Source organism: Nostoc sp. S13 (assembly GCF_029379315.1).
Classification (GTDB): Bacteria; Cyanobacteriota; Cyanobacteriia; order Cyanobacteriales; family Nostocaceae; genus Nostoc.
Map to the genome: position 1 here is coordinate 1 of NZ_JAQYWQ010000034.1, position 57,446 is coordinate 57,446.

Here is a 57,446-nt window from a genome sequence, read left to right on the forward strand (position 1 = left end):
TTAAGAAGAAATAAACAGGAGAGAAAAGAAATAATTTCGGAATACTTGGAAACAACCGATTTCTAACAATTAGTCATAAAAACAGTAAAACACAGAATTGTGATTTTCAGAGTAAAATACCACGTATTAGTGATATGAATATAGTCTAAATACCTGTAATTAATCAAGCCATGACCTTAGGAAATATACAACAATCTATCAATTCCCTAAACCTAGATACACCACAGTTAACACTATCAGTTGGTAATACACCGATTCAGTTAAGTCAAGATCCAGATCCAATTATTGACAATAATTATTTAGTTTTAGCAACTACTATAGTAAAGCCCTTTGAAATCTCCACCCTTGGCGAAATTTCTGGCTTTGTGTCTGATGAAAATATCGATTTTACAAACCTCAACTGGTTACCTTCACAACTTTCACTACTCGAAGGTTTAGGTTTTTCCAAACTTGAGTTGCTGGTAAATAAAAACACTAAAAAATTGGAAGGTATAGATGTTGTCGTAAGTTTGGCTAATCATTGGTCTCTCATTCCCAATGTATTTACCTTCGATGAACTCAACATTGGGTTTCTGAGCTTTTACTCAACAGACTTTCAGCAATGGGATACTGAAGACATTCCGGACTGGTATAGCCAATGCCAAATTTTTGGGAAAATTGCACTGGGGAACGGCGATGTACGTTTAGATGCCAAGCTTGATTCCCTCTCTTCGCTTAGTGCTAGCTTATCTTCCGGAAGTGAGATAGATCTAAGTAGCCTTCTGGCGCATCTTCTTCCTGGTGCAGACGCACCGACATTGAAAGTCGAAGAACTCACAATGAACCTAGACTTCGACAGCAAAACTTATGATATGACCGCCACGGTATTCGAGTCTTGGGAAATTGTAAGCTTTGGCAATAACAAACTAGAACTTGAAGAGATTATCCTATATCTCTCCTACGCAGGCGGCGAACAAAGTAGCACTACGGGAGAAATTATTGCTGCCTTTAACATAGCTGAATGTGATATAACTCTCACAGCCACCCACCTAGTTTCTGGTGAAGGCTGGCAATTCTCAGGTAGCACTGGTACAGAACAAGCAATTCCTATTGGAAAGTTAATAGCAGAATTGGATGGAGATTATAATCCAAATCTACCATCAGCAATAACTAATTTAAAACTAGATAACCTTGGTGTATCCTTCAACACCAAAACCAAAGACATCACCTTTGAAGGAACCCTGGAGAACAATCCAACAACTGCTGTAGCAGTTGGCGAACAAAGTTATCCGCTTGTTTCAGCTACTTTAAGGCTTGAGGCGACCAAACCTCAAGAAACCCAAACCAAATCTCAAGAAGCCAAAAAATATCAGTTTAAGGGCAGCATTTCTGGCAAGCTCCAAATCAAGAATAACGAGTTCAATGTTGCATTCAATTTTGAACAAGGCAAGCACCTTACTGGTAGTTGGCAAGGCACTGACAGCGAACAAAACCTGAACCTAGCCAGTTTAGCTTCAGATCACGGACTGGATTTAAGTACCTTAGGCGAGATTTTTCAGCCAGACAAAGTTAATATAGAAATTGATATCGAGCAAAAAGAACTCCTTGTAAAAGCCCACCTGCCTGAGCTGGGCAATGTATCTTTAAAAATTGGCAAACATTCCTCTCGACAACAGGAACCGAAGACTTCGGAGCAGCAGAAACCACAAAGTTCTTGGTTCGTAGCCTTTGGTCTAGAAATTCAGGAGATTTCTACTGGTAGCCTGCCAGTTGTTGGAGAAGCCCTCCAACCGCATCAGATTAGCTTGAGCGACCTGCGTATTATAGCGGCAACGGCAGATGTGGATCAAGCCGATGCTAGTTCTGAGCAGCAAACACAGAACAAAAGTGTTCTGCCCTTAGGGGATAACACTTACCCCATTAAAAAGGGTATGCAATTGAGAGGAACCTTTGCCTTCCAGGAAAGCCCTACCCAAAAGAGCTTCACGGAGAGCTTCGAGTTTGCAATGGTTCCCAAGGAGAAGGTGCAGAAACCTGCTCAAACTTTGTCTAAGCTTGGGGGACAAGGTACTTCTAGCCGCGCCAGTAGGGCTTTATCTGCTCCAGATTCTACACCCCCTACTCCTCAACCCAAAGCTAGTCAATCCAAGGAAGCTCTTTCCTATTGGATTAACGTGCAAAAATCCCTTGGTCCAGTTAATTTCAAGCGAGTTGGGTTGGAATGGCAGCAAAGCCGAGTTTGGTTGCGCCTAGATGCAGCTCTGTCAGCGGGTGGCATCACTCTGGGACTGGACGGCTTCGGTCTAAGTTTTCCGCTCAAAGATCCACTCCACCATTTAGAAGTAGGACTTAAGGGACTGGAAATTGACTATAGCAACGGACCAATCACCATTGGAGGAGGTTTTCTCAGAGAAAAAAGAGAAGACGGAGAACTTTACGCAGGCCAAGTGATTATCAAAGCGGAACAATTTTCTTTAAACGCTTTAGGCTCGTATTTTAAACCCGAAGATAAACCGCCTTCTCTATTTATATTTGCCTTCCTGGGTTACCCCTTGGGAGGTCCACCTTTCTTTTTTGTTACTGGTTTAGCAGCAGGTGTCGGTTTCAACCGCTCCTTGAAACTTCCTTCCATTGATGAGGTAAAAACCTTTCCTTTAGTTGCAGCTGCTATTGAACAAAATGGTGGACCCTTCCAAGGCACACAGAGTTCATTGCATGCCCTCGGGGTGATGGAGAAGTTTATTGAACCGGAGTATGGAGAGATTTGGCTGGCGGCAGGGGTGCGTTTTACTTGCTTTGAACAACTAGATTGCTTTGCTTTAGTCACTATCTCATTTGGTAATCGATTTGAACTAGGCTTATTAGGCTTTGCTAGCGTTCAGATTCCTGCGAAATCTCCTATTGCTATGGCATCTCCTATTCCTCCTATAGCCTACATTGAAGTTGCTTTAGAAGCAACCCTAAACCCAGAGGCTGGCTTACTAGCAGTACAAGCTAAACTGACTACCGAATCTTATATTTTTTCTAAAGATTGTCATCTTACAGGTGGGTTTGCATTTTATGTTTGGTTTTCAGGAGAACACGAGGGCGACTTTGTCATCACCCTAGGTGGTTACCATTCCCATTTCACTCCTCCAGATTATTATCCTCAAGAACCCAGGTTGGGCTTGTCTTGGAAACTTGGGAATTTGAGTATCCAGGGAGGGCTTTACTTTGCCCTTACCGCTTCCGCCTTAATGGCTGGGGGCTTTCTAGAAGCTAATTTCCACCAAGGTGGCATCAAAGCTTGGTTCAACGTTCATACCGACTTTCTCATCTCCTGGAAGCCCCTCCATTTTGAAGCAGAATTCTCTGTCAGCATTGGGTGTTCGGTAGATCTGGCACTGTTTACCCTCAGTGTTCATATTGGCGTAGGCTTGCATCTTTGGGGGAATCCCTTCGGAGGAACAGCCTGGGTAGATTTGACTGTGATTTCCTTCACCATTTCCTTTGGAGCAGATCGGAGTTCTCCTAAAAAGATAAGTTGGGACGATTTTGAAAGCTCATTCCTTCTAGGTCAAAATCCAGAATCAAAAGTAAAAGCTTGCGAAATCCGCGTGGGGAATGGTTTGGTCAAAGACCTGACACAAGGCAATGGCAATTTGAGAGAAACACCAGAAAACTCCATAGACTGGATTATCAATGCGGAGCAATTTTTGTTGATACTCAGTTCTAAAATTCCCATCAAAAAAGCAAATTTCTCCTATAACGATAACCATGACCAATCAGAGCTTTCTCAGGAAGAGCAATCTGTTGATTGGAATAACAATTTTGGCGTTGGTCCTGTTGGCTTAAATAAGGATAATTTTAGCCCCCAACTAACCATTACTCTGACAAGAAAAGACGGACCTCTAGACAGATCTACTATTGATCTGCAACCAAGTATAAAAAGTGCGCCAAAGGCTCTGTGGCAAGAGCCGTCAACAGATAAGCCCAAGCTGGAGAAAGATAGTCTAATTGACAATATATTGATGGAATATCGGATTGTACCTAAGGTGCAAAAGCCCGATAAAACTCTTCCCGTTGATGTCAGAAGTCTCCAAACCGAAGTTGCTGATACGGTTCCTCACTTTGATTGGCAAACCGAAGCATCTTCTTTCAGTCACAAAGAGTTTCAGCCTGTTTCTCCAGATGAAAACATCATAAATGCTCTCGATTATTTAAAGGTACTAATTTGATAAACTACTTTTAATTGGTCTAAAGCTGGGAAGCAGGAGTAAGGATAGAAAAGACGAGAATTCATCAACTTCAAAAAAGAGCCAGCCAATGAGTAGCACAGAAGTAAAGCAAGAAGATATCACGCAAGGAATTGTTACCTTCGTACAGCACTACCTCCCGCCTCTCGAAGCAGGAGACTATACACTCAAAGTCCGACTTGTAGAAGAAAAACACGATATTTTTCCTAGGCAAAAATACGAAACTGAAAAACGTTTTACGGTAAGAGGGGAACGTTTTCAACTCAACCCGGCAGAAGTTTACGCCCTCTTTCCTCCTGAAAACAGTTTGGGAGAATATTCAAACTGCCTACCGCATATCGTTTTTACCCGACGCACTTTACCTTGGGAACGCACAATTGAAGTTTCAAACTCACCTAAAGCTGTAAAAACTGACGGGAAAGACAAAGCTCCCTGGCTGGCTTTACTTCTGTTAGAGGATGATGACTTTCAAGATGGTAAAGTTCCCAAAGTTGAGCAAAGAAAAGTACAAGATCTGGTAGATTCTAGTAATATTGTTTCTTATTTTAAACCCGGAAAACTTCAAGATTCCTTAGACTACGGAGAAGACCTAGATGACAACTGCCTAACTATTGACATTCCTCTAGATTTATTCCAAGCCATTGCACCGACAGAAGAAGACCTCAAATACCTAGCTCATACCCGCGATGTGAGCATGGACAGGAAAGAACACAACCATAACCCACCAGTCGGTGCTGCCAATAGTGGAGAAGCAACTCCTGGCGTTCAGAACTTCTCTGCGATCATGGGCAACCGCTTTCCGCAACTAGGCGTAAAGAGTACCGTGCATCTGGTTTCTCTCGAAGGTTTGTCTGAGTACCTGCCTCAGGAAGGAACACAGACGCCAACCACTTCAACAACCATCCGCCTCGTTTCTCTAAAAAGTTGGAGCTTTACCGCTAGGGATGAAAAGGAGAGCTTTCAAGGATTTTTAGAGCATCTAGACACTGGGACTCTTAAGTTTACAGCTGATCCATCGCCACACTCAAATTCCCAAAACACAACTTTCGTTACACCCGTTTCTTCACTATTAGAAGAAGGATATCTGGCTGTTCCCCACCAAACAAGGGAAGGGCAACAGACGATTTCCTGGTATCGCGGTTCCTTTGCTCCCTGCCCAGTAAAACCCATTTTACCGTTCCCAAGTTCCATTGTTGAGCTATCCTTCTTCCATCAAAATACTGGTTTGTACAACATTTCCTACTTGGCAGCATGGGAGTTGGGACGCTTACTGGCTTTACAAAACAAACACTTTGCCACTGCCTTGTGTAACTGGAAAAGGAGCCACAAACAGACAGCAGTCCAACAGTTGGAGAAATCCATCGTTACACACCAATTGGGTTTGACACTCCGTAGTCGTAAGCAAAAGCTGCAAGATATTAATCTCACCAAAGAAGCTTTGAAAATTATTGCCAACCACCCTTACCTGTCCTCAAACCAAAAGTCAACACCATGATGAAAAAGTTGATGCCACCCTCGTCGGCACAGAAATTTCTGAAAAATATCAAAAATCGGGAGCAAATCGAGAGTTTGCATGATAATGATTCCATACCACCAGAACTCGTTACCTGGCTAGCGCGACTCAAACTGCTCCACGGCGTTCCCTTTCATTACCTTGTTCCTCACGAAAAAATGCTCCCGCAAGAATCCATCCGGTTTTTTCAGGTGGATTTAAATTGGCTGAAATGCCTGTTGGAAGGAGCTTTAAGCCTAGGAAATACTACTCAAGGAGACCAAGACCATCGCCAAGCATTGTCTCCTACCATACACAAACAAGCTCACCAAGAAGCAACGGCGCTTCGGCAGAATATGATTTTGCCCAATGCCTCAAAAATTCACAGCCGCAGTCAACACAATAGTGAACAGCCCCTCAGTGGTTTTCTGCTACGTTCTGCTGTTGTATCTGGCTGGCCTGGGTTAGAAATAGAAGCCTATCCCTCTGGTGCAGACACTGAAGATCCAAATCAAAAATTAAAAATTCTCCGCATGGAGCGGCTTTCTGACAATATTGTGCTGTGTCTGTTTGAAGGCATACTCCAGAATGTGTTCATTCACGAACCCACCGAAGGCTTGCATTTTGGTGTGGATATTGATGAAAATCTGAAGCTTTATAAAGAACTTTGGGAAATTAGTTCAGACCCGAATAATTCTCAGATAAAAGTCAGAAAAGAAATTGAAAAAAACGGACAAAGAGTTACTATTAATTCTCAGGAAATGAATGAATGCATAAGAGATAACAAGAAAAAAGTCCTTAAGGTGAGCCAACTGAAACAAAAGATTGTAGACAAGTTGCGCGATGCGGGGATTAATGAAGAATTCACATCAGCTGAATTTGCCCTACAAATGGTAGAAGGAGTGCAAAACGTAAAATTTTCAACACAGTAGGGTATATTGTCACCCTATTGCTAACGCCCTGAAACGTCAAACAATAGTGCGTTATTCGCCCAACAAACACTTAATCCAAGCCGATTTGATGAGCAACTCCTCCAATCATTCATACCAGCAATAGGAAACAAGACTATGCCAGATAGCTCTACCAATTTAATTGTTCCCATTAGCGTAGAAGCCATGTGCGTGGGTAATAAAGATAACCAAATCCCCTTTGCTGGTGGAGGAGCAGATTTTTCCAGACTGCCCTATCGTCTGGGGGACGAATATGTAGACCCAGAGGCTAACATTAGCGAATACCTGGAGACCCAACCTTTTGAGGGAGATAGCCCTAGAAAGCCAGGTATTCACCTGCATTGGGCGCTCCCCAACGCCCTGACAGGCGGTATTGCTCAAAATGACGGTCACGTAGATTTCCCAGCCGTACCCAATCGGTGGTTAGTCATCCGAATAGTTGATGGCAATAACAATCGCAACAAAGCCTGGGTTATTGAAAGCGACTATCTTTCTAAAACCCTTCTGGACGCGGCACACAGCATTACTGTCCCTGTAACGCCTCGTGAATCAAACCCACAGCCCTATCGCTACATGGGCAGGGTTTTCCATTACGACCAGTGGCGGGTATGGCAGCAAACCAACGGTTCTAACGCGGCTGAATATTATGAAAAACTAACAGCAATTGGTCCTGGAGACCCTATTTTTGCCTCCTACTACCCCAACTGCACCAACATCTTTGGATTATACGATTCGATGGATGGTTCGGCTGATAGTGTTAGCTATCGAGTTGTTGGGTGGTATAGTGAGTCGAAAAACGACCCTCTCTTTAGCAGCGGGGAATGGAAACCAGAAGATTTCAAAAAAGAGTATCAGTGGAATTTTTTAGGTAATGAAAAACCTAGCAAAACTCTCTTTGTTGGAGAAATTTCTAGGATTAACTGGAACCCCAATCAAAGCTATGCCCTACAGCCTCAGGAGAACGTCCAGGTAGCTATAGGCAATACTCTTATCCAGGTATTTTCGGCATTTATGGCACACCAGTTGTCCGACCTCAATCCAGACGAACGTCGTAAAAAAGAATTTATTTTCGATGCTTTACAAACAGGATTACTTCCGGAATTTGACCGCCTAGGTGGGCTGCAAAAACTGGAGTACCAGTTACAGCAAAACAGTTTTGGAGCCATTCAGGGTGGACATATCTGGTTGGTGAAAAAAGCAGATGGACGAGATGACGCAGCCAAAGAGCTACCTGTGGAACTGAGCGATCTAAAGCTAGCGTGGGAGCACCTATGGGAAACCTTGGCTGAGGTTCTACTAATCCAGACCAAGCTAAGGCATGAGACTATATTTGAACAGGTGTTTCAGCAAGTAGAACAAACATATGTTTCTTTGCAGGGAGAGTTGCTTCAGTCAGAGTTGGAATTAATTATAACGAATACAAGAGGTTTTTCAATTAGCTTTATAGAGTCGATACAACAAAACTTACAGCAGCAAATATGGCAGCCAGTGTTTGTACAGCAACTGGAATATAAGCAACCGCTGGAGCGACTTTGGGAACAACTCGGTGGAGAACCAAGCAAGCTAGAGCAACTTTGGACAGAGTTAATTGAAGAGCGGAATCAACTAGAGCAGCAAGGGGAGCAACTGTTTCTACAGTTAGTTGAAGAACTAAACCAGCTAAGGCAACAGTTAGAACAACAGTGGACGCAGTTAATTGAACAACCAAATCAGCTCAAACAAGAGGTAGAGCAATGGTTTGCATCGCTAAAATCAAGGTTAAACCAGTTCAAGCAACAACTAGAGCAACAGTTAGCACAGCTAACTGATAGTTTCAACCAGCTAAGGCAAAGCCTCTACGATGTACAGTGGGAAAAAATAGCTTTTGAGTTAAACGAACTGAACATCCTGCAACAACAGTATGACAGGCAGTGGGACGAGATTCAGGATTCGCGCTGGCAAATATTCGCTGACTGGTACAAATACATGGTTGCTGAATATGCACCGGAAAGCAATCATTTAGAAAATGTGACTATTGATGATATTACTTCCTTTATTAGGCGGGAAATAGATCTTCTCAATAAAAAAGTTGCAGAAACTGGAGAACTTACTTTCCTCAATAACCCCCAAACTAATTCTGACAGTCGTTCAGCAACAGTAAACCAGGAAAACCAGCAGGTATTAGTCGATGCACAGATTGACCTTAGTCAATTACCACAGGAGAATACTCTGGCTGGGCAGGTAGTGGAGAAGCTGCTAGACCTTCACAAAAGACTGTTGAAACTCCCAATTGTCGAAAAAAGCGACTCAAATTCAACTTCATTTGTGTTGCGAGTTGGTCTAGCTTCTCGATATTGGTTGCCCAATGAACCTGTTATCCTGCTTTCCGGTGATCAGTCTTTTCTGAACTCCAGCAACCGCTACGGACAAAAGGACTCCCTTGAGTGCCAGCTAACATCCACATCTTACTTTAATGCTTCTGGTGTTATCGACAAAGAGGGTATTAACGGGGATAGTAATTTATTTGCAAACTTGCCTGACTTTGGTAAAAACCAAGGGCAAGGCAAGAATCCTTGGATACCGCTCCTTTTGCAATGGGAAGTGGAATATCGCCCGGTACGCAAAATGACGGATTACGACGGCTACCGTCACGATACCGTTTCTGCTGCTTATAACAATGATGAAGACTATCTAGACCTGACATACAAAAGCGAAATCAGTCCCAGAGGTCGGGAAGCCTACAGTGGTTCAACCATCTTAACAGCCCATGCTTCCCTTAACCTAAAGCAAGCCATCAAAACTTATTTGGAGCACAACTCTAAGCATGAGGGAGACAACCTTTCAGAACAGGATAAAGCGGATAACCAGCTACTAGATCAACTGCAAACTCTGGCACAGCAACTTCCTGAAGTACCTGTTCTCACCCAAGCCTTAGGCGGGTTCAACTCAGCAATGATTATGCGAAAGCAGACCCTGCGCCTACCTGTCGGCGACCCTATAGCCGCCACACCGGGACTTGATGAGTTTAGTAACCAGCGGGTGAAAGATGCTGTGGATCGGTTTAATACCCATGCTCCCATGCCAAACAACTATTACAACCCCATTCGGGGCGGCTTTATGGCAGTCTCCCAACTGCGGTTAATTGATGCCTTCGGGCAAATTCAAAATTTGAATGCAGACAACATCATTCGGACAGAAAGTATGATTTCGCCTGGGAAAACCGACCAGGAAAAAGAAAATATCTTCTTGGCACCGCGTTTTTCCCAGCCTACTCGCTTACAACTTCTCTGGCTTTCTGCTGAACACGACGACGAGGTGGAGATGAACTCCCATCCAGCCAGTAGCCCGATTTGCGGCTGGATATTACCCAATTACCTGGACGATAGTCTGCTGTTCTACGACAACAAGGGACAGTATATTGGTTATATAATCTTGAGTGAAGATAAACAGAGAGAAATCTGGCACTCTGCGCCCGGTCGAGAAGAAAAGGACATTCGCACCGCTTTCGCCCATACCAATTCTCACCTGCGGGATTTTGCCGTCTACGTCTACAACGATGGCATTGCCAGGGGTTTTTTAGATGCTTTCCTACAAGTAAGCGATGTCGCACTGGATAATATCAACCCCCAAAACCATAGTCAACATCAGCAGATGGCTGTACTGATGGGTCGCCCTTTGGCGCTAGTGCGAGCTTCTCTAAAGATGGAACTTAAGGGATTGCCCGCCGCCAACCAAAGTTGGGAATCCTTTGCTTCAGATGTCTATTCTGATAACTTGGAGCGTAGAGATACCAAGGATTTTATCAAAGTAAAAGTTCCCGTGCGCTTAGGGGATACGTTAAATATCAACGATGGTTTGGTCGGCTATTTCCGCGACGATGCACCTGGATACCAGACCAACTATCAGTTTTTCTACGCACCAACGGCACAGGAGAATACAGGAGACATCCTCCATCCGCGGGAACACACCCTTGAACTGGATGCCGATCCTAATTCCCCACCGCTTTGCGTAACCATGATTATCGACCCCCGTGCCAAGGTACATGCTACTACAGCGATGCTGCCAGTTCAAGGGCTGGAAATACCGCCCGACCAATATGAGAAAGCTCTCAAAGCAATGGAAGTTTCTTTCTTAGGTGGGCCAATTCTCAGTTATCCTGATCAAGTCGCCTTTCCCGTTCCTACAGAAAACAACGGAGAGTGGACTTGGGTTCAGAAACAAGACCCCCATACCTGGAAACTGCCGCAGAAAATCGGTAATGTTGATGACCGAGCTAAGTTATCTCCTGACCGTCTAGCCATTATAGAAGGATGGTTAGAGCTACGCAACTCGCAATAAATCTTTTCTCGACAATCTCGAAAAACGCTTTGCAAAATCACAACGGAGAATTTACAACAATGAACGGTAATAGCGGAATTCAGTCTCCTTTAAGTTTTGACCTTGCCAACAAGGAAGGAAAACCTGCCATTCACATCATGGATGTGGGGGATGAATCCAACGAACTGACTTTGACATTGAAGAACCATACGGGTAGTCCCATCCGCTTAAAAGGAGGCACGCCAGTTGAAGAAAGTAAGCTAACACAAGCTAGCCCTTCGACCTTTTACGTCTATTTCAACCGCATGCTTTCAAAAGAAGATATAGAACAAATTCAGGTTACTACTAATGATGCTGTAATAAAAGTTCCCTATTTTAACGGGACAAACCAGGTTTCTTTAAATTTAAACGAATCAGTGGATTTGGATAACTTTATAATCAAAGCAAGAATAAAATTTAGTCAGATAGAACCTTTAATATTTGAGATTTATGGTAATGAGATAAAATTATCTTTAGATATTATGGATTTTACTACTACTTATCAAATAAATTTGTCAGTAAGTTCTTTTTATCTCGATCAGATTAAGGGATCTATCGATAAAAATAACCCAAATACCCTCAAAATGGATGAACCTTATGAGATTTTCTTAACAAAACGTATGCAAGAATATAAAGTATATTTTTATAATTTGACTACGAAAAACTTTATATACAAAACTATTTTTGGAATCACAAAATCGACACATAATTTTAATAATATTAGTAAAATTAGGATAGGTAGCATTCAAGAGATATATGTTTTTAAAGGCGAAATAAGCGAATTAGTTATTTGGAATCAGTTTTTTAACGTTCTAAATTTTCCTTTACTCCCTCATATTCCGGAAGGTTACATAGCCTACTTTCCAACATTTGCTACGTTAGAGAGCGGTCTTCTTTCAATCAATCAAACAGAGACAAGTTTAAGTTGGAGAGAAGATACAATACCCTGGGATATCAATGTTCAGCACTTCAGTGGTAAATTCGGAACATATTTGGCACTGACTCCCAAACAAGACATTGAGTTGGGTGATTCACTTAGCTTTAGCCTAAAAAACCTTAACGCCGCGCCCCTTGCCAAAACGAATTATGTAAGTATCGATTACCGCAATATTCCAGGAGTCCCAGATGGGACAATGCAGTCTGAGCTGTTTGTCTTCAAACTACCCAGCAATCAACTTCTGGATATCGCCCAAAAAGCTTTGGACAAGGCGAAGGCTGAATTAGAAGAAACAATACCACAAAAAGTACAACATGGCATCCAACAACAGTTAGAGGAATTCCGAACTGTTTTAGATCATTTGAAAAAGGTAGAGAATTACGATGTGCTTACTATTAATGCACTGCTAGCAAGCGTAAAAAACCTCAATAAGCCCCAGTTGCTCTGCGGCTTTACCCATACTAACCGCATTTACGTTGGACAAAGAGAAACCAATGAACTGGTGTTATATCTAACCAATGCCTCTCAAAAGACCGTTATTGAAGGTCGAAAGCCACAGCCGAGCAAAACAGAAGCTCCAAATCCTCGCTTTATTATCTCCTTTGTATGCAGCAATAATACTCCGAGTGATGTTGGTGCTTTGGCAACTAAGGACGATCTTAATGAGGTCTCGATTAACTATAAACAACAGTATGGAAATAACTGGCATAATATTCAAAAAGACGCCCAGAGCCAAGATAATGTATCCTGGACTATCAAACCTCAGAATTCCACTCAGATACTCGGTATTGACAAGAATGCTACCCTAGAATTGCAAATTAGTAATATTCCTGTCATTAACGAGGGCGTAACCCTAATGTACATCGAGTACAAAGACATCGAAGGTTACGAGGATAGTTGCTTTACCTTACCGATTGAAAAAGTTCAACCTGTGGTAATTGATGAGTTTACTGTTGATAATGCAGCTAACCTTCCTAGGGTTACTTTAAAATACAAAGTCAGCAACGCTACCAGCATAATCTGTTCTCCCCCCAAAGATTTACCCAACCCAATAGATAGTGTGGAGCAGAGCATTGAATTTGTCATTGACCAAACCACAACATTCAAGCTGATAGCAAGAAATGAAAAAACTGGTCAAGAAGTCTTCCAGGAAGTGACAGTCGATTACCCGCAGCCACCCTTAGGGACAATCATGATGTGGTCTGGAAAAGAAACAGATATACCCAAAGGTTGGGCGTTGTGTAACGGAAATAGATATAAGAATGTAAAGAATCCAGACAAGCCGCTTATAACACCTAATTTGATAGGGAGGTTTGTCTTGGGAGGTGATGGTTCAAACAATATTAATCCAACAGGCGGTTCAGCGACTGTAAAGCTTAAAGCAATTCACCTGCCTAGTCATAATCATAAAATTAATGATGTTGGACATAGACACCAAGTTAAGTGGATGGATTTGAAATGGACACACCCGGGTACGCATCGTGTTAATTGGACTAACGCCTACGATGGTTGGGAAATAACGGATAGTGACAAGGGTTACAGCGAGTATACCCCCACAGGAATAACAATTGAACCTTACCCAGAGAAAGACGAAGACACCAAGTCATTTGATATTATGCCCCTCTATTACAAGCTAGCTTACATCATGCGTGTAGGAGATTATCAATTAATCTAGCCAATGCTTTAAATCTAGGGCGTGTCATCAATTAGGTAAACTGGAATCAGAACTGCTGAAAAAGAATAAACACTATTGAAAACGATGACGCGCCGATACGCACTACGGGATGACCAGTGGGAAAGAATCAAAAACCTGCTATCTGGGCGAGAGGGCTATGTGGGAGTGACGGCGAAAGTATCGTTCCCTATTTAAATAAGAGAATTTTCTCTGGTTTTTTTCAAAATGAGAATTGCTGGAACTTGTGACAGTTACGGTGCCGAATGTGGGCTTTATAAATTGGCTCGGTCTGAGCCACATCTAAAAGATGGGCGTGGGTTCTCTCAACATTAGTAATCAGATGAACCTCGTCAAGGTCACAGGTTTCAGTAATGTGTACTTTATAGCACTTCCAAGTCATGCTACGCTTATTGCCATAAGATTCGCTATTGAGAATCGAGAGCCTCACGGGCGAATCGGATGGCATCATCTTGCCGGTTCTGCTGCTCCTGGGATAATTATAAATACATTCAACAGCAAGTATAATTATATTCAACTTTTATTTTGCCACCTTTAAATTTTATATCTGATTAAAATCATGTTAAGTTAACAACTTACTTTTTGCCACACAATTCTCAGAAAGCACGGATGCAATTTAATTTTGACCAGCTTGTAATTGTTGGTATCACCACACTACGCGACCAAGACCTCAAGTGTCTTCAGTCTATATCCAAAGCGCAAGTAGCCATTTTTAGTGGCATAGAGGATGTCGTCGATCCAATCGTCAGTGAAACAGACTGCTTGCTTGTAAATATACAAACCATAGTAGATGCTTCTTTGTTGAAAAAAGTGACGAAACTTCGATACATAGGGGTGTACGGTTCCAGTCTACGCAACATAGATATCGAAGTCGCAACCCGACTTGGCATCCAAGTTTCCCCTGTGGTTGGATATTGCGATACCGAAACAGCTGAATTTGTGATCTTCGTCGCTTATGCCTTGGCGCGGGGTCTATTGAGGGACGACTGGCCAGAGTTTCCTTATTCACTTCATGGCAAGACAATGGGGATCGTTGGTATGGGAAAAACTGGCACGTCTTTGTGCAAACTTGCACGCGGAATCGGTATGGGTGTTTTGTACTATAGTAGGACGCTTAAGCCTGAATTAGAGGATACTTACATCACCTATTCAAAATTAGAGGATGTTGTGTCTAAAAGCGATATTATTTCATTGCACGTTCCTCCCTATACCCAAGCCTTGAGTGCGGAAGATTTTTCTTGCATGAGAAATTCAGCAGTTCTCGTGAATACCTGTATTGGACAGGTATTTCGCGAGGAAGATTTGATAAAATGGTTATCATTGCGTTCTAATACCGCCATTTTTGATTCCATAGCAGTCCGTGCATACGAACGAGTTTTCTTGCAGAGTAATGTTATTCGAGTAGAGCGTGCTGCTTATGCCACTTCAGAATCAATTATGCGACTTCGAGAGAAATTGATCCAGAATGCCCGTAATTTTTTGATAAACTCATTTGCACAGTAGCAAGCTTGATTAACAAAAGTGTCAGATATGAGGCAATAACGAAAGTTGATCGCGCCACTGCTTAAGATTCTCAGCTAGATTAATTTCTTCATAATCAAGCATTTTAGGATAGTACGTATCTATAAATTGAAGATACAATAGCTTAAATAATGAAACCTCAAACCCATGCTATTAAAGGACTTTTATATTTTAGATGCGTTTGCCTTGGAGGATATCAAATGAAGCTTTTGCTGACTCAAATAACACTGATTTTATGTCTGACTGGTGTTTAGATGCTCCTTTTTCAGGAAATTCAACTAGGCTCAACTCAGAGTCGGAGCCAACGTAAAACTCATTGATTGTTAAATCAATAATAATCGCTTTTATCCGCTTACTTAAACTATACAACAATGAGGGCTTAGGATGTGTGACTCGTTTGACTAAAAAGAAATAATCAAACAGAACATTGTGTTCCTCACTGCGGTTAACCTCTAGTAAATCTATTTTTTTTGCTTCTTTAAGCAAAGAAGCACTTGAGGGTACCAGTTTTTTGGCAACCGCATAGTGACTCTTTTGATGTTGTAAAAAACTTTGTTTGAATTCTTGCTGAGTATTATTTAGGCTATCGGGATAGTTAGTTTTTATAATTTGATTAACTAACTGGGGTATAAGCTCGTAATCAACTGACCACGTGCCACTAAAACCTCTATGGAAAAGAGCCATGTAAGGTCTTACTGTTGAGTGATAAAATTGTTGGGGGCACGAACCAGTATATTCAAATATTACAGAGCAACCTAAGAAAATTTTTATACAGACGTTAAGTTTTTGTTCAATTTCACTCATATTGCTTGTGTTGATAACAGCAAACAGTTCTTTTGACAGCAAATACCACAAAACAAGCATCGTTTGATGACCTGTTATCCATCTGAACCAGCACATATCACACAGTTCTGGATTTTTCCATTTCTCAATGTTGTCGTCTAGGCTGTAGAGAAACTCTTTTGAAAAATAACTTTCCGGGTAGGGATAAATGTCTAATTCGCCTATTGATTCCCGATTAGGCATCTCTATTATTTCGTTATTGTAAGGATAGTCGCCAAATTGAAAATCATTCATGTCTTTTTGGGCTGGGGTTTATACATTACTTCAAATTCTAAGCCGTTTATATCATAACAGTAGAACGATGAGATTCCATCTTTGTCCGTCACAATATCGGTGGCTTTGTCATCTCTTTTAAACTTATAAAGTCCTGATTCGTAAAGATTGAGCCAGGAATTTTTGAGTTCTTCAAGTTGATTTATTTCTGATATTTCTACACAAAAGTGTTGATATTGAACTGCAATGGGTGGAACAACACAGTTATCACTATTGATATCAAAAATGTGAATTTTGAAATTGCCTGCTTGAAGTTCGACAAGCTTAGTAATTGAAGGAAGTCTTTGTAAGGTCAGGTCGGAAAACTCTGTTAGTTTCCAGTTTTCTTCACAATGGAAAAAATCTTTATACCACCTCACTGTATTTTCCACATCATCAGTTTGTATGGCAAGGTGATCGAATTTCAACATGTGGAAATCATTAAAAAAGTTTAGAAGAACGGTACGAACAATTGCGGATTATTTACAAGCTTCTTGTTTTTCCGCCATCGACTGGTAAGTTAATTCCATTAATATAAGAAGCGGCTGGAGAAGCCAAAAATGCTACAGCCCAAGCTACTTCCTCTGGTTTGCCAAACCTGCCCATTGGAATAATATTTTTCATTTCATCTACCACTTGCGATTCGCTTTTGCCTGTCAATTTCATTCGGTCACGACCAATGGAATCTAACCGCTTTGTTGCTGTAGAACCGGGCAGAACGTTATTAACCGTAATTCTATATTTGCCAAGCTCATTTGCCAGTGTTTTTGCCCAACTGGAAACACTACCCCTGATTGTATTGGAAACAATCATATCGTCGAGAGGCTGCTTGGCTGTGTAGGAAGTAATATTAATAATTCTGCCATATCCAGCTTCTTTCATGCCCGGTATGACAGCTTGGCTGAGGATATGAAAGCAAATCAAATGTTGGTTAAATGCGGTAATGAAGTCTGATGGTTTTGCTGCCAGCGCTGATTTTAGTGGGGGACCTCCTGTATTGTTAATGAGGATCTGAATAATTTTTGTGTCAGCGAGGTAGGCATTTACTTTCTCTTTCAAGGTATCTGGGTCGGAAAAATCTGCCACGATAAAATCATGGCTTTGTTTCGGGCTTGTCTTTAACTCCTGTAAAGTGTCTGCTAGCTTTTGTTCATTTCGAGCTATCAGTGTAATGCTGGCTCCTAAATCGGCTAAAGCGATCGCACAAGCTTTACCTATGCCATCCGTGCTTCCGCATACAATTGCGTGTTTGCCCTCACAACTTATATCCATTTATTTGGTTTTCTTATTTATGGACTAACTATTATTGATTAAAAGTCTTCAATTGAACCAGCAGGCGATCGCAGACCGCTTCAGCAGTAATTAAGCGACGCAAGACCCTTAAGACAAGAGAGGGCATCGCTTGGGGAAATTCTTGAATTAGCGGGAGAACAATCTGAATTAAGCCATTTTTGACTGTGTTTCGACATCAGCTATAGTATACACCTTAAGGTAGCTCAGTTCCTCCTCAGGAAAATCTACACGCTCTAATTCCCCAGTCAAATCGAGTGCTTCCTGAAGTTGCTGATTCTTCTGAACAAGTAATCAATGCTGCTTAATCCCCATTGCTGAGATCCGGTTATTTACTTTTATTCAATCTACTGGAATCTCTGGTATTTATCCCTGTAACTGCTTTACCCAAAGAGAAGCATTGTGTTTTCGTCTGCGATCGCCCCGTGGTCGATTACGATCAGGATGAGAGGTCGAGCACCTAACAGGTTAGGTTTGACAGTGAGAAAAACTGAGAAAATAACACAAATCAGTTACAATTTCCGAATCAACGACTTCTTGAACATCATCGTTTTTTAAAAGCCGATATTTGATAGCTGGAAAAAAGCATTAAATTCAGAAATTAGGGAAAGCCATGTTATATCTAATCAATCGTTACGCCCACGGGTTTGTAACTGTTCCAGTAATTTTGGCTTGTAAAAAAAAGGGTCTGTTTGAACTCCTACAGGATCACGGTTCGCTGAAGAAGGAGCAAATCGTTGAACACCTGGGGGCAAACGGTGGTCACCTCCAAGTGGCTTTGAGAATGATGCTATCGTTAAATTGGCTTTCACAAAATGAGGTGGTCGCGTATTCTTTAACGAATGAGGCTCTAATTCACAAAAAGATACCAGAGGAAATCCTTGACTTATACCACCTGCCCATAGAGTCCTACTTGATGGGACAGCAGTCGGGTCAACTCATAGGTTGGATTGATCGCTCCCGCCAACGATGGAATGTTGGCGACCCCATGATAGCTGACTTCTTAGATGGGATTCTGGTCATACCTATTTTGCTCGCGCTCCACAAGCACAACTTGGTGGCATCAGACGAAAATAAACAATTGTTTTCAGAATTGAGTACCCCTGCATCCCTAATGCCGTGAAGGTTACCGCCCCAAAGTCGATTTGCTACAAACTGGGAAAGAAATGAAGAAAGACGAAACTACATTTTCCAAAGGCGAAGAATCCATCCATTGTGCGAATAAATCAGAGAATTCAGTTGCTATCATCGGTATGGCGTGCCGATTTCCAGGAGCAAAAGACTATCACCAGTTTTGGGACAATCTTGAGAAAGGAATAAATAGCATAACGGAAATTCCCTCAAATAGATGGAATCTTGAAAACTTTTATTCTGCAAATCCTGAGTCACCTAATAAAAGTATCAGTAAATGGGGCGGGTTTATCGAAGATGCCGACAAATTTGACCCCATGTTTTTTGGCCTCTCACCCCGAGAAGCTATGCTGTTAGACCCTCAACAAAGGCTAATGCTGGAGCTTTCTTGGTCATGCTTAGAAGACTCTGGATATTCGCTAGCCGAACTATCAGGAAGTAAGGTGAGCGTTTTTGTGGGGGTTTCTACTTATGACTATAAAGAATTGCTAGAAAAGTACCAAGATAATATTGAGGGCCATGCCTCAACAGGTACTTATAATTCCATCATTCCGAATCGGATATCCTACTTTTTTAATTTTCACGGTTCCAGTGTTTCTATAGACACTGCTTGTTCAAGCTCACTTGTGGCAATCCATCAGGCAATCAATGCTCTCAAAGAAAATGAATGTGAGATGGCGCTAGTCGGCGGTGTCAATGTGTTGTGTAACCCCACAAATTACATCTCTTTCAGTAAGCTAGGCATGTTGTCACCGCAAGGACAGTGCAAAACCTTTGATGCTGAAGCGGATGGTTATGTACGAGGTGAAGGGGCAGGGGTAATCTTATTAAAGCCTCTTAAGAATGCAATTAAGGATAAAGATTATATTTATGGTGTGATTAGAGGAAGTGCCGTTAATCACGGTGGCGCTGCCCGGACTTTAACCTCTCCTAATGCCTATGCCCAATCGCAAGTAATTCGCTCTGCATATACAAAGGCAAATATTCCCCCCAATACAGTTTCTTACATCGAAGCTCATGGGACAGGTACGCCGTTAGGCGATCCGATTGAAATTAATGGGTTAAAACGAGCGTTTACACAACTGTATCAACAATATGGAATGGACGCAGCTAATGAACCCTATTGCGGATTAAGTACGGTTAAGACAAATATTGGGCATTTGGAATCAGCAGCAGGAATTGCTGGGATAATTAAAGTGTTATTGGCAATGAAGCACAAGAAATTGCCAAAAATCACTAATTATCAGCATTTGAATCCTCGAATAAAATTAGACGGTAGTCCTTTCTACATAGTAGAAAAAACAAAATATTGGGAGCAGTTAAGGACAAAAGAAGGAGATATTATCCCCAGGCGAGCTGGCGTGAGTTCGTTTGGTTTTGGTGGCGTTAATGCCCATGTAGTTCTGGAAGAAGCACCAGCGCTCTTAAGTAGGTCACCGGAAGTTGATCTGACTCTTCAGCTATTGACAATATCGGCAAAAAGTGAGAAGGCTCTCTTGGAACTGGCACAAAGTTATGAAGATTTCTTTGCAACTAATCCAGAGTCATGTTTAGCGGATGTTTGCTTTACGGCTAATGTGGGGCGATCGCATTTTGAATACCGACTAGCTCTAGTTGCTGAATCTACCGCACAGTTGCGCGAACAACTGAGCGCTTTCACCAGCGAGAGGGAGACTGCCGGACTGGTGAGCGGTCGTATTACAAGCATTACCCCCAAAGTAGCGTTTTTATTTACGGGTCAGGGGTCGCAGTATGTGGGTATGGCACAGCAACTCTACCAGACACAACCGACATTTCGTCAAGCCTTGGATCGCTGCGACGAAATTCTGCGCCCGTATTTAGAAACACCGCTTCTTTCTGTCTTGTATCCCGCAACGGGAGAAAATTCTCCCCTAGATTGCACTGCCTACACTCAACCCGCCTTATTTGCCCTAGAATATTCGCTCTTCGAGTTATGGAAGTCGTGGGGTATAACTCCTGACGCAGTCATGGGTCATAGTGTAGGAGAATACGTCGCTGCAACTGTTGCCGGAGTATTCAGCTTAGAAGATGGTTTAAAGCTGATAGCTCAACGAGGGCGTTTAATGCAGGCATTGCCCTCTGATGGAGAGATGGTAGCTGTTTTAGCTTCGGAAGGCAAGGTGCTGAGAGCGATCGCACCCTATGTACAAGAAGTTTCCATTGCCGCCATTAACGGACCAGAGAGTATTGTAATTTCCGGACGGCAAAGAGCAGTACGCAGCATTGTCGCCGATTTAGAAGCAAGCGGGGTGAAGACGACGCTGTTGCAGGTTTCCCATGCCTTCCACTCTCCTTTAATGGAACCAATGCTGAGTGATTTTCAGATATTTGCCGAAAATATCACATTCTCACCTCCACAAATCAGTTTAGTTTCCAACGTCACCGGACAACTGGCAGGTGATGAGATTACCACACCTGAGTATTGGTGCCGTCACATACGCTCTACTGTGAGATTTGCCGCTAGTATGTCCACCCTTCAGCGTCAGGATTATCAAGTATTTGTAGAAATCGGACCGAAACCGACCTTGTTGCGGATGGGTCGTTACTGCTTGCCAGAAGGAATAGGAGTTTTGCTTCCCAGTTTGCGTCAAGGATATTCGGATTGGCAACAAATTCTTGAGAGTTTGGCAGAATTATACGTCCAGGGAATAGCCGTAGACTGGTCTGGCTTTTGGCGGGATTATTCGCCGCGTCGCGTGACGTTGCCCAATTATCCCTGGGAGCGAGAACGCTATTGGTATGAGTTTTCCGACTCGCAACCAAAAAAGCGAGAACAACTTTCCCAACCAGCTGTACTAAAGCTTGAAGTTCATCCCCTTTTAGGAAGCTACCTAAAATCAGCACAACCAATGTGGGAGGCGTCCATTGACAAATCGCGCTTCCCTTATCTCGATGACCATCGCATCCAAGGAGTCGCAGTCTACCCAGAAGCAGCATACGTGGAAATGGCTTTGGCAGCAGCTGGGGAAACTTTAGGTGATGAACCTTATGTTTTGTCAGAAATTGAGTTTCAAAAAGCGCTGACTTTAGCCGCTCGCGAGACACTAACCTTACAGTTGATTCTCGATCCTAGTAAAACATCTTTCGACATTTATAGTAAAGGCTCTGACGACGAACAAACCTGGACAAAACACGCCACTGGAAAGCTGAAGATCACTCAAGACGGCTCCCGGACACATCCGGTTATGCTGGATGAGTACAAAAGCCGTTGTACAAAAGAAATTTCTCAGAGCAATTGCTATCAGCAATTCCAGGAAATGGGACTTGAATATGGTTCGTGTTTTCGCTTAATTGAGCAACTCAAGTGTGGTGAAGGAGAAGCGCTGGGTCAGATCGGGGTAGTTCCTGCGCTACAGACACAAGTCGAGGACTATCAGCTACATCCAGCTATCCTTGATGCTTGTTTTCAGGTTCTTTTAGGTGCTGTATGCTTTGATAGCAAAGCAGGCATTTACTTACCTGTTGGGATAAACCGACTGAGAGTCTACGGTCGTCCTGGACACCAATTTTGGAGCCACGCCCGTCTGGTAGAGCAAAGCGCAACCAGTATCAACGGAGATATTCAACTGCTTGATAAAGCGGGGAACCTGCTGGTAGAAATTCAGGGATTGCGTTGCCAGTTACTAGAGGGGACGCAACAACAAGCCACTCTAGAAAAAATGGACAATTATCTCTATGAATACCAATGGAAGTTGAAGGCACGCCCCGGTCAGGAGTTAATTTACTTGCCTGCCGATTATCTGCCCTCCCCAGAGCAAATTGCCGCAGTTGTCCAACCTGAAGCAGTCCGGTTGAGCAAACAGCACAGAATGAAGCATTACTACTCGGCGGTAGAGCCACAGTTGGATGCTTTGTGTACAGCTTACATTCTCCAAGCCCTTGAGCAACTTGGTTGGCAGCCGAAATTACATGCCTCGGCTTCAGCGAACTCTCTAGGAGAACAGTTGGGCGTGGCTGAGCAACACTGGCGTCTTCTAGGTCGGATGCTGTCCATACTACTTGAAGATGGTGTACTGAGCAAGGTAGACGACCAGTCATCATTTCAGATACCAGAATCAAAAGAAGTCCAGAAAATTTGGCTTGAGCTTGTAGCCCAGAACCCCTCTTACATCGCAGAACTGATGCTGCTGGGACGATGTGGGCAGCAGTTAGCAGGCGTCCTGCGTGGTGATGTTGATCCCCTGGGGCTAATTTTCCCTGAAGGGTCTTTGACAACATCTGAACATCTATACCAGGATTCTCCAACTTTTCGGATCTATAACCTGCTGGTGCGGCAGGCGATCACTGCATCAGTTGCGAATTTGCCTAAAGAACGAACAGTGCGGATTTTGGAGATTGGTGCAGGTACAGGTTCCCTAACTTCCTATGTACTTAGAGCACTTCCTGGCAATTGCTCAGAATACGTTTTTACTGACGTTTCCCAAGTATTCACTGCCTCTGCCGAGCAGAAGTTTCGTGATTATCCGTTCATCTCTTACCAACTTTTAGATATTGAAAAAGACCCCGTAGCGCAAGGATTTTCGGCGCATTCGTTTGATTTAATTTTGGCATCGGACGCACTGTACGCAACAACCGATCTGCGTAAAACACTCTCAAATGTCAAACAGCTTCTGACATCCGAGGGGTTGCTAGTTTTGCTAGAGTTGACTAAACCCTCACGTTGGAACGACTTGGTATTCGGATTGCTCAAGGGCTGGTGGCTATTTTCCGATCTAGAGTTACGACCATCACATCCGCTCCTGAGTTTTCAAAAATGGCGCGATTTGCTTATAGAAGTCGGATTTAAAAAAGTTGCTGGAATTCCAGATACAGAAGCGACTCAGGAATCTCTGCACACTGTTATCTTGGCAACTGGTCCTAATGTTCAGCAAGTAAAGACGTTTCATGAAAAGTCTCTACTTGCAGAGTTAAACGTTTCCCATCAATCTGAGAAACAAGGAAGCTGGTTAATTTTTGCTGACAGCTTTGGTGTTGCGGGGCAACTGGCAGAAGCTCTGAAACAATGCTCGCAAACTCCGATTCTCATTAAGCCAGGAACAGCTTTCTTTAAACTTGATGATCACCACTTCCAGATCCGGACGGAAGATTTGTCAGATATACAGCAAGTTTTTGAAGCAGTTAGCAGCGCTCAGTCTCCTTGTCGTGGTATAATCCACCTTTGGAGTCTAGACACACCTCCCCCAGAGCAGACCACGATTGCCTCCCTAGAATCAGCCCAGACACTAGGTAGTCTCAATGTCCTCTACTTGGTTCAGGCATTGGCGAAAGTTAATTGGAAAGATTCCCCGCGCCTATTTTTGGTAACCAGTGGAACCCAAGCAGTAGGAGAATCTGTTAAATCTCTTTCAATTGCCTCTTCACCATTGTGGGGTTTAAGTCGGGTCATCACTAACGAATATCCGGATCTGCGCTGTACAATAGTGGATCTGAGTTCTGCTATCTCCAAAGTCGAAATTCAATCTTTGTTTGACGAATTGTGGTCAAACGAGCGGGAAGATGAAATTTCTTTGCGGGGTGAAGCTCGTTACGTACATAGGTTGATGCGGATACGAGCAGCAGATTTAATCCAAAATCCGTCTGGGAAAGTTTGCTCTGTCGAGAAATTCTCCGACGGTCGCGGACTCGCTACCACTGCGCTATGGCAACTTTCCGCAAAATCCCAAATCCAAAATCAAGAACCCTTCCGGTTAGAAATTTCTACACCAGGAGTTTTAGACAACCTAACTTTGCGGGCAACTACACGCCAAGAACCTCACCCCGGAGAGGTGGAAATTCAGGTTTTTGCCACAGGTCTTAACTTCAAGGACGTTGCCAAGGCAACGTCCTTGCTGGCTGATGCTAATTTAGAGGGGAATTTTTCTGGACAAACTCTTGGTCTAGAGTGTGCAGGAATGATTACTGCTATTGGCTCTGAAGTTGAAGGATTTCAGATCGGCTCGGAAGTCATTGCTATTGCCCCTCAGAGCTTTGGCACATATACAACAACAGATGCCCGCTTTGTAGTCCATAAGCCCCAAAAGCTCAGTTTCGAGGAAGCAGCCACAATCCCTTGTGTTTTCCTGACTGCTTACTACGCCTTACACTACTTGGGGCGAATCAGTAAGGGAGAAAGGGTTCTCATTCATGCAGCCGCCGGAGGTGTAGGTCTAGCTGCCATCCAAATTGCCCAGAGAGTGGGTGCAGAAATCTTTGCTACTGCGGGGAACCCGGAAAAGCGGGAGTTTCTTAAGAACTTGGGCGTGAAGCACGTCATGGATTCGCGCTCATTAGGGTTTGCAGAGGAGGTAATGGAGCTTACAGGCGGTAAAGGCGTAGATATCGTCTTGAACTCAATGTCCGGAGAAGCCATCCCAAAAAGCCTCTCAGTTCTGGGAGCTTACGGGCGTTTTATAGAGATTGGCAAGGGGGATATTAACCAGAACAGCAAGCTAGGTCTACGACCTTTTCAAAATAATTCGTCGTTCTTTGCTGTAGACATTGATCGAATGTTGCTTGAACGCCCCGATCTTTGCGCTTCTTTACTGGGCGAATTGATGCAATACTTTAACGAGCGAACCTTCCACCCGCTTCCTCATCGAGTATTTCCCATCTCGCGGGCGGTGAGTGCCTTCCGCTACATGGTACAGGCGAAGCACATCGGCAAAATTGTGGTGTCTTTGCAAGACCAAGAGGTGGTAGCTCCCGTATCAGAGAATAAATTAACATTCCCTGCTAATGGAACTTACCTGATTACTGGCGGACTAGGTGGGTTTGGCTTAGCGGTGGCTCAGTGGTTGGTGGAACATGGTGCGCGACACATAGTGTTGATGGGACGGAGTGGTGTGTCCTCCCCAACAGCAAATTTAGCCATAGAAGCTATGAAAGATGTGGGTGCTGAGGTGATTGTTGCCAAGGCGGACGTAACTCAAGAACAGCAAGTGAAGAGCGTTTTAGCTGATATTCCTCAACAAGCGCCGTTACGAGGCATTATCCACGGCGCTATGGTGCCCGACGATGCTCTTCTGCTTCAACTGAACTCCGAGCGCATGAAGAAAGTAATGGCACCTAAGATCATGGGAGCTTGGAACCTACATACTGAGACATTAAATACACCGTTGGATTTCTTCGTAATGTTCTCCTCTTTTGCTTCAGTTCTCGGAAATTCTGGATCGGGAAATTACGTAGCTGCTAATGCTTTTCTTGATGCGTTGGCTCATCACCGCCGTGCAATAGGTTTGCCCACTCTTACTATCAATTGGGGATCGGTGGGCAATGTTGGTTACGCTGCTCAAAACGCTAAGTTAAGCGAACAATTAAAGCGATTGGGAGTTACACCTCTACCCCTACAGCTAGTGCTGAAGAAACTGGGAGAATTACTGCGTCAACAAGAGGCGGTTCAGATGACGGTATTGGATATAGATTGGCATCGGTGGAGTGGGGTTCACGCGACTGGTGCTGGTACATCGCCACGGTTTTCTCACCTAGTAGGCTCGAAAGCAGTTTCAGTAAACACAGATGTTGATATTATTAGTGAAAAAGATTCAAGCCACAACGCTTTTTTGTCGGCAACACCAGTAGAGCAAGGGCGATTGTTGGAACCGCAGATTAAGGAACAAGTAGCAAGGATAATGGGAATTTCTATCGCCAAGCTGGATATCACGCGGTCACTAATTCAACTGGGAATTGATTCTTTAATGGCGCTTGAGTTGAGTAATCGACTTAAGAGCGAGATGGGGGTGAATGTGCCGACAATGAAAATCATGCAGGGTTTGAGCATTTCCCAATTAGCAGAGCTATCGCTTGAGCAATTAGTATTGGCGAGTATGAACCTATCAGTTTCATCAGTTGCTGAGTTAAGTGAAGATACCGAAGATTTTACCCTATGAAGCTGAATCAATTTCTAAGTGAACTCTCTAAGCAGGGTGTGAAGTTGTGGGTTGATGGTGACGAGTTGCGTATTCGTGCTCCAAAGGGAGTGCTGACACAAACACAACGTGAATTACTGGCATTGCATAAGACAGAACTTGTCATGTTGTTGCGTAGCAACATGAGCGTAAGTGATATTGACCTACCCCTTGTGAGAGTTTCACGAGAGTTGGACTTGCCTGTGTCTTTTGCTCAGCAGAGGATGTTGTTTTTTTATCAATTAGATAGAAATAACCCCTTTTATAATGAAAGTTTCCAATTTCGGATTAATGGTGCGCTCTCTATAGCAGCCTTAGAGCAGAGTATAAACGAAATTATCCACCGCCACGAAGCTTTGCGGACTATCTTTCCTACGGTAGATGGATTCGCGGTGCAGCAGATTATCCCCACTTTGACCATAAACATACCAGTGGTGGACTTACAAGGTTTAAAAGAAGCTGAAATTCAACAGATAGTTACTGAAGAAGCTCGCCAACCTTTTGACTTAGGCAAAGATCCCTTGTTGCGAGTCACCCTACTGCGCCTGGGACTAGAGACCCACCTGCTGATCCTGACGATACACCATATTATTATAGATGGCTGGTCAATGGGAATATTCATTAAAGAGTTGTCTGCTCTTTATCAAGCCTTTACGACTGGTTCACCAAATCCATTACCAGAATTAACGATACAATACGCTGATTTTGCTCTTTGGCAGCGAAAGTGGTTGACCGAGGAATTGCAACAGCGACAACTTAATTACTGGAAGCAACAGTTAGCGGATGCACCGCCATTATTAGAATTATCAACAGATTATCCGCGCCCTTCGGTTCAGACTTTCTCTGGTGCTATCAAAGAATTTCAACTCAACTCGAATTTGACCGCGCAACTCAAAACCTTGAGCCAACAGTCAGGAACTACTCTGTTTATGACCTTACTGGCGGCTTTTGCAATATTACTCCATCGTTACAGTTCTCAGGATGATATTTGTATTGGCTCCCCCTTTTCTAACCGCAACCGCACAGAAATTGAATCATTAATTGGCTTTTTTGTCAACAATCTAGTATTGCGGACTCAAATTAAAGAGAATCCCAGTTTCTCCAAGTTCCTCACCCAAGTGCAATCTGTTGTTCTGGATGCACATACACACCAGGAAGTACCATTTGAGCAAGTAGTAGAAGCATTGCAGCCGGAACGTTCCCTTGGCTACAATCCCCTGTTTCAAGTGATGTTTGTCTTGGAGAACTTCTCGCTCGATACTTTAGAGTTACCCGGTATTACCCTAACTCCAGAACTGGTGGAGCGGGGTACGGCTCAGTTTGATTTGAGCCTGTCGATTTGGGCCACACAAAAGGGATTAATGGGGTCGTGGGAATATAACAGCGACCTGTTTAAAGCGGATACAATTGCCCGAATGACTCTTCATTTCCAGACTTTGTTAGAAGCCATTGTCGCAGCGCCCGACCAAAGAGTAGGGGAATTACCTCTACTAACTGAAAAAGAACAACACCAGTTGTTAGTGGAGTGGAACAACACCCAAACTGATTATCCCAACAACAAATGTATTCATCAGTTATTTGAACAGCAGGTGCAACGAACTCCCAATGCAGTTGCAGTGGAGGAAGGCACTCAAAAACTGACTTACGAGCAATTGAATACCCATGCAAACAAAATAGCTCACTACTTGCAAACCCTTGGTGTGGAACCAGAGGTGTTGGTGGGGATATGTGTAGAGCGATCGCTCTTAATGGTAGTAGGATTGTTGGGAATTCTCAAAGCGGGTGGTGCTTATGTGCCCCTAGACCCAGCCTACCCTAGTGAGCGCTTGGCTTATATGTTGAGTGATTCTGGGGTTAAGGTGCTGCTAACCCAGCAAAAATTAGCAGACATATTGCCGCAAAGCCAAGCCAAACTAATCTGCTTAGATAGCGACTGGCAAGCGTTAGACACGATACGCCTGGAAAATCCCGTCACGGGGGTTAAACCGAATAACTTGGCTTACGTCATTTATACTTCTGGGTCTACTGGACAGCCGAAAGGAGTGATGATCTGCCATCAATCTGTGGTGAATTATGTAGCGGCAAAGAAGGTCGCGTATGGTATGAACAGTAGCGATAGCGAAGCGCTGCTGCCAAACGCAGATCGCATTCTACAATTTTCATCTATCAGTTTTGATGGGGCGGTAGAGCAAATTTTTATCTGCCTGAGTTGGGGTGCGCCCTTGGTGCTGCGTAGTGATGAAATGTTAAGTTATTTTCGCATATTTCTGCAAAAATGTCAGGAATGGCAGGTAACGGTGTTAATATTGCCGACAGCCTACTGGCATCAGCTCGTGTCTGAAATAGCAGCCACTCAAGAGAGCCTACCAGCATCAGTACGACTGGTGAGTGTTGGAGGACAAGCAGTCTTACCAGAAAAATTAAAACTGTGGCTTGAATACGTGCAGCAAAAGCAGCAAGGCCATCAGTTGGAAAAACCGCCGTTGTTGATGAACGGATACGGTCCTACGGAAGCAACAGTAGAAGCAACAATTTGCAACTTGTCAGAGTTAGTGCTAGAGGAAACACAGTTACAAGTACCGATTGGATGCCCTCTAGCTAATGTTCAAACATACATCTTGGATCAATATCTCCAAAGCGTTCCAATCGGTGTACCGGGCGAATTGCATATCGGCGGGGTAGGTTTAGCCAGAGGTTATCTCAATCGCCCAGATTTAACAGCAGAGAAATTTATCCCTAACCCCTTTCAAAAATCGGAACCCCTCTACAAAACTGGAGATAAGGCTCGTTATTTACCTGATGGTAATATCGAGTTTCTGGGGCGGATAGATAACCAGGTGAAGATTCGCGGCTTTCGCATCGAGTTAGGGGAAATCGAAACCGTAATCACCGCACACCCTCAAGTAGAAGATGCAGTAGTTATCGACTCTCAAGATAATCTGGACAACAAGCGCCTAGTCGCATATGTCGTGACTCGTGAACATTCCTCAATCTTAAATCAATTGCGCGACTTCCTGAAACAGAAGCTACCAAACTACATGATGCCAAGTGCTTTTGTGTTTTTAGATGCCCTGCCGCTTACCACTAATTGTAAAGTAGACCGTCGCGCCCTGAGGGCGCTAGATGTAGAATCGAGTGACTCAACTGGCTTTGTCCCCCCCCGCGACGCAGTTGAACAGCAACTACAGAAAATTTGGGCAGAGGTTTTGCAGCTTTCCACTGTTGGAATTGGGGATAAATTCTTTGAATTAGGAGGTCATTCTCTTTTAGCTATGCGTCTAATGGCAATGATAGAGCAGCATTTTGGAAAAAATCTGCCCCTAGCGACGCTCTTCAAGTGCCCGACTATCGAACAGTTAGCTAGCTGTCTTCGCTCCGAAACAAATTCTTTAACCTGGTCTCCTTTAGTAGCGATTCAGTCCAATGGTGACAAGCGACCTTTTTTCTGCGTGCCTGGAGTTGGTGGAAATATTATATACTTATATGATCTGGCACGTCATCTTGGCTCTGACCAACCGTTCTACGGTCTACAAGCACTCGGTCTTGATGGGGAATCGCACCCCCATACCCGTGTTGAGGATATAGCTACTTACTATATTCAAGCGATACAAACTGTGCAACCAGAAGGTCCCTACTTGCTAGGAGGGCATTCCTTTGGCGGTCAAGTTGCCTTTGAGATGGCAACTCAGTTGCAACTCCTGGGGCATTCCGTTGCTCTACTTGCGATGATCGACGCTGTTTCACCAATTCTAAGTAAGAAGTTGATCCGTGTTGATGAAGATGATGCAGCCTTGATAGCTGATTTTGCCAGCTTCATTGAATATACCTTCTCCCTCAACTTAGAGGTATTTAAAGAAGCTCTCCCTAATCTAACTGCTGAGGAACAATTGCACTATCTCAAAGAACGGTTAATCCGGGTCAATTTGTTACCTCTTGATGCGGGAATAATGTCAGTTCGGGGATTGGTAGAAGTTTACAAGGCTAACAATCAAGCTTCTAGTCTTTATATGCCGCCGCAGGTGCAACTTTCTCGAATTGCGCTTTTCCGTGCTCAGGAGGTTGATGTACTTGAGGATGTTAATCGATCACTGACACAGATATTAAAAGAACCTGCCTTGGGTTGGAAGGAGTTTTCTACCAATGTAGAAGTTCATGTTGTGACCGGAAACCATATGACCATGATGCAACAGCCGCACGTACAGGTGTTAGCCACACAACTGCGTGCCTATTTAGAGTAAGTACACGTGCAGGAAAAGCAGGGCTTTTAGCAATCTGCCTATGACCGAGGCGGTGACCCTCTTGCACGAGCCAGGGACAGCAATTCTAAATTCAAAATTTGACAGCGTGCAGAAATAAATTGACACCTGTTAAATTGCTCATTCGTTTCTGTCCATTTGTTGTGTAATAGCTGGCAGCACTTAATTGCGTTTATGATCTCGGAATCAGCGCCTTGGAAACCCCACAATACCTACTGATTTTTTGAATTTAAAATTGCTGTCTCCCTTCTTTATTCCTTGCCTTTCATATCTGAATATTTATCCTCATTTCGACAGAACAAATCACCCTTACGCCTTGCAATTATAAATTTTTGGGTAAATAGAATTTATCGTTCACAACAAAACCGTCTATACCTCGTAGTTGGCAATAACGAATTAGATCACTCATTTCGTTAATAAATCCAGCCCCTGGAAAATTCAAAGAAGTATTACATAAAACTCCAAATCCAGTTAATACCTTAAATTCCATCAGTAGCTTATGCAATTTTTCATTTTGAGAAGAATTTACCGTTTGAACTCTTGCAGTATTATCAACATGTGTAATAGCTTTTAGCTTACCTGTTTTAAGTTTTTGAAAATAGAGCATATATGGACTAGGATCTGACCAGTCAAAATATTTTGATACATCCTCTTCTAAACAAACTGGAGCGATAGGTCGGTAACTTTCCCTTTGCTTGATTTGATTTAGTCTATCACGCATCTGCTCATTAAAAGGAGCAGCTAGAAGTGACCTATTGCCAAGGGCGCGTGGTCCAATCTCATACTTACCCTGAATCCAAGCAATAACGCGATCACTTTTAATAAAGTCTGCTACTTGATGATAATTTAAATCATAAATCTCAAATTTATCTCTACAATCCACATCTTCTATAAACTCTTCACCAGCATATACATTCCAGTTAATCTTAGCATTCCCAGAATAGTAAAATTGGGCATCTACTGCTGTTCCTATTGCAGAACCACTATCATTTGAACAAGGGGGAACAAATACATCTGAGAATAAACCACAGTTTTTCCATTTTGTATTCCAATCACAATTAAGTCCACAACCACCACTTATCAATAATGGCAATTTCTCAGTAAGATTATTCTTTGCGTATTCATAAAATATATTAAATATGTAATCAGAAAATTTCCCAGACATATTTTTGAAAATATGGCTTTCTACACCGCTATTTAAAAAAGGTGACCATTCAAAATCTTTTCTAGTTAACCGCCATACCTCACCTTGATAATCAGCAATAAATTTGATGATTTTCATTTCTTCATCATTAGGAAAAGAATGATCTGAAAAACTTGTTAAAGCCATCAGTTTTCCTGCTGTAGACAATCTTAAACCTTCCCCTGAAAAATTATTCGCCACCCAGTAAGCACAACTATATCTCACTCCTGGCTGTGTTAAAACTTTTCCTATATGGGTAATATTCAAGTCTTTGTCTATTTTATAAAAATCTCCCAATCGACCTTCCCAGATAAGTACATAGCATGGTTGTCCTTGCTCAAAATGAGACATACCGTAAGAACACATTACATGAGAACGTTCATGTGAAGAAGAGAATCGGGCAATATTTTCTCCAAAAAAAGTAGATTTATTCGATATAATATTTTTGGGATCAATGCCATAATATTCGGCATCTCTATCAGATATCATTACCTCAGCATATGGACCTTTAATCCATCCACCTATCGCTAGTACATCAGGTATATTTTCGAGATAAGACATAGCATCTAAAACAAGATTTGGAGTTAAGGTATGATTTCTATCAAAAGAGTTTTTTTCTCCTTCCAAACAAAAAACTAGATGCCCATTATTCAAGAAAGCTATGCTACCATCGTGACCAGGTTTTAGAGATATTATTTTCATTTTTTTAAAAGTATAAAATAACTTAATTAGATTCAGAAAAGTAATTTTATCTGTGCTTTTAATCCAATATGTCCTTCTAAGCTAACTATTAATTGTCAAAATTTAATTTAACCGTTCACGTAACCGTTCAAGGGGATAAGAGTGAGATCATAAACAATAGGAACCAAAATTTGGTAATGTGAAAGTCATGGAACAAAAGCGCGAGCGCCAATCTACAGCAAATAAGCTGAAAAACATCTAATTTGCATAACCGAATTAAATATAACTCTTGTGGGGTGGGCATCTTGCCCGCCCTAATTATGCAAGTTGAATGTGGAACAACTTACCTCCATATTGATGGTTGCAACCCGTCATGTCGTCAAGCTTGGCTCTGCGGAGCGTACAACCACTAGTTACATTCTTTAAGATTGTCCTAAGTCGTGGGTAATAAAAATTTTCATCCCCTCGTTGTGGGAGATTGCCCATAAGTGACTGTTTTGCAAATAACAGGCTGCTGGTAAAAACACCTCACATATACTGCAAGGCGATCGCCCATCAGGGACTGTTTTGAAAATAGCAGGGGGGTAAGAAGTCAGGGAGATAAAGAAGTTTTTCATCAAGAGAGCGTACGCAGTTGCTAATGGCTAATTAATTGTTTGATTCAACATGGGGTGTTTTGTGTCTTCTTTGCACCCCCTGAAGTAAAAATATAATATCTTAATGTTATTAAGTCAAGAGCTACTTTTCGCTCGACTTTATCCATTTTAGGACTTACGCATTGACAAATAGTCTAAACTCCAGTTCCAACTCTCCAGTCCGAAATTAACGCTCTTGATTACACAGCGAAACACAGACCAAACCAACGTTAAGGAAAGTGGATTAAATAAAGTGCAAAATTGGTAACGAACCATAGTAGATTGAAGAAGCAGGTTCGGTGGACGGAAGAGAGCAATGGGAATCTACTCTCCAATGATAGAAAAGCAGATGCAATCTTACTATGAATCAGTTTCAGAGAAAGACCGTCGGCGATATGCAGCAATTGAAGCAAAAAAGCTTGGTCGTGGAGGTATCGAATATATAAAAAGATTATTAGGATGTAACTACAGAACAATACATAAAGGAATTACAGAGCTAGAACAACAGAGTGTGAGCGATTTAAGAATTCGTCGTCCTGGTGGAGGAAGGAAAAAAGCGCTCGAGACAATAGTAGGGGTAAAAGTAGCGAAGCTGTCACCAGCCGCCACGCGACGGCTGTAACCTTTACCCAAACTTGATTACATCAAAATTTTTTGACTTTTTACGCCACATCAAGTTCTAAACGCTCGTTCATATCCAACTTAAAAGTTCCATAAGGATTCACATGACCCCAAATCAACGGCGTTAGTCCTCGCAAATCTACGGGTGTCATTCGTTTCATCCATACAGGGTCAGCCAAAACCCTTTGAATCATCAAGGTATTAATATAGACTAAACACATCTGCAACAAATGCAGACACAGCACCGATAACTCCTGCTCATCTAAGCGGTTAGTCGCAATTTCACTGTTCTTGCCATAAAAAATAAAACTATTGGCACCATTCCACTGCTCCACCACATTTAGCCCTTCATTAATTTCGCGTCGCAGGGCCTCCGAATGCAGGTAACGACACAGAAAAATAGTTTTAACCGCCCGACCCAATTCATTTAATGCCCGTTGTGTCGGATGTTGCAGGGCTTTCGCACTAAATCGTTTTAAAATCGTATCTGCTTCCGCCGTACCTAATCGCAGCGCAGTAGCATATTTAATCATTTGGTCATACTGTTGACGAATCAGTTCCCAATCAATCGCCTTAGTAAGCACAGGTTGTAAATTCGGGTAATTTTGTTTTTGGTCAGGAAAAGGCAAGTAGAGTTTTTTCTCTCCAATCCGCTTGATCCTCGGCATCAAGTCGAAACCCAACAGGCGACAGAACGCATATGCCATCTCGTTTTGCCCGTGGGTATCGACATAGTTTTTCTTCACCTTCATATCCGTACAGTGACGCAGCAGTCCCTCAATCATCGCTGCCACCTCACTACTGGAGCAGGTTTTGAGTTGAGAATAAATGCACGCAGACTTTTTCTCGACGTGCCAGTAAATCATCACCCCACGACCACCGTAGCGAATGTGCCATTCGGTCATCAGGTTCTGATCCCAGGAACCAAACTTTTTCGAGTCAGAAGCACAGGAAGTAGTACCCTCTCCCCAAATCGCTGTTTTGCGTGCCGATAAAGTGGCGTTTACCACCTGGGCAATAGCGTTACGTAGATGTTCACGGTGGATGTAGTGCTTTTTGACGTAACGCAGGTCAGTTTCTTTATCGCCATCAATACCTGCACAGATACGCTTGAGTCCCGTATTCGACCCCAAACCATATAAACACAACAACAACCGTCGTTGCAGAATATCTCGCTCCAAGTTAGAACGGATACCAGTATTTTTGAAATGATTGGTGAAGCCAATTCGTAAATCGGCTTCTTTCAAGATATCCAGCAAACTTGTCATAAACCAGCATTGGTCTATTTCACGTTTTAAGTGCAAAATATTTATGGGTTCGGGTTGAGCTTCAAGTGGCGAAACCTTAATCCAACCGTTGTTTTTCTCTTGAATTTTGACTTTTGTATTTTTGGGCATTCCTTTGTCCAACATAGTCAGAGCATCAGTCATTTCCTGTTGGAGTGTAGTAATAAATTTTTCTGCTTCGAGTGGTTGCCCAATTGCTTGATAGTAAGTTTCTCGGTGTATGTCAAAGTCTTGAGGTAAATCCTCTTCTGGGTTGCAGTAGCGTTTTGCCCCGACGACCCAGATTTCTTTGGAGCGCAACCTGTCCCGCAATGTTTGCAATACACAAATTTCGTAATTTACTCGGTTAATCCGTTCTCGTCCATCACTCTCAATCTCAACAATCAAATTCTTCCAGTCATTTTTGAGGACACCATCAATGAATAACTCCTCTCCTAACGCATAGTAACGTTGATTGCTGTCTTGATATCGCTTGAGCAACTCCAATGCCTTGATTACTGGACGGTGAACATTGTTGTTTGAGCAGAAATCCAAGGTAGATAAAAGTTGAGGCACCATCCGACGATAATGATGCAGATAACTAGAGCGCATCACGGTATAAACTCGTTGTTCGTAGATATTCCCGTTGGATTTATACTCCTTGACTACTGCTTCTAAAGTTGTTGGGCTAACTACCGGATAAACAACATCTTTGACCAGCTCTTCTGGATGCGCCAAAGTTTCCCGCGCCATCTCATATAACAAGCGGGGTTTGTTATCTACTCGCTTAAACTCTTCAATCAGTTGCGTCTTCACCCGGCGCTCGGCACTAACATAGATGCGATGTATGATTTGTACCAGCAACTCTACCAGACTATCTGTAATTTCTTGGCTGCGGCAAGAGCAAAATGCTGCCACTAGGGTGTAGCGAATTGAAGCAGGGTGACGGCGCAGTTCGCGGGGTGTTTCTACAGAAGCTCGCCGACGGTAGTGGGCGATAATTTTAGGTGGGACATTGGCAAACAGTTTGGTAGGGATACCCAGGTCTCTAATACATAGGAGTTTTTCAATTTCCTTGAGAATACTTTTAAGACTAGTACGTCCGGGGTCTTGCTTGAGGAAATTAAACACTGACTGTTTAAATTGGTTTTGGTCATCATCAAGATCATCTCTTGTCTTGAGAAGGGTATCCATTTTTCTCAAGGTCTCAAAGGATAACTGTTTAAAGATACCAGTACAAAATTTCTTCTCAGTTGTCTTAACTGCTGACCGAATCAGCCGTTCAATCCTTTCTGGAGTTGGTGGTTCTAATTTTAACTCGCGCAAGCGTTGATAAAACCCAGCTTCGAGTGCATTGGGTTGACGTTCGTATACCAATACTTTTTCGCACAACCAATTCGTAAATTCCGAAGCATCTTCAACTGTAAATTCTCTCCATCCTAAAAAGGAGCGAATTTCCGCCCTATGACGTTCAAAGGTTCTGCCTGAAAACGAGTATTCTTTAAATAGTTTTGACGACACTCCCAGAAGTTGTGCAATGTAGGAGACAACTTGTTTTGGGACTTCTTGCTTGCTGCGTGGATATCTCGCTTCCATTTGGAAGAACTTGAGCAAAACCGCAAACCCTAAACTATTGTCCTCACTTTTATTCTCAAGTAGTACCATTTCTTCGGGCATCAATGTAAAATGCTCGACTAGCTCAGTCGCGTCCCACTGTCTTTTCAATTGCGTTGCTCCGCCCTATTATTGGATACAAAAGTTAATTAGGCAATTGTATCAGCTAAAGTATAGGTTATTTGGTACACTAAATTTGAACGGCATAGTGCGGGTTTGAGACCTATAAAATCCAGAGGGTTTAATTGGTACAAAGAATTGCCATTTATTGTCGGGTTTCCACAACTGACCAATCCTGTGAGCGGCAAGAACGGGACTTACTAGAGTATGCTGCCGTTTGTGGCTTTGAAGTGGTTGGTGTTTGGAAGGAAACAGTTTCTGGAATTAAACATGACCGCACTGAACGCTCCAAAGTCATGGCTTTAGCTCAAAGTCATAGCATTGATGCCATCTTGGTTACAGAGATGACCCGGTGGGGACGCAGCACTATTGACCTGATTGAGACATTGCAGTCACTCCATAGTTGGGGTGTTTCCTTAATTGCCCAAACCGGATTGCAATTTGATTTGAATACACCGCAAGGTAGACTAATTGCTCATTTAATGGCATCTTTGGCTGAATTTGAACGGGATTTGGTGCGGGAAAGGGTACGGAGTGGGGTGGCGGCGGCTAAAGAGAGAGGTCAAAAGTTTGGCAGGCAACCGGGACAACGGGTGAAAGCAGACAAGTTAGCCCCCAAAGTTTTGCAGATGGTGCAATCTGGTTACTCTTACCGTAAAATTGCCACCTCGCTACATCTGTCGAAGACAACGGTCAATGATATTGTCAAACGACATCGGCTTTCGTCAAATGCAACAATTAATAGCGCAAATTTCATCCCAGATATTGAGCAACCAACTATGGCTTCAAAAAAATCTGCAAGCAATCAAACTATTTACCAACTCAAAATCACCCTCAAGAACATTCGACCCCCTATTTGGAGAAGGATACAGGTATTAAGTTCGACGACGCTTGAACAGCTACATCTGATTGTGCAAGAGGTAATGGGCTGGGATAACTATCATATGCATCAGTTTTCCATTGCTGGTATTGATTACGGTCAACCTCAACCAGAGTTTAATGTGCGTTCGGAAAAAACTGTAAAGCTAAGTCAGGTGGTTAAGGACGAGAAGTCCAAATTCTTCTACACTTACGATTTTGGGGATAGCTGGGAACACGAAATTTTGGTAGAAAAAGAACTACCATCAACTCCTGATACAAATTATCCTGTATTCATCACTGGGAAGCGTGCTTGTCCTCCTGAAGATTGTGGTGGTTCTTGGGGCTATGCAGAGTTACTGGAGATTATTAGTGACCCATCACATCCAGAGTATGAAGAGAGGATGGAGTGGGTAGGTGAAAGCTTTAATCCAGATACCTTCGATATCAATGATGTTAATCAAAGGTTACGAGAATTTCAATGAGCTACCAATATCCTCAATAACAGTTTGGGTAGCTCATTCAGCCACTTTTTTTGTGGAATGCTCTCTAGGTAAGCTTTTCAGCTATTACGTGGCGGCTGGTGACAGCTTCGCTACTTTTACCCCTAGTAGGAATCGACGAAGTATTCATGGCAGTAATAGAGACGCACACGGCAGGTTCTCCAATGGATGAGGATATAAAATGGACGAACTTAAGCCGTCAACAAATAGCAGATTTATTATCAGAAAAAGGAATAAAGGTAAGCGTTACGGTTGTAGACCAGTTGTTATGGAAACATAAATTTCGTAAAAGAAAAGCGGTGAAATCAACTGCTTGCGGAAGCAATGAACATCGCAATGAGCAGTTTGAAAATATTGAAAGTCTCAAGCAAGAATATTTTGCTCAAAGGAATCCAGTGATTAGTATGGATAGTAAAAAAAAGAGTTCATAGGAAATTTATACCGAGAAGGAAGTATTTATACGACTAGTGTAATCAAAGTGTTTGACCATGATTTTCCATCTCTAGCTACGGGAGTAGCAATTCCTCATGGTTTGTATGATTTGAAAGACAACACTGGTTTTATACAGATTGGCACTAGCCACGATACCAGTGAGTTTGCATGTGATTCTATTCGTTATTGGTGGAATAACTACGGGAAAAATCGCTACGAATTAGCTACATCAATACTACTTTTATGTGATGGTGGTGGTAGCAACAGTTCTCGTTATTACGTATTTAAAGAAGCTTTACAAAAATTGGTTAATGAAATCGGTATTGAAATTCGCATTGCTCACTATCCTCCTTATACATCAAAGTACAACCCAATTGAGCATCGTCTTTTTCCACATATAAGTCTAGCTTGTAAGGGAGTGATTTTTGACAGCGTAAATACTGTATCCGAACTTATGGCAAAAGCCACCACTCAAAAAGGTTTGAAAGTTTTTACAACCATCATCCATAAGACCTACCAAACAGGCAAGAAAGTTGCTGAGGGTTTTCAAGAAACAATGGAGATTTTCTTCGATGATTTTTTACCACAATGGAACTATACTGCTAAACCCCAATATCCTTGATAAGTGTAAGTTATTTAATCCACGTTCATAACTGGCAGTTCACTACCGCTGATGCCAGAATCCAATTCAAACGCTTATATTCAGTTATTGATAATTAAGGTCTACTAGTCTCAAGAATTAGCTGATTTTGAGGGCGCATTCCCTTGACCACTATCGGCACCCCCCCGGATGGACCCAACAGAAGACCCTTACGTACTGGTTGTACTGGTTTGCCATCTGCCAGTTCCATCTGCCAGCAAGACAGCACGGTAGCCAAAACTATTTTCATCTCAAACAAAGCAAATGCCATACCAATACAGCGACGGTTACCGCCTCCAAAGGGCAAATACTCATACGGGGTAAATTGACGTTCTAGAAACCGCTCTGGCTTAAACTGCTTCGCTTGGGGATATAAATCTTCCCGATGATGGGTCAAATAAATACAGGGAATTACCAAAGTACCAGGCTCTAACTTGTAGCCCATGATTTCTAGCGGTGATTTGACCAATCGATTGAATGCCAACATCAACACTGGGTAAAGACGCAGTGTTTCACTACAAACAGCATTTAAATAGGGCGATCGCATGAGCAAGTTGGGATCGGGGCGATCGCCAAGAGTATCCAGTTCTTGCAGTAGTTTCTCACGCACCTGAGGCACATGGTGAATCCAGTATAATGCCCAGGCTAAGACAGTCGCAGTAGTCTCATGACCCGCCACCAACACAGTGATTAATTCATCGCGTAACTCTACATCCGTCATCGGCTGACCCTGTTCATCGCGAGCCAACATCATTAAAGAGAGGATATCACTCCGACTAGGATCTGGTTGTTCTTTGCGTTCCCGAATCTCGGCATAGATGAGTTCGTCGAGTTGCTGTCTTTGGCGCATGAAAATTCCCCAAGGACTCCACGGTCCTAAATCCTGTTGCAGTATTGGAAAAAGAAACATCGGGGTCACTAGGGGTGTTTTCGGATTCATTAGCGCAATCAGGACGAATTTAAGCCTTTCGTAACGCGGTCCATCCCCTAAACCAAAGACTGTTTTCAAAATCACCTGAAAGGAAATTTCTTGCATGGATGGCAGGACTGAAAAGGGTTTGTCAAAGACCCATTGACTAGTCACAAGCTTTGTAATGTCGCGGATTTGCTCACCATAAGCCAGCATCCTTTCACCATGGAAGGGGGGTATTAACAGCTTGCGTTGCCGCTGGTGGGGCTTTCCCTCTAGCGCGAAGATTGATTGCTGTCCTAACAAATGCAATTTAATACCTGCTGCTTCCCCAGAGTCCAACTGTTTTGGATCAGTGGTAAAAATCTGCCCAATCGCCTGAGAATTACTAATGAATACCTGAGGTGTAAAAACTGGACCAATTCGGAGGGTAAAGATATCACCATAGCGTTGGGCACAAGATTCCATATACTCCAGGGGGTGAGCCATCCATTCAAGCGTCTGGATCAAGGGTAGCGTTTGCGGTCCATCAGGCAATTTAAATGCAGACATTTTTGTTAATCTCTTGGTAATTAATAAATTTACTATAAGAATCCTGGTTTCTCCAAGAAACCGGGATTCTGAGATTGCTATGTGAAAACATCATACCGCAGTCAAATTAACAAAGAATTAAAGATAAGCAAGTTGTGGTAATATGACCAAATACTTAATCTATCGTCTGCTGACATTCATTCCAACACTTATTGCCATCAGCATCGTTGTATTCGCTATCCTGGCATTAGCACCAGGCGATCCGATGGGTGAGTTCGCGCTCAACCCCTCGATTACAGCAGAAGTTCGAGACAATATTAAAAAGTCATTTGGTTTGGATCAACCAATATATATCCGCTACGTCAAGTGGTTTACGTCCTTCATCAGGGGAGACATGGGCTACTCTTTTACAAGCCGCAGTCCAGTTATTGCCTTGATTTTCCAACGTCTACCGACTACATTATGGGTGGTTGGTTCTGCCTACGTTCTCGGTGCGCTGCTTGCTATTCCCTTGGGGGTTATGTCTGCTCTCAAACGTAATTCATTTGTTGATACTATTGTAACAACTGTAGTCTTTATCGGATTTTCTCTACCGACATTTTTTACTGGGTTGCTATTTATTATTATTTTCAGTGTCCAGTTAAAATGGCTACCTTTTATCTATAATAGCACTTTGCAAGTAACTGATTGGCAAAGTTTTATAGCGCAAATAAAACAGTCGATTATGCCTGTATCTGTACTCACACTCTGGCAGACAGCTTTACTGATGCGTTTTGTCCGTTCAGAAATCTTGGAAAAACTCCATCAAGACTATGTACGCACTGCTTATGCTAAGGGATTACCTACGTTTGTGGTGATCGCTCGTCACGTTTTGCGGAATGCATTAATTCCTGTGGTCACACTAATGGCGTTGGATATTCCTAATATTTTCACAGGGTCTTTGGTCACAGAACAAGTTTTTCGCGTTCCTGGTATCGGTGCTTTATTGATTGAATCAATCTATCGCAATGATACACCAGTGGTCATGTCGATTACTTTTATCTATGCAATTTTGATTGTAGTTTTTAATTTGGTGGCAGATGTTCTCTATGCTTTATTAGATCCTAGAGTTAAGTACACAAAGTAGTCTATGTTAAAGCGATCGCTCAATCAAAATTCAGAAGAACCGAAATTTTCAGTTTCTCCCGCCGCAGAGGATATTGCTCCTGGGCAAGGGACACTAGGACAAGAAGCATGGCGCAAGTTTCGTCGCAATCGTCAAGCGCTTTTTGGAAGTGTGGTGCTGCTGATCATAGTCTTGAGCGTCCTTCTAGGTCTATTCATATATTCTACTCCGATCAACAAAATTGACTTTGCCCAATCCGCACATCCTCCTAGTTGGGAACATCCGTTTGGTACCAACGATTTAGGGCAGGATATACTAGCTAGATTGTTGTACGGCGGACGGATATCGATCGCAGTGGGAATTTTTTCCATGTTGGTTGCTATCTTGCTGGGTACGTTCATTGGCGCAATTTCCGGCTTTTATGGTGGCTTGCTGGACATGATGTTGATGCGTTTCACTGACTTGTGCCTTGCTTTACCGCGACTACCACTGTTGCTACTGGTGATATTTTTATTTCGTGATCCGATCAAAGCGATCGCAGGTGAAGAAGTAGGTATATTTGTATTGATAGTCCTGATCGTTGGTGGACTCAACTGGATGGGTGTCGCTAGATTAGTCCGATCTGGTTTTTTGATAGTACGCGAAATGGAATTTGTTACAGCCGCGAGGGCCCTTGGTGCGAGTCCCCAACGCCTGATTTGGATTCACATTCTGCCCAATGTCATGAGTCCTGTATTAGTTGCTGCTACGCTGTCAGTCAGTAATGCTATTATTACCGAATCTACCCTCAGCTTTTTTGGTCTTGGTTTTCCACCAGATGTACCAACTTGGGGTCGAATGCTCTATGATGGACAAAATTTTTTAGAATTTGCTCCCCATATGGTTCTTTTCCCTGGCACAGCAATATTTCTCACGGTGCTAAGTATTAACTATATAGGTGATGGTTTAAGAGATGCTCTAGATGCGAGACTGTCTTAATACCACGGTAGTTTACCAAAGAAGGGAGTAGGGAGTGGGGAGTAGGGGAAGAAAAGCGACAAATTCCCGAAAAACCAAGCGGTTTGAAGAAAGTGAATTTATTCATGAGATGAGAGAAATATTTGGGCCGAAGAAAGGCTTGCGGCGACACAGTTTATTCGATGTTAAATTACAGATAGCGTTACAGTTTAATTAGCCGCATCGGGGCTATTAGACAGAGCAGTTTTTGTCTAATTACCCAGATTAGGTATATTTAGGACTTACGCACACTCTACAAATTCTTAGCGCACAAACGCATCTTGACGGTTCGATAAATTAAGCTTTTTACCAACTTTTGCGTAACTGAATACTATTGACAGCACCCATGCTGCTTGCCAGTGCGCCGGCAACCAAGTTACCTATGGGTACTGCGCCTGTAGATGCGATGTAAAGGTGTTTTACCGCTGTTGTCAGTCGCAAAGCACAACGTTATGCAAAACTTCTCTTTCTTTAATGGTGTTAAATCCATACCAGAGCATTCCCGTAACACCTTTTCTCATCGCTCTTACGAAAGCATGATAATAAGAATTATTATTAGCATTTTTCTGGTAAATGAAGTAGGGATAAACTGTTAAAGCAGATATGAAGAGTACTATTTTCTTTGCCAATCTTTAATATTCCAAGTATCAGCATCCCACGGGGTTAAGTCCACACCAGCAAGTTTGTTACTGCTTCCACTCACTTCGGCTCTAGCAACTAGAGGAATCACGATCGCATCTTTAATCAACAAGTCGTTCATCTGGATAAACAACTGTCGGCGTTTTTCTGGATTTAACTCTGTTGTAGACTGTTTCCAGAGCTTATCATATTCAGGATTACAGAAGCGTGAAAAGTTGTAGCGCGACCAGTTATTTTTTTTCTGAGAAATTTCAGCACAAGTCCATACCTTCATATAAGCACCAGGATCTGGATTTCCATTACCGTTAGTAAACATTTGTACATCAGCGTAGAAGTGAGCAGATGTATCTGGGTTAGAGGGATCACTGGAAAAGTAAATACTTGGATCTATACTTTTGAGTTCTACCTTCACACCGATAGATGTTAATGCTTGTTTAATAATTTCTTGAGTCTTCTGTCGCAATGGGTTAACCGCAGTTTGGAAAACAACACTCATTTCTACGCCATTTTTATCCCGGATACCGTTGCCATTACTGTCTTTCCATCCAGCTTCATCAAGGGCAGCAGCAGCTTTTTTTAGATCGAATTGGTATTTTGTATTAGGCGAATTGTATATATTTGGTGCTATCAAGGTATTAGAAATAGGGCGACCAGTTTGACCGTATAACTGCTGGTTAATAGTATCGCGGTCAATGGCATAATTAAAAGCCTGACGCACTTTCTTATCGGTAAAGAAAGGATGAGGAAACTCGATGCTAGAGCGTTCGCCGTCGTTCGTTGCTTTATTTGGAGCGGTTTGATTAAGGAAAATGTGCTCTGCCAAACCTCCAAAAACGGTGTCTACTTTACCTTTACCTGCTGCTTCCAGTTGCTTGAGAATAGGGGCTTCCACCTGGAGGTTCCAAGCAAAGTCAACGTCCCCAGTTTGAAGTACAGCTCTTGCTGCCGAAGTTGCATCACCACCGCCCTTAAGTTCCACTCGCTTAAACAAAGGTTGATGCGCTTCCCGGAAGAAAGGATTAGCCTCGTAGATCACAATATCACCTGGTTTAAACTGTACGACTCGGTAGGGACCAGTACCGACAGGAGCTAAATTACCGGGGGCTTCCCTAGCGTTTGCGCCAGCGTATTTCTCGAAGATGTGACGGGGCAGAATTAATCCATTTTGACCAACAAAAGGCAGTGACCAAGCGGGATTGGCATCTTTGAAAGTTATTTTGACGGTGTGATCGTCAACGGCTTCAACACTTTTGACAGCTTCATAATAAGCAGTGGTGGTAGCACCTACAGATGGATTCGAGAGAAATTTGTAAGTAAATACCACATCCTGGGCGGTAAAAGGTTGTCCGTCTGACCACTTGACTCCCTGCTTGAGTTTCCAGATGACAGACTTGCCGTCTTTCGCCAGTCCACCATTTACCAAGTCGGGGATTTCTGCCGCTAAAAAGGGAATGAATTTACCATCTTTGTCATAACTGGCTAGCGGTTCATAGGTGACTCGACTGGCGTGGAAGTCTTTGAGACCTTGAGATAGATGGGGATTTAAAATAGTTGGCGCTTGCCAGTAGAGCAGTCGTAATGTATTACTACTAGGATCAGAAGCTCCTGGAGTAGAATTATTAGCAGTGGAAGATTCAGGCGAAGGGGAAGAACAGGCAGTCAAAAATAATACATTTATCAACGATAAAGCCAAAAGTTTACCTTTACTGAATTTATTCAAAAAAGCCATGTTTGATTGTTCAGTGGGTTAGTATTGTAAATTTTGTTGTGCCGCTCGTAAAACGCATACTGTTGCCTAACAGTTGCGTGTGTGTTGTTTTTTCCAAGTAACTATGCAAGTATTAAATACAGCGGGAAGCGCTGTTATGCAATACAGTTTTTCTTCTTGCTCCTCTTTTAGCATAGCTTTCAGCTTTGATGATCTACCTCATAGCTGCCGGAAGTGCTGTATGCTACTGTTGTGTATGCAATACCCAAAAAATCACTAATTTATTGGTAAGTTTCTATCATCAGTCATCAATAATAAAATTAATATTTTTTAACATAAGGATTTTCATGCTATGAATAAGCTTTTCAACAGTTGTTCCCTCTGAAGAGTGAGAAAGATGATTTTTTGTTGGCATGTTTAGTTGGCGATCGCACCCGTTATTAATATTATATATTATACAATCAAGCTGCTACACAGCTTACTGTTGTCCCAATGAGATTGTCAGCCGTTTCAAACCCAGAGTTATCTTTGCCGATAATCAACACCCTTTGATTGGCGAAGTCTTCTGGCTCTATCGATACATCTGCGTAATTCTCTGCCAGCTCGATTCAAATTTAAAATGTAAAGGTAGTTCGCAGCAATCCAATCCAAATACTATCATTTGCTGCATTATGCTCAGGATTGGTAATCATCAAAAATCCAGGAGTGATAAAGATTTTGTCAGTAACTAGGTAACGATAAGATACCTCAAAATGTAAAGAAGTATCTCGATCTAAGCGAGAAGAAACATCATTACTTGTAACTTTGGGGGGCATACCAAAAACAAAATTTAACTGACTGCCTAATTTGCCTATATCCGGCAAAGCCGCAGTAACTGCCCAACTCCAGATGTCTGCATTTGCTCCAACTGAACCATCTAAATTCTTAACACGCAAAGAAGACTCAGCATTAGCGTTAAAGTAGCTAACCCAACCTCCGAAAATCAATTTATCGCTCAACTTATAAGTAAATTGTAAGCCATAAGCGTTCGAGGAAGTCGCCGTACTTCCACCAAAAGGCAATTGAGCAAATCTGCTACCTTTACTCCCTGTTATATTAACAGTTGCGCCCGGTTCTGGAGCGTAGTAGTGACCGTAAGTAAAAGCAATCCCTAACTTATCAGATGCAGTATATGTTACCTGAGCTAAAGCAGTATATTGACCACCAAACAGTCCCTGGGAAGGATTGCCACCAGAAGTGGTTAAATAACTGATACCAGCGGCAAATTGGTCGGTAAAGTTATAGTAAGCTACTGCACCCGTGCCAAAAGCAAATGAAAAGATCGGACTTTCAGCGCCAAAAAGGGAAATTGAAGAAACAGGATTCAGCGCTGGAAAAATGCGAGTCGGAAAGTCTGCAATAGGAGCGATCGCTACTTTACCACGTTTGCCTATGGGAAACTCATAAAATAGCGAACTTAGCCTAATATCGTTGTTAGTGTTAGTAGCGGCAATCAACCGAGTCATATCTGTTCCAGTAACACTATTGCCGAAATTGCTAACATTTCCTGCTTGAATGCTAGCACGCAATTTGTCTCGACCTGTAAAACTGGTGTCGAAGTTGAGATTTACCCGCGCTGACAGGGTAGGATTTTCATCCAAGTGTTCCCTTAAGTTGTTTCCAGAAGCAACAGCTTTTTTATTCCCAAAAGCACTAATTACATTAAAATTTACTGTAGCCCTAAGAATTGTAGTAGTGCTAAATTGACGGCTTTGAACAACGGCTAATCGTTCTTCTAAGTTGTCTATTTTAGTAGTGATAGTATTGAGTTCTGTAGCAAATTCTGCTTGGAGTCTTTGTAAAACTGCCAAATCTTCTTGGCTAGAAAGTTTGTTGTTCAAACTATAAACTATACGTCCAATTTTTATCAAGCAAGTATTAAAGGCAGCAGCATATTCGTAACGATTTATAGCACGATTACCCTCAAAAGTATTTTTGCCAGAACCAGCAATGCAACGATACTTTTCTACCAAACTTCGCAGCGCTTCATAAGCCCAATCTCCAGGAGTAACATCTCGCAAATCTTCCACACTGGTAACTTCGTCTCCTATATCTGGTGGTTGACTATATAGTTTAGGGGGCTGTAATTGGTTAGCAGGAATTTCTGGAATTTGAGGTTCTTCTTTGGTTACTGAGGGAAACCGATTACCAGAGGATACTTGGTTTTCGCTTGTGATGGGAACTATACTTGAATTACTCAAGGATTCTTCGCCAAAATCATTTGAGTTAAAAGTTGTTACAGATAATGGACTTCTAAATTCATTTGTGGCAGTAATCTCGTCAATTGATGTTATTTCAACAGAAGCACCTGTCAATCCCTGAAGTAAAGTTGCCTGATTCTTTTCTGGCAAGTTTGCAGTTGTTTGAATTTCGGGTACTGGGGTATTAGCAGGATTTGCTTGTGCCAAGACCGGAGGTAATATTAACAAGTTAAAACCCAGTATTACTGAGGTTAGCGGTAATGGCACACTCAATTTGCTCATAATTCCTGCTTCTTTTCACATAAATAATAAATAATAAGCCTCTTGATTAAGGACGAACTCTCAATTCATTATTGGTAGTTTCAATCACTTTATTCGCTACATCTTCTGGAATTCTCGTATACTCTAACTGCTGATTAAATTCTTGCCCCTTCGTCAAAACCCATCTCAACAAATTCTTAGTTGCCTGAACAAGAGTTTCATCAGGATATTTTTGAGAAAAGAGTAGCCAACTTAAACTAACCAAGGGATAGCCATCCTCTGGATCATTGATATCTTCAGTAGTAAAATCATCGTTAAACTTGATATTAGCTAAGGCTTTTTTCGTCTCTGCCAAAGTAGGTTCGACGTAACGACCAGCCCGATTTTCAATCCTCGCTGTTTGCAGATTGTTCTGACGCGCAAAGCTTGTTTGGACATAGCCGATCGCACCATCAATTCTTCGCACTTCTCCAACTACTCTACTATCTTCAGTCACACCAGCGAAGACCTGAAATCCCCAATTAGGTTCTCTGCTAGCTTCTATCTTGCCATTAGTAATTTTTTGCAAATATCTAGTCAGGGTCAAGGTAGTACCGCTACCGTCGGAGCGAACTACAACTTGAATTTTTTTGCTAGGAAAGCGGGGGTCAACCTGATTCCAATTAGCAATTTGACCTGTAAATATTTTTGCTAGTATCTCACGAGATAGCTTCACATCGGTGCTTATATCTTCAAGATTGTAAACAATGGCTATTGCCCCTCCCCCTGTTGGTATCATCAGTAACCCGTCTTTCATCTGATTTTTCTCGGTTGGGGTAGGAATCAAAGTCGTAGCTCCGAAATCCACAGATTTATTCGTGAACAGCCGAATGCCACCACCACTGCCAATTGCGGTGTATTTAAACTTAGCACCTGTTTGCCGTTGGTATTCTACACTATAACGCTGATAAAGAGGTTCGGAAAAAGAATCACCAGTACCCCTAAGTAATTGGGCAGAAGCAGCATTAGTGCTACAATAAATTGTTATTATAGTTAATGTGGTAGTTAAAATTTTCTGCCAGTTCCCAAGTGTAAAAGTCTTCATGAGTATTTTATTAAATAAAGTTTGATAGCAATTAGAAATCTACCTATAGTAAGCCAAACACTTGATTTTTGATTAGTCCTTGTCTTGCCGAGTTTGTTTGTGCAGCCGCACACTTCTATTCTGAAAGCCAGGTGCTTTTGATTTACTAATACCGAACTTTTTTGGGGTAAATGATGACTTTATTACCATCAGCAGCAATTTCTAACCAAAAATCCTGAATGACAAATTGATAGAACAATTCGCCAAGACGGGTACTCCGCCAAGTGCTGATAAGTTGGTCATTTGGTGCCCATCGTTTGAAACCTTTTAGAGCAATTTCAGGAACTCCACTAAGCTCTATTTGCTCGTCAACTTGAATCAGAGTACCAATGGGAGTAACTTGTACTTCAACTTCAAAGCCTTGTTGGTTTTTACCTCTGAGTATGTATATTAACGAACCATCTGACTTCAATTCAATTCGGGCTTGGTTAAATTCAGCATTGGTCGCTGTTTTTCCTGAAGACATTGCTGGAAGTGCTACTTCTTCCAGGGGTATTTTTCGTACTATTCCCCCTAGATTTTGGGCTATTAATAAACTTTGACTGTTAGAGAGAGATTGAGCCTGAGCATCACCCAAATAAACAGAACAGGCTAACATAGCCATCCCTGTAGTTGTTAAAATTTTCCGCCAAGTAGTTGTGTAGAAAATCATCATTTTTTTATTTTTTTTATTGTTCATTATTTTTTAAAGGGCAAAATTTTCCAGCGAATCAGTCCCTTCTTTCCAGTGTCAACTCAACCAAGTAACCTCTGTCTCATTTTCGTGTAGAACTCAAAACTCCAGAGATGATTGTTTTCTGCTTGTAGAATTTCTATTCTTTCCAGCAATCTCGAATAGTTGACTTGGATGTTCTCAGCTTAGTCGCAATAAATTTGTACTTGCTTGTCAGCCTCGGATAATTTTCTATTTGTGTTCACGATTTAAATGTCACTACTTGACCAATCCACTATTTTTTCTGACTTGCTTTCTTCAAGAACTCTTGATTACCCTTCACTTGCAAAAACTTAGTTTTTGACTCATCCAATACGGTTGGTTTGACTGGAAAGTAACCCAAACTAGAAATTTCTTCGTTGACATTGGTTAAGTAATAGTTAACAAATCCTTTGACTTCCGGTCGTTGCTGAATCGCTTTCCCATCTGCATAAATATATAACGGACGGGTTAGAGGATATGTTGGCTGGTCAGGCGCTACTCCATCAATGGCGATCGCCTTCAGCTTATCTTGGTTTTCTTTATATGAGCTATACCCTAAAAAGCCAACCATATAGGGATTGATTAAAGCTTCTGAGTGCAACTGCTCTACAAAGTCGTAAAATATTGTATTGGGGGCATTAATCAGTTGGTTGGCGTTTCCCTTGAGGATAGTTTGCACAACTAGGTCAACTGAGGCTCCAGTACCAACCCCGGCTGGGATAATGCGTTTAATCACCTCTGAAGGCCAAGTAGGATTCACATCTGACCACTTTTCGACGGTGAATATCTTTGCCAGTTCGTCGCGTGTCAGATTGTTGGGAAGGAAATTATTCTGAGAACTAACTACAATGGTGACTGCATCGCCAGCAACTTGAAAGCCTATCGGCTCAACACCTGATTTAGCACATGCTGCTGACTCAAGGTTTGCGATCGGGCGATCCGCATTCACAATATCTAGCTTTTTTTCCTCGCAAAATAGTTTAAAGCCAACCTGGGTGTCAATACCAGCTAAATTAATTTTGTTAGGGTAGCCGTCTTGGATAAAACGTTCAGCAATAGCCTGACTAAGCGGTAAAACTACTTGGCTTCCCGATATCGATAGTGTTCCTTCCAGTTCTAAGGGTTTTACCTCTGGCAGCACAATGCCCTGTTTTGCTTTATCTTGGATTGAGGGTGGTTTAACCGATTTCTGCTCGACCCGCTGAATACCCAAGCTTTGATTTGATGCCTTGTCTGCACTGACTTGGTTAACTTGATTGACAATCTTCGCTTTAGAGATTGTTTGACTTTCCGCGCAGGCTGTCAACAGGAAAATCACGTAAATTAAACTATATTTCCAGTAATTTTGTGATTCCATCTTTATCCTTCTACTGATGCCCGCCGACCATTCTTACTAATCAATGGACTGACTTCATCTTTAATTTCTTTGGCGAGTCGAACCATCTTTTTCCGTTCTTCGATATACTGAAGAATTTGTGAGGCAAATTTGGAATTAGATTCGATCGCTTCGATAATATTGTCCCCTGGAATCACTACAACCTCAACATCCTCATCCGCAACGGCTGTAACTGGACTTACCTCTCCTGCAAAAATAGCCATTTCACCAAATGCCTCGTTAAGTTCAAGCTGGTCTACTATCTTGCGGCTACCTTGTTCATCTATTATGTAGGCGTGTCCTGTGCCTTTGAACATTATGTAGAGTCCCGCGTCTTTTTTACCTTCCTGAATAATTAACTCACTCTTGCCATAAGGCTGAAATTTAGCCCGGGTAGCCAGTTTCTCAATTTGATTATCATTAAGGCTAATGAAATAAGGAAGCGATCGCAAATAAGTTACCAAGTCCTGTTGGCGGTTCTCAAACACTTGAGGAATCCGGCTTGGTACCCCGTGTTTCGCATCGACAGCGTACTGCATTCTAATCGGATAGGGCATCGTAAAACCATAACGCTTGGTCAGATAATAAAGTCGGGATTGGAGTTCCGCAACAACGAAGATATCTTCATCAGGGGACACTTTATACCAAAGCTGGTAGGTGATACTAAAGTCTCCGTAGGAACTAACTATAGCAATAGCTTTAGATTCGATGGTATTTATACCCTCCCCCAAGCTATTTAGTGCTGGAATCACCACATTAGGAGAGTCGTCATAAGAAAAACTGGCGGAAATATTTTTCCAGACTGCCCCCTGACCGTAATTGATGATGCTTGCCTTCGATAACACCCCATTGGGAACGTTTAATTTCATGAATTGACTTCCTATCGTGACCGACCACCAATTTTGGTCAATTACCCGTCCCTGCTTTCCGTCTATCTGAATCCAATCACCCATTTTGAAGGGTTTGGCAAATACCAGCAGTAATCCTGACACCAGGTTGCTGAGGGTATCTTGCAGCGCGAGGGCAATTACCGCCGAGGCGATTCCCACACTGCTGCCCAAGCCACTCAAACTTATATTCCAAACTCCATTTAGGATATAGTAGCCAATAAATATTACCACTACAGCCTTAGCTACCTGAAAGAACAGGTTAGGCACATGGAGTTGCCACTTGATCGTCGGTTGCTTTTTTGTCGTCAACAGCGCATTTATTAAAGAAATTCCCGCCACAATCACCGCGACCAAAGTCAGTGTTTCTACAAACCGCGCCCAGGAATCTTTGCCAGCGACGCTCAAAAGCTGCCGCATTAACAATAACACTGCTAACGGCGGTAACACATACTCACGCACTTGACGCAGGGCAACCGCCAAAGGGTGCTGCTGCCGTTCCAACCTTGATGCTGCTTCACCAAGCAGTATATTCAAGAATGGGAATCCCAGACCCAACAGTAATATCCATCCCAGAAGTGATTTATCCATAACTGTTTTTTAACGAATAATCAATAGCGACTTTGTTAAGAATTTTATTGTTTTCATTTGAAATATCTCTTGTAGAAACAAAAACCGCCTAGCTTAGTAGAATCAACTGTGCTGGCAGTTAAAATTATCCCATGTAAACCTGAATATAGTTAAATCTACTGAAATTCCACCAATATTACACTATATTATTGGTTCTAGGGGCTTTTTGGCGGCTAGCTCGGATTTCTTATTTGTGACAAATCCGGGTAGAAGAGGTTTACCTTCGACTACGCTTTAGTCGAATCACTTAATCTTGATAAATTGGAGTCATTCGTAGTCAGGCGTAGCTATATCCGTCGTTGCGATGAATCTTGAAAACATCTTTCATTGTTGAAAATCCAACTCTAAAACCGTTAATAACGACTTCGCACCCTTCTTTTATTGGGGTTTTAACACGACAATTGTATATCCCCGACGGTATATTCTTGCGATCCTTGTGCAGCGTGACTTTGACAAAATCTCCTGTAGAAACATGAGTAAACGTTTGTTTGGGTGCGGTGCAAGGAAATCCAAACTTATTAAGTCGGCACATCCTTCTACATCCATGACCTGTGGTTTTTACTGTCAGGATTTTTGTTGTCAGTATCTTGAGGTTTTGAATGACTCCCACACACGCAGCATCAATCCAATGATTTTTAGGGAGTTGCAATCGAGTCCGGTTAAACTTAGTTAAACCCCCAGAACCAGTAGAAACTGGTAATCCAGTTGATACAAGCACTCTTAATAATGCCCATCGAGTTGAATTTACGGCAGATGCATCTTTTAATGGTCTTTTAGCTTGGGATAATATCTTTTTTAAAAGTTCGGGCTTTTTAGCTAGGAAGTTTTCGACATCTTGTGTTCCCTTCTTGAGGTTACACTTCTCACAAGCTAAACACAAATTAGAGATTCTATTAGTTCCTCCCTTAGCTTTCGGCTTAATATGCTCAACTTGTAAAGGAATGTTTTCAGCAGAGCAATAAGTACATCTCCTATCCCATTTATTGAGTAAGTACTCGCGCACTTCATATCCCGTTAATTCACCTTGTTGATATTCGATGCCCGATATTTCTGGGTTTTCTAGTTGCTGTAAATCAAACCGGACTAACTCTTGAACAATGTTAGCTATTGGGGCAAATTTACACAATCTTTTTACCCAAGTGTTGATAGTTAAAACACGATGCTTCAAAGACGGGGCTAACCAGCCAGCAGAATGTTTACGGTTCAGAAACCGAGCTTGACGATAACGGGTGTGTCGAGCGCGTCTCCCTCTTCTTACAGAAGATCGAGTTTCTAGACTATCTTTAATCGCCAAGCCTCTATGCTGTAATTCCATTCCCCACACTACTTCGTTTCGATTATTTACTAGCGCGATTCCAGTGAATTTAGAACCTGGATCTATTTTCAAGGTAATGGGATAAGTAATGATATTCTCTACTACCCGATTCATGATTAAAACGAATGGGTAGCGACGAAAAACAGCAGCTTTATTTGCTTCTAAAAGTTTTCTCGCATGAGAAGGATGAATCGGATTCATCGGTGTTTTGTTGGAATCAATCAAAAAAATGTAATTTGACATTTGTTGGTTTAGTCGGTTTGACTAGCTCTTATTTCTAAGTAAAGTTTGCTTCAACCTTGTTATCTAAACTTTTGAGCTAAAAGCACTATCCTTGCGGATTGTTTAACTAGTAGCGACAGAGCGGGGGACTAGCGAATCCCAAGGTGTCATGATTTAAATAACGTTTACCCAAGCTTGGGAGCAACGCGATTTTGTGAGGTGCTAAAAATTAGGGGTATAAATCACCTGTTTGATAGTGCGATCGCAGTGAAACATCTGTTTTTATTGAGAATCTAGCTATATAAATGAGAATAAAACCCCGATCTCACTTTTTCGCGTTGCTCCCCCCAAGCTTTGGGTGGTTTGGTTCACATAGACTACGGATTACTCCGATTGCCTATGCTCTCGGTAGGTGTAGTGACTCGCGTCCAAATCATAACCCGATCTTCAAGTGGATCTCCGCTGGCAACACCATGTACAAAAAGGTTATCTGTCATCTTGTCCTCACATCTCTTCGTGCTTTCTTTGAGCAATTTATCGCTTACTACAAGCTTTTACACGCCTATTTTTTCTAACTTAAGTTCTGCTGCTGCCTCTTTCATTATCTTACTCAGGAATGTGTACGCTTCTTCCCATGCCTTTTGTACTGGCATAGTAAACTCTGCACCTAGTCCTTGGGCTAACGTCCACAGCAAAACTTCGCCGACGACATCGTAGTATTCATCCTTGACACCAAAGCCCGCATGGCCACGACCCAGTTTCTGAACAACGGGGACAATCTTGTTTGGCTGACGTAAACCTTCAACTGCCAGAGCAAGCGTAGCCATTAACTTACGTTCCTGCTCTTTCATATCCCCCTTAAATAAAGGACGAAAAGAAGGTTCTAATTCAAACAGTCGCTGGTAGAATAGTTCGGCAGCCTTAGCGCTGATTGGCTTGATTTTGGCAAAGGATGACTGAACCAAGTCTACTTGACTCGCAACCAACTTATTAGTAGTTATCAGCGTCCAAGTTTCCACCTCTGGCAGGTTTTCAATCTTCAACGATGGATTTTGCACGAATGTGTAGCTATCAGCCACTCGTTCGTATACACCCTGAGTAATCAAAATGTAGTTTAACTCCGCTATCGTCTGGAGGCGGCTTGCTACATAGGCTGTTTCCCCCCAAATGGTGTACCCAAATTTCTCGGTTCCGACTACCCCTGCTGTTATCGGACCTGTATGAATGCCGATGCGTAAACCTAAGGCAGAATGACGACCATAATCTTGGCGCTGGATAATGTCTAACATGGCTATGGCAAAATCAACCGTTCGTTTGCTGTGGTCAAATTTAATTTCAGTAAGTCCACATATTACCATGTAGCTTGCACTACTAATATTATGTCGTTCCACACCGTAGTGTTCTGCCGCTTCATCAAATTCATCGTATAGTTTGGTGAGCAGTTCTGTTACTTCTATCGCATCAATTCGCTTGCTCAATTCAACGACACCTACCACATGTGCCGTAAGAATTGTTACTTGCTTGAGGCTGTCGGCAATCACCAACTCTCCTTTGGTTCTGCGTTCGGCGATGGCGCTGGGTAGGATATTCCGCAACAGAATATCGTTCTGCTGCTTCTTGGTCTCTAGCTGCTGCTCAGTTTGGCGTAATTTGTTTAAAATCAGATTGAACTCTGTTGCTAATTGCCCAAACTCGTCAAGGGATTTTACCTCAACTCCCGCATCGGGTTCCCCAGCATTAATTCTCTGGGCACTCTCCATTAAGCGGCGCATGGGAGAGGTGAAAATCCTTGCAGCACCTGCTGCTAAATACGCGGTCACTAGTAGGAAAATCACCGCCGCAATCAGCAAAATTACCTGTAAGGTGTAAAGCGGATGATAGGCTTCTCCCACCTCCATCTCTGCCAGAATCGCCCAATTTAACCCGTTCAACTTCAAAGGAGCGTAGAAACTCAATACCTCTGCCCCCCGATAGTTGCGGTCAACCATCATACCTTCTTGCCCAGACAAAGCGGCTTGGGCAGCCGGACTATTAATTTTTTGTAAGTCAATGGTGGTGTTGAAGTTCTCCATCAGTTGGAGAGTTTTCTTGTCAGTCCCTGTGTAACGAACAACGTTTCGATATTTTTTGGGGTCTTCAACCCAAAAACGGGATGTCGAACGCATTAAGGAATCAGGTCCGACTAAATAAGCTTCCCCTGTTTTACCCAAACCACTGCCTTCCCAATTATTATTCCGGCTAATGGCTTCGTTGATCTTGTTAACGGGCACTTGCACCGCCAAGATACCAATCATGTTAGAACCACTATAAATGGGCGTTGCTATGAAAGCGGCGGGAGCATCATAGGAGGGGCGGTAAGCTTTGAAATCAGCTACTTGAATCAAACCTTGTGTTGGGTTTGCCCGGACTCTCCGCACCAAATCTGCCAGTGGAGTCTGGAAGTTAAGACCCTGGAGCATATTGCTGGCAAAATCTGTCTCTTTAAAATAGGAGTAGACAATATCGCCTGTTTTAGGGTTAATCAAAAATAAATCGTAATAACCGAATTTTTGGATAATTCCTGAAAAGAATTTTTGATATTTGGCATGAGCTTTCGTATAATCGCTGTTATCGCCAGCATCGAGGAGCTTATTTTTTTCGCCGACTGGATTAGGATTAGAAGCAATATAGTAATACTGGAGATAGCGAGCCGCTTGTCCGGTGGGACTATAGATACTGGGGTTCAGTTCTTCAGAAGAGAGATTTTTTTTCAACCTGGGGAAAAATTGCTCAGTGTAGTAAGCATCCAAGGCTTTATACGATTCTTCGGGAACAACGCTGCGTTCCAGGTTGCGGAAACCCCCATTTAACTCCACCATCGCTTTAACGACGTTGCTGTCTGCTGCCAGCATCCCCACTTGGTTGTTCAAATTTTCAAAGTACAACTCAAACTGCTCGGCTTTGGTGGTGCGTATACCTGCAAGCTGGTCAGCGATTTTGGTTCTGAGGGTGGATTGGGCTTGATACCAACCAATCCCACTTACTACCACTACTGAACCAAGGCTAACTGTTAGCAACAAGGCTTGCAGCTTGGATTTAATTGTCCAATTGCTGAGTTTTAGATTACTTAGGGAGCCATTACGGAACTTTAACACGCGATTTTGAGGTTTTAACATCTTTGTAGAACTAATGTACTAAGATATGAAGTTATATATTATATAGTTTTTTAAATAAATTTTGATGAATATTAATACTATTAGATATATTTTTTAGTATTTTATCAGCGCTCGGACTATAATTTTATTTTTGAAAAAACGACCTACTTCTGGAGAGACATAAAGTTAATTGATATTACTATGCATTGGGGAGAGGAGTGGCTATCCTTTTTTCTGCCCGTGCTAAATTCGCAGGGTTAGCGCGTCTCAAAACCTATTGACAAGAGGACTTACCTGATCAGAAAT

At 42.5% G+C, this 57,446-nt stretch carries 29 protein-coding genes and 2 pseudogenes; 15 read left to right on the plus strand and 16 right to left on the minus strand.

What is annotated here, in order from left to right; translation table 11 throughout:
• Window positions 1–170: 170 nt before the first annotated feature.
• The 7 genes and pseudogenes from PUQ00_RS13130 (at window position 171) to PUQ00_RS13160 (ending at window position 15,124) form a co-directional block, all read left to right on the plus strand.
• Window positions 171–4,196: a DUF6603 domain-containing protein gene (locus tag PUQ00_RS13130; RefSeq protein WP_300416907.1), complete on the plus strand. Its 4,026-nt coding sequence runs from the start codon at window positions 171–173 to the stop codon at window positions 4,194–4,196.
• Window positions 4,197–4,284: 88 nt separating this feature from the next.
• A complete protein-coding gene (locus tag PUQ00_RS13135; protein WP_300416910.1) occupies window positions 4,285–5,709 on the plus strand; it encodes a hypothetical protein in 1,425 nt (474 codons plus the stop codon).
• Complete coding sequence (locus PUQ00_RS13140) at window positions 5,706–6,638, plus strand: hypothetical protein (RefSeq protein WP_300416913.1); 933 nt, start codon at window positions 5,706–5,708, stop codon at window positions 6,636–6,638. The genes PUQ00_RS13135 and PUQ00_RS13140 overlap by 4 nt, the downstream gene beginning before the upstream one ends.
• A gap of 135 nt (window positions 6,639–6,773) precedes the next feature.
• On the plus strand, window positions 6,774–10,973 hold the full coding sequence (locus tag PUQ00_RS13145) for a hypothetical protein (protein ID WP_300416915.1): 4,200 nt from the start codon (window positions 6,774–6,776) through the stop codon (window positions 10,971–10,973).
• Window positions 10,974–11,032: 59 nt separating this feature from the next.
• Complete coding sequence (locus PUQ00_RS13150) at window positions 11,033–13,603, plus strand: hypothetical protein (protein WP_300416918.1); 2,571 nt, start codon at window positions 11,033–11,035, stop codon at window positions 13,601–13,603.
• Window positions 13,604–13,687: 84 nt separating this feature from the next.
• A pseudogene (locus tag PUQ00_RS13155) lies at window positions 13,688–13,780 on the plus strand (IS5/IS1182 family transposase); the annotation flags it as partial.
• A gap of 450 nt (window positions 13,781–14,230) precedes the next feature.
• Entirely contained in the window at window positions 14,231–15,124 is an 894-nt protein-coding gene (locus tag PUQ00_RS13160) for an NAD(P)-dependent oxidoreductase (protein WP_300416921.1), read from the plus strand.
• A gap of 189 nt (window positions 15,125–15,313) precedes the next feature.
• Here the strand turns inward: PUQ00_RS13160 and PUQ00_RS13165 are convergent, their stop codons facing one another.
• The 3 genes from PUQ00_RS13165 to PUQ00_RS13175 are packed head-to-tail and all read right to left on the minus strand — an operon-like array spanning window position 15,314 to window position 17,509.
• Window positions 15,314–16,219 carry a hypothetical protein gene (locus tag PUQ00_RS13165; protein ID WP_300416924.1) on the minus strand — a complete coding sequence of 302 codons (906 nt, stop codon included), beginning with the start codon at window positions 16,217–16,219 and terminating at the stop codon, window positions 15,314–15,316.
• Window positions 16,216–16,668: a VOC family protein gene (locus PUQ00_RS13170; protein ID WP_300416926.1), complete on the minus strand. Its 453-nt coding sequence runs from the start codon at window positions 16,666–16,668 to the stop codon at window positions 16,216–16,218. Before PUQ00_RS13170 ends, PUQ00_RS13165 begins: the two co-directional genes overlap by 4 nt.
• Before the next feature lie 52 nt (window positions 16,669–16,720).
• A complete protein-coding gene (locus PUQ00_RS13175; protein ID WP_300416929.1) occupies window positions 16,721–17,509 on the minus strand; it encodes an SDR family oxidoreductase in 789 nt (262 codons plus the stop codon).
• A gap of 631 nt (window positions 17,510–18,140) precedes the next feature.
• Between PUQ00_RS13175 and PUQ00_RS13180 the strand changes: the two genes are divergently transcribed.
• The 3 genes from PUQ00_RS13180 to PUQ00_RS13190 are packed head-to-tail and all read left to right on the plus strand — an operon-like array spanning window position 18,141 to window position 30,800.
• Window positions 18,141–18,650, plus strand: a complete 510-nt coding sequence (locus tag PUQ00_RS13180) for a hypothetical protein (RefSeq protein ID WP_300416931.1) — start codon at window positions 18,141–18,143, stop codon at window positions 18,648–18,650.
• Between the two features lie 43 nt (window positions 18,651–18,693).
• On the plus strand, window positions 18,694–26,544 hold the full coding sequence (locus tag PUQ00_RS13185; RefSeq protein WP_300416934.1) for a type I polyketide synthase: 7,851 nt from the start codon (window positions 18,694–18,696) through the stop codon (window positions 26,542–26,544).
• On the plus strand, window positions 26,541–30,800 hold the full coding sequence (locus tag PUQ00_RS13190; RefSeq protein WP_300416936.1) for an amino acid adenylation domain-containing protein: 4,260 nt from the start codon (window positions 26,541–26,543) through the stop codon (window positions 30,798–30,800). The genes PUQ00_RS13185 and PUQ00_RS13190 overlap by 4 nt, the downstream gene beginning before the upstream one ends.
• A gap of 340 nt (window positions 30,801–31,140) precedes the next feature.
• On the opposite strand, the gene PUQ00_RS13195 is transcribed toward PUQ00_RS13190, so the two are convergent.
• Window positions 31,141–32,703: a carbamoyltransferase C-terminal domain-containing protein gene (locus tag PUQ00_RS13195; protein WP_300416939.1), complete on the minus strand. Its 1,563-nt coding sequence runs from the start codon at window positions 32,701–32,703 to the stop codon at window positions 31,141–31,143.
• 930 nt (window positions 32,704–33,633) lie between these two features.
• On the opposite strand from PUQ00_RS13195, the gene PUQ00_RS13200 reads away from it, so the two are divergent.
• Window positions 33,634–33,939 (plus strand): hypothetical protein, encoded by a 306-nt coding sequence (locus tag PUQ00_RS13200; protein WP_300416942.1) that lies wholly within the window; start codon window positions 33,634–33,636, stop codon window positions 33,937–33,939.
• Window positions 33,940–33,979: 40 nt separating this feature from the next.
• On the opposite strand, the gene PUQ00_RS13205 is transcribed toward PUQ00_RS13200, so the two are convergent.
• Entirely contained in the window at window positions 33,980–36,928 is a 2,949-nt protein-coding gene (locus PUQ00_RS13205) for a Tn3 family transposase (protein ID WP_300416944.1), read from the minus strand.
• 134 nt (window positions 36,929–37,062) lie between these two features.
• On the opposite strand from PUQ00_RS13205, the gene PUQ00_RS13210 reads away from it, so the two are divergent.
• Together PUQ00_RS13210 and PUQ00_RS13215 are read left to right on the plus strand one after the other, a co-directional pair.
• The gene (locus PUQ00_RS13210; protein ID WP_300416947.1) at window positions 37,063–38,280 is read left to right on the plus strand and encodes a recombinase family protein; all 1,218 of its coding nucleotides are present in this window, start codon (window positions 37,063–37,065) and stop codon (window positions 38,278–38,280) included.
• Between the two features lie 182 nt (window positions 38,281–38,462).
• Window positions 38,463–39,352, plus strand: a pseudogene (locus PUQ00_RS13215) (ISAzo13 family transposase).
• Window positions 39,353–39,446: 94 nt separating this feature from the next.
• On the opposite strand, the gene PUQ00_RS13220 reads toward PUQ00_RS13215, so the two are convergent.
• Window positions 39,447–40,832 (minus strand): cytochrome P450, encoded by a 1,386-nt coding sequence (locus PUQ00_RS13220; RefSeq protein ID WP_300416950.1) that lies wholly within the window; start codon window positions 40,830–40,832, stop codon window positions 39,447–39,449.
• 142 nt (window positions 40,833–40,974) lie between these two features.
• Between PUQ00_RS13220 and PUQ00_RS13225 the strand changes: the two genes are divergently transcribed.
• Together PUQ00_RS13225 and PUQ00_RS13230 are read left to right on the plus strand one after the other, a co-directional pair.
• On the plus strand, window positions 40,975–41,937 hold the full coding sequence (locus PUQ00_RS13225) for an ABC transporter permease (RefSeq protein WP_300416953.1): 963 nt from the start codon (window positions 40,975–40,977) through the stop codon (window positions 41,935–41,937).
• A 3-nt stretch (window positions 41,938–41,940) separates the two neighbouring features.
• Window positions 41,941–42,894, plus strand: coding sequence for an ABC transporter permease (locus PUQ00_RS13230; protein ID WP_300416955.1), 954 nt, complete (start codon window positions 41,941–41,943; stop codon window positions 42,892–42,894).
• 324 nt (window positions 42,895–43,218) lie between these two features.
• Here PUQ00_RS13230 and PUQ00_RS13235 read toward each other — a convergent pair whose 3' ends face one another.
• The 10 genes from PUQ00_RS13235 to PUQ00_RS13275 all read right to left on the minus strand — a co-directional run bounded on the left by PUQ00_RS13235 (window position 43,219) and on the right by PUQ00_RS13275 (window position 57,161).
• Window positions 43,219–43,353: a hypothetical protein gene (locus PUQ00_RS13235; protein WP_300416958.1), complete on the minus strand. Its 135-nt coding sequence runs from the start codon at window positions 43,351–43,353 to the stop codon at window positions 43,219–43,221.
• Window positions 43,354–43,525: 172 nt separating this feature from the next.
• Window positions 43,526–45,280, minus strand: a complete 1,755-nt coding sequence (locus PUQ00_RS13240) for a peptide ABC transporter substrate-binding protein (protein ID WP_300416960.1) — start codon at window positions 45,278–45,280, stop codon at window positions 43,526–43,528.
• 593 nt (window positions 45,281–45,873) lie between these two features.
• Window positions 45,874–47,781: an iron uptake porin gene (locus tag PUQ00_RS13245; protein WP_300416961.1), complete on the minus strand. Its 1,908-nt coding sequence runs from the start codon at window positions 47,779–47,781 to the stop codon at window positions 45,874–45,876.
• Window positions 47,782–47,827: 46 nt separating this feature from the next.
• Complete coding sequence (pstS, locus tag PUQ00_RS13250) at window positions 47,828–48,844, minus strand: phosphate ABC transporter substrate-binding protein PstS (protein WP_300416964.1); 1,017 nt, start codon at window positions 48,842–48,844, stop codon at window positions 47,828–47,830.
• A gap of 145 nt (window positions 48,845–48,989) precedes the next feature.
• Window positions 48,990–49,538: a hypothetical protein gene (locus tag PUQ00_RS13255; protein WP_300416967.1), complete on the minus strand. Its 549-nt coding sequence runs from the start codon at window positions 49,536–49,538 to the stop codon at window positions 48,990–48,992.
• A 292-nt stretch (window positions 49,539–49,830) separates the two neighbouring features.
• Complete coding sequence (locus PUQ00_RS13260; RefSeq protein ID WP_300416970.1) at window positions 49,831–50,934, minus strand: substrate-binding domain-containing protein; 1,104 nt, start codon at window positions 50,932–50,934, stop codon at window positions 49,831–49,833.
• Between the two features lie 2 nt (window positions 50,935–50,936).
• Window positions 50,937–52,430 carry a cyclic nucleotide-binding domain-containing protein gene (locus tag PUQ00_RS13265; RefSeq protein ID WP_300416973.1) on the minus strand — a complete coding sequence of 498 codons (1,494 nt, stop codon included), beginning with the start codon at window positions 52,428–52,430 and terminating at the stop codon, window positions 50,937–50,939.
• Window positions 52,431–52,746: 316 nt separating this feature from the next.
• The gene (gene iscB / locus PUQ00_RS13270; RefSeq protein ID WP_300416976.1) at window positions 52,747–54,027 is read right to left on the minus strand and encodes an RNA-guided endonuclease IscB; all 1,281 of its coding nucleotides are present in this window, start codon (window positions 54,025–54,027) and stop codon (window positions 52,747–52,749) included.
• Window positions 54,028–54,383: 356 nt separating this feature from the next.
• Window positions 54,384–54,503, minus strand: a complete 120-nt coding sequence (locus tag PUQ00_RS32805; protein ID WP_366145957.1) for a PhoD-like phosphatase N-terminal domain-containing protein — start codon at window positions 54,501–54,503, stop codon at window positions 54,384–54,386.
• A 57-nt stretch (window positions 54,504–54,560) separates the two neighbouring features.
• The gene (locus PUQ00_RS13275; RefSeq protein WP_300416979.1) at window positions 54,561–57,161 is read right to left on the minus strand and encodes an adenylate/guanylate cyclase domain-containing protein; all 2,601 of its coding nucleotides are present in this window, start codon (window positions 57,159–57,161) and stop codon (window positions 54,561–54,563) included.
• Between the last annotated feature and the right edge of the window lie 285 nt (window positions 57,162–57,446).

Excerpts from the sequence above, each read along its gene's own strand:
- PUQ00_RS13255 (WP_300416967.1), bottom strand. The coding sequence starts at position 49,538 with ATGATGATTTTCTACACAACTACTTGGCGGAAAATTTTAACAACTACA.
- PUQ00_RS13135 (WP_300416910.1), top strand. The coding sequence starts at position 4,285 with ATGAGTAGCACAGAAGTAAAGCAAGAAGATATCACGCAAGGAATTGTT.
- PUQ00_RS13150 (WP_300416918.1), top strand. The coding sequence starts at position 11,033 with ATGAACGGTAATAGCGGAATTCAGTCTCCTTTAAGTTTTGACCTTGCC.
- PUQ00_RS13140 (WP_300416913.1), top strand. The coding sequence starts at position 5,706 with ATGATGAAAAAGTTGATGCCACCCTCGTCGGCACAGAAATTTCTGAAA.
- PUQ00_RS13145 (WP_300416915.1), top strand. The coding sequence starts at position 6,774 with ATGCCAGATAGCTCTACCAATTTAATTGTTCCCATTAGCGTAGAAGCC.
- PUQ00_RS13230 (WP_300416955.1), top strand. The coding sequence starts at position 41,941 with ATGTTAAAGCGATCGCTCAATCAAAATTCAGAAGAACCGAAATTTTCA.
- PUQ00_RS13225 (WP_300416953.1), top strand. The coding sequence starts at position 40,975 with ATGACCAAATACTTAATCTATCGTCTGCTGACATTCATTCCAACACTT.
- PUQ00_RS13175 (WP_300416929.1), bottom strand. The coding sequence starts at position 17,509 with ATGGATATAAGTTGTGAGGGCAAACACGCAATTGTATGCGGAAGCACG.
- PUQ00_RS13165 (WP_300416924.1), bottom strand. The coding sequence starts at position 16,219 with ATGAATGATTTTCAATTTGGCGACTATCCTTACAATAACGAAATAATA.
- PUQ00_RS13160 (WP_300416921.1), top strand. The coding sequence starts at position 14,231 with ATGCAATTTAATTTTGACCAGCTTGTAATTGTTGGTATCACCACACTA.
- iscB (WP_300416976.1), bottom strand. The coding sequence starts at position 54,027 with ATGTCAAATTACATTTTTTTGATTGATTCCAACAAAACACCGATGAAT.
- PUQ00_RS13180 (WP_300416931.1), top strand. The coding sequence starts at position 18,141 with ATGTTATATCTAATCAATCGTTACGCCCACGGGTTTGTAACTGTTCCA.
- PUQ00_RS13170 (WP_300416926.1), bottom strand. The coding sequence starts at position 16,668 with ATGTTGAAATTCGATCACCTTGCCATACAAACTGATGATGTGGAAAAT.
- PUQ00_RS13265 (WP_300416973.1), bottom strand. The coding sequence starts at position 52,430 with ATGGATAAATCACTTCTGGGATGGATATTACTGTTGGGTCTGGGATTC.
- PUQ00_RS32805 (WP_366145957.1), bottom strand. The coding sequence starts at position 54,503 with ATGACAGATAACCTTTTTGTACATGGTGTTGCCAGCGGAGATCCACTT.
- PUQ00_RS13260 (WP_300416970.1), bottom strand. The coding sequence starts at position 50,934 with ATGGAATCACAAAATTACTGGAAATATAGTTTAATTTACGTGATTTTC.
- PUQ00_RS13185 (WP_300416934.1), top strand. The coding sequence starts at position 18,694 with ATGAAGAAAGACGAAACTACATTTTCCAAAGGCGAAGAATCCATCCAT.
- PUQ00_RS13275 (WP_300416979.1), bottom strand. The coding sequence starts at position 57,161 with ATGTTAAAACCTCAAAATCGCGTGTTAAAGTTCCGTAATGGCTCCCTA.
- PUQ00_RS13240 (WP_300416960.1), bottom strand. The coding sequence starts at position 45,280 with ATGGCTTTTTTGAATAAATTCAGTAAAGGTAAACTTTTGGCTTTATCG.
- PUQ00_RS13130 (WP_300416907.1), top strand. The coding sequence starts at position 171 with ATGACCTTAGGAAATATACAACAATCTATCAATTCCCTAAACCTAGAT.
- PUQ00_RS13190 (WP_300416936.1), top strand. The coding sequence starts at position 26,541 with ATGAAGCTGAATCAATTTCTAAGTGAACTCTCTAAGCAGGGTGTGAAG.
- PUQ00_RS13245 (WP_300416961.1), bottom strand. The coding sequence starts at position 47,781 with ATGAGCAAATTGAGTGTGCCATTACCGCTAACCTCAGTAATACTGGGT.
- pstS (WP_300416964.1), bottom strand. The coding sequence starts at position 48,844 with ATGAAGACTTTTACACTTGGGAACTGGCAGAAAATTTTAACTACCACA.
- PUQ00_RS13200 (WP_300416942.1), top strand. The coding sequence starts at position 33,634 with ATGGGAATCTACTCTCCAATGATAGAAAAGCAGATGCAATCTTACTAT.
- PUQ00_RS13195 (WP_300416939.1), bottom strand. The coding sequence starts at position 32,703 with ATGAAAATAATATCTCTAAAACCTGGTCACGATGGTAGCATAGCTTTC.
- PUQ00_RS13220 (WP_300416950.1), bottom strand. The coding sequence starts at position 40,832 with ATGTCTGCATTTAAATTGCCTGATGGACCGCAAACGCTACCCTTGATC.